We start from the raw sequence: 57,671 nt of genomic DNA, 5'->3' as shown, positions 1-57,671 counted from the left end.
CTGAAGGTCAGCTCATACTGGCCGTCGCGCTTCGACAGGTCGTATTCCGGCAGCCTGAAATTCTCCAGCCAGGCGAGGAATTCCGGCTCGAAGATCTGCTTGCGGCCGTAGAAATTGTTACCGCCGAGCCAGATCATCTCTTTCTTGCTGAAGCGCAAGGTGCGGGCATGGTCCAGCTGTTCGCGCAGTTCGCCCTCGTCGATCTCGTCGGCCAGCCGCACCGAGGTGGTGCGGTTGATCAGCGAGAAAGTCGTGTCGACCTTGGGGTACATGCCCCAGATCATCTGCAGCATCAGAAGCTTGTAAAAGTCCGTATCGAGCAGGCTGCGCACGATCGGGTCGAGCTTCCAGGTGTGGTTGTAGACACGCCGCGCAATATCGGTCTTAGCCATGTTTCAACACCGCCTTCGCTGCCTGCTACTCACAACCGCGACAGGCCTCATAGCATCGAATTGGTCAAAACGCTGCCCGGTTTCAGGCTGGCCCGACAAAAAGAAAACGCTGCATGCGGCCGAACACGATCGGCCGTCGCAGCCAAATGACAAGCCGGCGTCAGCTTCCGGCTCTGCCGCCCATGACCCTGAGCGCCGGACGCTTGCGGCGGGTGACGACGCGCCCCGCCACCGGCGCATCGGCGCGGCCGTCATCCTGCGCCTTCTCGGCAAACAGCCAGTCGATGAACAGCTGCACGATCGGCGTCGACTTCATCTCGTTGCGGCAGACGACATAGAAATCGTCGACCGCCGGCACCGACAGGCTGAACGGCGCCACAAGCATGCCCCTGGCCAGCAGCGAGCTCGCCGTCACCGAATCGCCCAGCGCGACGCCGTGGCCGTGGACCGCGGCTTCAACTGACATGCGTGCGTCGCCGAGATGATGACGGCGGCCGCGCTCCAGATCCAGCGCATCGGCGGCCGCCAGCCAGGTGTGCCATTCGCGGCCGTCGTCGCCATGCAGGAAGACATGGTCGGCGAGGTCCCTGACGCTGCGGATCGGACGGTTGTTGATCAATGTCGGGCTGACGACGGGAAACAGTTCGAGCCCCGACCATTTGCGCATCCAGCAATCGGTCCAGCTGCCGTCGCCGTAATGCACGCAGACGTCGATCTGCGGCGCGCGGATATCCTTGGCATCGTTGGAAGGGATCAGCGTCAGCCTGATGTCAGGATATTGCGCCATGAAACTGCCGAGCCGCGGTGTCATCCACAGCAACAGCAATGCCGGCACGCAGGAGACAGAGAGTGTGCCGCTGCTCGCTGGCCTTGTCATGCGTTGCGTGGCGGCGGCGATGCCGTCGAAGGCGCTCGATACCGCCGGCAGCAGTTCGGCACCATGCGGCGTCAGTTTCACCCGCTGGCCGGCGCGCTCGAAAAGCTTGACGCCGAGCGACTGCTCGAGCGCCTTGATCTGGTGGCTGATGGCGCCATGCGTGACATTCAGCTCACTCGCCGCCTTGGTCAGGGAGCCATGGCGGGCCGTTGCCTCGAAGGCGCGCAGCGGATTCAGCGGTGGCAGGCGCTTGGCCATGAGCATCCATTGAAGCACGATTCCGGAAAGTGGAGGCCGGTTTTCGGATGAGATCGTGCTCAGAGTTGATTGTGAGGTTTTCTCACAGCAAACACCCTAACAATATCAATTGATTTTTCAATGCGGCTGCCAGACACTTTGGCCGGAACAGCATCAAGACGTGAAATCTGCAGGCAGCCAGCGGGACAGCGACCCGGCCGGATGAAGGCCGGTTCGCCTGAGGTCACCGACGGCCGCACTGCATCAGCCCGGCAGGAGGAACGGACATGGGTTACGATCGCGGCAAGCTCGACGCGTTGCGTCGCAAGTATGGCGAGAGCCATGGCGGCGAGATGTTCGACCCGAAATTCCGGCGCGTCGCCGACAAGATCTTTTCCAAGACCGGCACGCGCCTGGCGCCCTATTCCGGCATCCCGACCTTCCTTGCCGCGCCCTACCGCGAAATATCAGCTGACAATCCGGATTTCGGCGACCTGCAGGTGGCGATCATCGGCGTGCCGATGGACCTTGGCGTCACCAACCGGCCGGGCTCGCGCTTCGGGCCAAGGGCGCTGCGTGCCATCGAGCGCATCGGTCCCTACAATCACGTGCTGGAATGCGCCCCGACGCACGAACTTCGCGTCGCCGACATCGGCGACACGCCGTTCCGCAGCCGCTACCGGCTCGAGATCAGCCATGAGGATATCGAGCGCCGCACCAACCAGATTGTCGATGCCGGCGTCATCCCGCTTTCGGTCGGTGGCGACCATTCGATCAGCCACCCGATCCTGAAGGCCGTCGGCAAGAAAGCCCCGGTCGGCCTGATCCACATCGACGCCCACTGCGACACCAGTGGCCTGTTCGACATGACCAAGTTCCACCACGGCGGACCGTTACGCAACGCGGTGCTCGACGGCGTGCTCGACCCGACGCGCACCATCCAGATCGGCATTCGCGGCTCGGCCGAATATCTGTGGGAGTTCACCTACGAGTCCGGCATGACCGTCGTTCATGCCGAAGAGGTGACCGGTCTCGGCATTCCCGCCATCATCGAGAAGGCGCGCAAGATCGTCGGCGACGGCCCGACCTATGTCTCCTTCGACATCGACAGCGTCGATCCGGCCTTCGCGCCCGGCACCGGCACGCCTGAGGTTGGCGGGCTCACCACGCGCGAAGTGCTCGAACTGCTGCGCGGCCTGAAGGGCCTCAACATCGTCGGCGGCGACGTCGTCGAAGTGGCGCCGCAATACGACGCGACCACCAACACCGCCCATGCCGCTGCCCAGGTGCTGTTCGAGATCCTGAGCCTGATGGTGTTCAGCCCGGCGATCACCGGCAAGGGGGCCTGACGTCTAAAAAAGCAAGGGCGGCCGCCGCGCTGGAGCCGGCGGCCGACCCAAACAAACAAAGCTTCCAGAAGGGGAATACCAATGACAATCCGAAAGACACTTGCATCCATCGCCGCCATGCTGGTGCTTGGCACCGCCGGTCTCGGCTTCGCCACACAGGCTGCCAACGCCGACGCGCTGGCAGACATCACCAAGGCCGGCACCATCAATGTCGGCGTCTTCGCCGATTTTCCGCCTTTCTCCTCTGCCAGCGCCGACATGAGCCTCAAGGGCTATGACATGGATGTCGCGCAATACATTGCCGACACGCTCAAGGTGAAGCTCAATCCCGTCGCCGTCACCGGCCAGAACCGCATCCCGTATCTTAACGACCATCGCGTCGACCTCTTGATGAGCGTCGGCTATTCGAAGGAACGCGAGCAGGTGATCGACTTCGCCGCTGCCTACGCGCCCTACTACATCGCCGTGATCGGTCCGGCGGCGCTGACGGTCAAGGGCAAGGAAGATCTTGCCGACAAGTCGATCGCCGTCAACCGCGGCACGCTCGAAGACACTTCGCTGACCGAAGCAGCACCCGCATCGGCCGACATCAAGCGCTTCGACAACTACAATTCGGTGATTCAGGCCTTCATCTCCGGCCAGACGCAGTTGATGGTCGTTGGCAACGATGTCGGAGCACAGGTGCTGGCCAAGCAGGACGCGCTGAAGCCGGAACAGAAGTTCCAGCTTTTGACCTCGCCCTCGCATATCGGCCTCAACAAGAATGAAGACACCCTGAAGAAGGCGGTGAACGACGCCATTGCCAAGATGCTGGCCGACGGCAAGCTGGACGCAAGCTCACAGGCCTGGCTGAAGACGCCGCTCAATCCCGACAACCTCAAGGATTGAGTTTCCGTGGCCTTTGCCTGGCTTCCAGGTGCTGCGAGCGACATAGCGCGCGGAGCGGTCACGACGATCCTGTTGATCGCCGTGACCACACTCGCCGGAACGTTCCTCAGCATCCTCGGCGCGGCAGGACGGCGCAACGGCCCCGTGCTGCTCAAGCGGGCCATCGCCATCTATGTCGAGGTGATCCGCAACACGCCGTTCCTGGTGCAGTTGTTCTTCATCTTCTTCGGGCTGCCCAGTCTCGGCATCAGGCTCGATCCGGTGCTGGCCGCCATCCTGGCGATGACGCTCAACATGGCGGCCTATACGATCGAGATCGTCGGCGCCGGGCTTGACGCGGTGCCGGGCGGACAGACGGAAGCAGCCCTGGCGCTGGGCTTGAGGCCACGCCAGGTTTTCATCAAGATCGTGCTGCCGCAGGCGCTCAAGGTGATCTTTCCGGCGCTGACCAGCCAGATCGTCATCATGATGCTGGAGTCCGCCGTCGTATCGCAGATCGCGGTGCGCGAGCTTACCTACGAGGCCGACATGCTGCAGGCACGCACCTTCCGCTCGTTCGAGACCTATCTTGTCGTGACGATGGTCTATCTCGTCCTGTCGATGGCCTTGCGTAGGCTGCTGGTCACAGGCGGGCGCCGCGTCCTGGGGGCTGGCGTGTCATGATCGAATTCACCTTCTGGGACATCGTGCGCAACCTGCTGCTCGCCGCCCGCTGGACGGTGCTCCTGTCGCTGGCCGCCTTTGTCGGCGGCGGCGTGGTCGGCATGGTCGTGCTGTTCTTCAGGATCGCCAAGAATAAATGGAGCCGGCGTTTTGCCTCCGGCTATATCGCGCTGTTCCAGGGGACGCCGCTGCTGATGCAGCTGTTCCTGATGTTCTTTGGCCTGCCGATGCTCGGTCTGCGCATCGAGCCGTGGACGGCGGCGGTGCTCGGCCTCACCTTCTTCGCCAGTGCCTATCTCGCCGAGATCTGGCGCAGCGGCGTCGACGCGCTGCCGCGTGGCCAGTGGGATGCCGGCGCCAGCCTCGGCCTGCACTATCTGCAGGAGTTGAGGCTGATCATCCTGCCGCAGGCGTTTTCGATCACCCGCGCGCCGACCGTCGGCTTCCTGGTGCAGCTCATCAAGTCGACTGCGCTCACCTCGATCATCGGCTTCGAGGAGCTGGTGCGAACCTCCAACGCCATCAACAATGCCACCTTCGAGCCCTTCAAGGTCTACGGGCTGGTGGCACTGATCTTTTTCGTCATGTGTTTTCCGCTGACGCAATACGCGCGCACGCTCGAACGACGCGCGGCCGCTCACTGAGCCGAGAGCATGTTTGTGTTGATCAACATCGACTGCGACTGCTGAGCATGTCGAAGTCATAGTCCGCATCGAAGTTGACGCCTGCTGACTGGCTTGATCCTCGAGAAGCGCGCAGCAATCGAGGCGCCACCACCGAGCTGCCCTGATCGCCGGGTCGGCCGCGCCACCGACCGCACTGTAGCTTCTTTAGACCTCGGATAGGTTTTGCCGGTATTTATCGGAAAAAAGGAGCCGAAGTCATGACCGAGATCTGGCACTCACTCCTCGCCAACCTTGCCCTGGTCTCCATCCTCGTGGTCGCCTGGGACCTTGTGGCGGATTTCACCGGACGTCTCTCGCGGCGGATGCAGTCGTTGCTTCTCGGCGTGGTCATGTGCGTGGGCGCGATCATTTCCATGGCGACGGCCCTGTCCGTCTCCGGCTTCGTCGTAGATCTGCGCGCCGCCTTTATTGCTGCGGCCGCGTTCTTCGGCGGATGGCCGGCAATGCTCATCGCCACCGTCGGCTCGATTGCCTATCGCATCCATCTCGGTGGGCAGGGCGCGAGCGTCGGGGTCATGGGTATCCTCATCACCGCAGTCGTCGGCATTGCGTGGCACCACATCGTCGCGGTCCGATCGCGCACCATGTACGATATATTCGGTCTCGGCGTGTCGGTCGCTCTCGCCGGGCTGATCACGCTCCTGGTCATTCCCGCGCAAGTCGTCACCGGCCTTGTGCAGCAGAGCACGTTCCCGTCCCTCGTGTTCCGCTTTCTCAGCACAATCATCATCGGCGTACTGCTCGACCGGCAGCAGCGCCGGCGGGATCTCTTGATGTCCAACATGACCTACCGGGCCATGGTTCGCGAACTGCCGGATTGCCTGAACATAAAGGATGTCGACGGCCGCTTCATCGCCGCCAACCCCGCCACCGCCGAAATGGTTCGCGCCGCTTCGGTGGAGGAGCTCATCGGCAAGACTGATTTCGATTTCTATCCGAAGGAGGTGGCAGAGCGATTCCGGCAGGATGAGATGGGCGCGCTGGAGACCGGGCAGACACTGCGGATCGATCAGCCGGCGCTTTTGCCGGATGGCAGACAAGGCTGGCTCTACACGCTCAAGGCCCCGTTCCGCGACGAGTCCGGCAAGATCGTTGGCGTCATCACCTACAATCGCGACATCACCGAGCAGAAGCGCACCGCCCAGCTCAAGAACGATTTCATTTCCACGGTCAGCCACGAATTGCGCACCCCGTTGACCTCCATCCGCGGCTCGCTTGGCCTGATCGCGGCCGGCGTGGCCGGCGAACTGCCGCCCAAGGCCGCCAATCTCGTCAACATCGCCCACACCAATAGCGAAAGGCTGGTTCTTCTCATCAACGACATCCTGGATATGGAGAAGATCGAATCAGGCGTGATCACCTTCAAGATCAAGCAGATGCCTGTCCGTCAGGTCCTGGAGCAGGCCATTGCCGCCAGTTCCAACTACATGGCCGAGAGGCGGATAAGGATCGTTCTGGTCGACGATGCACCGCGCGCCGAGGCCAACATTGATCCGGATCGCCTGCATCAGGTGATGGCGAACCTCCTGTCGAACGCGATCAAGTTCTCGCACACCGATGGTACCGTCACTGTGAAATTCCAGCGTCGTGACCGCGAGATGCTGCGCATTTCCGTGATGGACCAGGGCGCCGGCATCCCCGAGACGTTCCGCAACCGTATATTCGGGAAGTTCGAGCAGGCTGACGCCTCCAGCACCCGCAAGATAGGCGGCACCGGCCTGGGCTTGAGCATCGTCAAAGCCATCGCCGAAAAGCTGGGTGGTGCCGTTTCCTTCGAAACCGAGGAAGGCAAGGGAACCACGTTTCACGTCGACCTTCCTGAAGCGCATAGGCAGGCCGAGAAGCCGGTTTTGGTCGAGCGCCGGGCGCGCAAGCGCGATGGTCGCCTGCGTGTCCTCATCTGCGAGGACGAGCCCGACGTCGCAGCTGTGATCGCAGCACTTCTCGATGCGGAAGGCTTTTCCAGCGACGTCGCGCCCGATATCGAGACGGCCAAGGCGCTCCTGAGCTCCCGCGACTACGTGGCGCTGACGCTCGACATCAAGCTGGCGGGGGAATCCGGCATCAAGCTCTTCCACGACATAAGGGCATCACCGGTGAATTCCGACATTGCGGTCATCGTCATCTCTGCCGTCGCCGACGAGGCCAGGCGCTCGCTGAACGGCAGCGCCGTCGGCATCGTCGACTGGCTGGAGAAGCCGGTGGATTCAAAACGGCTTCACGCGGCTCTCGCCAAGATCGTCGGCCGCAGGGTCGAGCCGAGGCCACAGATTCTGCATGTCGAAGACGATGAGGGCGTGCTTGCGGTGATGTCGGAGGGGCTGGGTTCCGGCGTCTCGATCACATCCGCAAAGACGCTGCAGGAAGCCCGGGAGGCGGTCGCGAAGCATCGCTTCGATCTGATCATCCTGGACATTGCACTTCCCGACGGATCTGGCCTGGACCTCCTCGTCGATCTGCCGCTGGAGACCGGGGTCATCGTGTTTTCGGCGGCGGAGCTCGACCAGAAACTCGGCGATCGCGTGCAGGCGATCATGACCAAGACCAGGGCGTCGGAGATCGATGTGGCAAAGCTGGTCAGGAGCATGCTGGCTTCGTCCCGCACTTGGCCTGCCGCGCCCGCCAAGGAGTCACGCTGATGCCCGCAAGGATCCTCTATGTGGATGACGAGGACGATATCCGCGAAATCGCCCAGATGTCGCTGGAACTCGAGCCGGAATTCGAGGTGCGATCCTGCTCTTCCGGCATGCAGGCGCTGGCCGATGCCGCCGAATGGCGACCCGACCTCATTCTGCTCGACGTGATGATGCCAGACATGGACGGACCGGAGACGCTGAGGCGCCTGGCCGAGTCTCGGCCGACGGCTTCGATACCCGTGGTGTTCATCACCGCGCGCACCCAGACGCATGAGGTCGAACGCTATCTGGCGATGGGGGCGGTAGGGGTGATCGCCAAGCCGTTCGACCCGCTTGCGCTTGCCGGTGACGTCAAAAGATTGCTTGTGCCACGCGCCTGAAACGACGGTTGGCTTAGGCACAGAGCGCAGTCTGGCTGCAGCCTGTGCGATGCCGTTCACGGCTCCTATACCATGTCGCCTTATTCATCTACTGATTGTGCTGAGGTCCAGGCGTCTCGAATCAGGTTGTCTATAATCGCGCGGCATCGGCGGACGTCGGCGAGAGATTTGAGAAGAATGTGCCTGTCTGCATGAACCGCGTTGGCGGATGTCGGTTCATGGATCAATCACTCCGGGGGGCTAGCGGCAAACGAGGCGCGAACCGGAGCAAGGCTGGTGAACGGAGCGAAGACAAGAGTCCTGATTTGCGATGACGATCCCTTGTTGATCGAACTGATGGAATTCAGGCTCAGGGCGAAGGGATACGATGTCATCAAGGCGGTAGACGGGGCGGAAGCGCTCTCGAAGGCGCAGCATGAGGCGCCGGACATCATCGTGCTCGACGCGATGATGCCCAAGGCCGACGGCCTGGAGGTTCTTGCCCGCATCAAGAGCGATCCGGCTTTGTCCGAAACCCCGGTTGTCATGCTGACCGCCCGCAAGGGCGAAAGGGACATCGTCTCGGCCCTTGAGAAGGGGGCCGACGACTACCTTGTGAAACCCTTCATTCCCGAGGAGCTCCTGGCCCGGCTTGCGCGTCTACTGGCGCGGAAGAGCGGGAAACGCTGATGCGGCGCGGCCGGCGCGCCATCACTGCCGCATGCGTTTTCCTGGCGGTTGCAGCGGCGCCTGCCGCCGCGCTTGCCCAGACGGTCGACGAACTGTACGCCTCCGGCGTCAAGGCTAGGCAAGCCCAGCATTTCGACGAGGCGGCGGAGCTGCTTCGGCGTGCGCTGGCGCTCAAGCCCGACAATGCCGACGCCCTTGTGCAACTTGGCTTCGCCGAGCTTGGCCGCAACAATCTGCCGGCGGCGCGCGAAGCCTTTTCCAGGGTGCTTTCGCTTGCGCCGGCCTATCTGGATGCCAGCTTCGGCATGGCTCAGGTCGAGTTCCGGTCCGGCAATCTGGACGCCGCCCTGCCGCTCGCCGAACAGGTGTCGCGTGCCGAGCCCGGCAATGCCGATGCGAGTAAGCTTGTCGCCAACATCCGCGAGGCCCAGCAGGCCGGCAGCAGCAAGGCGAAGCCTGCGACCGCGAGGAAGAAGCCGCGCCCGCCGCGGCCAGATCCCGTCGCCGGCCTTATGGAGGAGGGCCGGAGATTGCGGGCGGCGGGACAATTGTCCGAGGCGGAGAAGGCCTATCGTCGCGCCCTCCGGCTGGCGCCGAAAAACACCGACATCCTGGTCGCCATGGGTCTCGTGGCTGGCTCGCAGCAGAAATTCGACGAGGCCGGGCAGTTCTTCGACCAGGCGCTGGCCATTAGGCCCCGCCTTCTCGACGCCCGCCTCGGCAAGGTGCGCCTGGCGATCTGGCAGGGCGACGTGCCGCGCGCCCGCACCATGATCGATGATGTGCTTGGCACCGCGCCTGACAATGCCGAGGCGATCGCTCTCGGCGCGCGGATTTCCCTGATCGAGCAGGATTACACGCGGGCCGAGCAGTCGTTTCAGCGGGTGCTGGCGGTCGATCCGCACAATGCTGAGGCGCTGGTGGGGATCGGCGACCTACGCCGGGCGCGTGGCGACGACGACGCCGCGCGGGACGCCTACCGGCAGGCGCTTGCCCTCGAACCCGGCTCGCGCGATGTCGAGCAGAGGCTCGCCGCGCCGCCGCCACGCAAATGGCGGCTCGATCTGGGCAGCGAAGTGAGCGATGTCACCGACGGGCTTGCCGATTGGACCGACAGTTCGGCCGGCCTTGCCTACCGGCTCAGCCCGCAGACGACCATTTCGGGCCGTACCCGGGTGGCGACCCGCTTTGGTCGCACCGACGTTCAGATCGAGGGCCGCATTGATCAGGCTTTCTCGCCGACGGTCTCCGCCTATGCGCTGGCGGCGGCGACGCCGGATGCCGATTTCCTGGCGCGCTACTCGATTGGCGCCGGCGCTTCGTGGCAGGTCGTGTCGCCCGCGAAAGCGTTCGGCCCGTTCTCGCTCAACATCGATGCTCGTTATGACAATTTCGCCAACGCCGACATCACCACCATCTCGCCCTGGGTTCAGGCCTATGTCCTGGATGGCCGGCTCGGGCTTTCGGCCCGATGGGTGCACGCGGCCGACGATATCGGCACGCGCGCCGATGGCTATGTGCTGCGGGCCGATCTTGCGGTCGCGCAGGGCGTCAATATGTTCGGTGGTTACGCGGATGCCCCCGAGATCTCCGACGGCACGCTGGTGCCGACGCGCACCGTCTTTGGCGGCATCTCCTGGGATGTTACCGACCCGCTGACACTGCGCGCCAGCCTCGCCCATGAGCAACGCCCGACATTCGACCGAACCATATTCGGGCTCGGCCTAACCACGCGGTTCTGATCATGTTGTACATCTGGTACCTGTCCATCCTGCTCAGTGTCCTTTCCCTGGCGATCATGCTTCTGCTGATCGTGCGCCGGATGCTGCACGAGCGCCGGGGGACGGCGGGCGCCGATCAGCGTCGCCTTCTTCTGACGGCGCTGATCGCCTTCACCGAAAACCGGGATCGCGAGGCATTGAAGGCGGCGCTGCTTGCGGTGCCGGCGAGGGTGGCGATCGATGCCGGCTTCGAGTTCATTTCGCTGTTGCGCGGCGAGGAGCACGACGAGCTCCTTTCAGCCTTCAACGAATGTGGCCTGCCGGCGCTTGTCGGCACCCAGCTGGAAAAAGGCAACGGCGCCGAACGCATCCACGCGGCCGAGATGCTGGCGGCGCTGCGTTCGGAAAACGCGGTGGCAAGCCTGCTTTCGGCACTCGACCGCGACCGGTCGCGCGAGGTCAGGATCGCCGTCGCCATCGCGCTCTGCGATGTCGGTGCCTTGCCGCCGCTCGTCATAACGCTGCGCAAGATCGGCGTGGCGGGGCAGCGCTCGCGGCGCCTGATCGAGCTTTTCAGGCGCTTTCCGCCAAGGCGGTTCGACGAGCTTGAGGATTACGCCAGGCGTCAGGACGCGGTGCCTTTCATAAGGGCGGCCGCGATCGACGCGCTTGCCCGCGGCGGCAATTTCCAGTTTGGTGAGTTCTTTGCCCGCGCGGCCGGCGATCCGTCGCCGGAGGTCGCCGCAGCCGCATTGCGGGCGCTCGGCCTGACCGGACATGCCAACGCGCCGGCCATCCTGGTCAAGGCGATGGAAAATGGCGGCTGGGACGTACGCGCCGACGCTGCCGATGCGGCGGGCCGGCTCGGCCTGTCTGAACTCGCCGCGCCGCTGGCGCAACTGATGGACGACGAGGCATGGACCGTGCGCTATGCTGCCGCCAACGCATTGCGCTCGTTCGGCGAGCAGGGCGAACAGGTGCTGCGCGAGATCGCCGCCAGCGAGGTCTCGCGCAGCCAGCGCACGGCCTCGCTGATCCTTGCCGAGGGGCCGGCCGCCTGATGTTCGACTGGAGCCAAGAGATCGTTCTGGGTGCCTCCGTCCTGTCCTGGTTCATCATCGGGGCCGGGCTGGCGCAGACGGTGGTCTACCTGCTGCAGCTCATCATCGCCGCCTACGCGCTGTCCAAGCGCCCGCCGGTCGCGCGTTCGGCACTGCTGTGGCACCGTTATGGCGACGTCGCGCCGCCGATCGCGCTGCTGGTGCCCGCCTACAATGAGGAAGTGAACGTAGTCGAGAGCGTGCACTCGATGCTGGCGCTCGAATATCCGAATTTCGAGGTCATCGTCATCAACGACGGCTCGAAGGATCAGACTCTGCAGCGCCTTATCGAAGGCTTCAAGCTGGTGAAATTCCACCGGCCCTATGAGGAGGCGCTGACGCACAAGCCGATCCGCGGCCTCTATTCCTCGCCGATGACCGAACGGCTGTTCGTGGTCGACAAGGAAAATGGCGGCAAGGCCGATGCCCAGAATGCCGGCGTCAATGTCTGCCGCGCGCCGCTGTTTTGCGTGATCGACGGCGATTCCATCCTCGAACCCGATGCGCTCATGCGCGCCGCGCAGCCCTTCATCGACGATCCAGAGCGCACCATCGCCGTGGGCGGCACGATCCGGATCGCCAACGGCTCTAGGATCGAAGGCGGCAGGGTGCGCGAGGTCCGGCTGCCGCACCGGCTGCTGCCGCTGCTGCAGGTGGTCGAATATCTGCGCGCCTTTCTCATGGCGCGGCTTGCCTGGAGCCGCATCAACACGCTGATGCTGGTGTCCGGAGCCTTCGGTCTGTTCCGCCGCACGGAAGTTGTGGCGGTTGGTGGCTTCACCAGTGGGTCGATGGGTGAGGATATGGACCTCGTGATCAAGCTGCATCGCCACATGATGGACACCAAACGCAGATACAGCATCCAGTTCATTCCGGAGCCGGTGTGCTGGACCGAAGCGCCGGAGTCACTGCGCGTTCTGGCAAGGCAGCGCACGCGCTGGCAGCGCGGTGCGCTCGAATGCTTCTTCCGCTACCGCTCCATGCTGTTCAACCCCCGCTATGGGCGTGTCGGCTTCCTCGGCTTTGGCCACATATTGGTTGTCGATGTGCTTGGGCCGATATCGGAGGTGCTGGGCTATGTTCTGATCCCGGCCTTCTGGCTGCTCGGCATCCTTTCGACCGAATATCTCTTGGCGTTCACGTCGCTGGTTTTCACCTATGGAGTTTGCGTGAGCGTGTGTTCGCTGGTCCTCGAAGAGGCCGAGCTTCAGCGCTTTCCGCGCGCGCGGGACCTCGCCGTGCTCACGGCCGTGGCTGTGATCGAGAATTTCGGCTACCGCCAACTCAACAATTTCTGGCGCGTGAAGGGCTGGTGGCAGTATCTGCGCGCCGACCAGAGCTGGGGCGAGATGACCAGGACCGGGCTGACTGGCCCGAAGAAGTGAGCCCAGTCGGTTGGGTCACTTCAGCGTCCGCTCGATCTCCGTGATAAGTGCATCGAGTGCGGTGTGCGCGGCCCCGTCATCCGCCTAACATATGAAGCGCCACACGATTTCGTCCTTCCGATTTGGCACGAAACAGTGCCAAATCGGCGGCATTGACGAAATCGTTTGGCGTCTCGTTCTCGTTGGGCACCGTTGTTGCGACGCCAACGCTGATGGTCACGCGATCCGGGCCGTGGGGTATGTTCAACTCCCGCACGCTCTGGACGAGCCGCTCTGCGATCGCACTGGATTGTTCCAGTAAAGTGTCGACCAGCACGATGACGAACTCTTCGCCTCCGTACCGCGCAGCGAGGTCGGTGGAGCGGCCGGAACCGCTCTGGATTACGCGGGCGATTTGTTTGAGCACCTCGTCGCCGGCCATATGGCCATAGGTATCGTTGTATCGTTTGAAGTTGTCGGCATCGATCATCAACAGCGACAATGGGGACTGTGCGCGAAAAGCGCGTTTCCATTCAGCCGCCAGATATTCGTCAAAATAGCGCCTGTTGCCGAGACCCGTCAGGCCATCGATCCGGGTCAGACGTTCAAGCTCGAGATTTGCACTGATCAGCTGTCGCTGGCTTTCCCTTAGCGCTCGGTATGCCGCGTCTCGCTGGACGTGATCCAGATAGGCCCGCGTGTGATATCGGATACGTGCGATCAGCTCGATACGATCCGGCAGTTTGACGAGATAGTCGTTCGCTCCCGCACCGAAGGCTTCGCCCTTGGTGGCGGGATCTTCCTTGCTCGACAGCACAATGACTGGGACCGCGCGTGTCGACGCATGCTTCCTGTATTCTCGCACCAGATGCAGCCCATCGACCCCGGGCATGACGAGATCCTGCAGGATAACAGTTGGCTTTACCTCATCCGCGACCGTCATCGCTCTCAACGGGTCGGTGCAGAAGTGTAAGGAAATATCGGGCTCGTTGGCTAGAGCGCGCCTGACCGCCTCGCAAACCATGATCTGATCATCGATGAGCAGAACCATGGATGAATAGTTATCTGCGAGTGGCGGGACCAGCTCTGGTTCTTGCGTCATCGGACGTGCCCTTTCACGTGGAGCGCTCGCAGGCTTCGATTATACGTGAGCCGATCGCACTCAAAGGAAGAATATCAACAGCCGCGCCGATGTCGGCGGCGGCCTTCGGCATGCCATAGACGGCACTGGTTGCTCTATCCTGCGCGATTGTGAGATGCCCCTTGTCGCGGAGCTGTCTCAGCCCGCGCGCACCATCCCTGCCCATGCCTGTGAGCAGAATACCAATCACCGAGCCAGGCCACCATTGCGCCGCACTTTCGAAGAACACATCTACGGACGGCCGATAAACATTGTCCTTGGGGCTGGGCGTATAGCCAAGTTGGTGAGCTGACTTGAAAACCAGATGATCCGCAGAACTGGCAACGAGAACGGTGCCCGCTTGAGGACTATCCCTTTCCCGCGCCGGACGGATCGGGAGAGGCGTATGCTGCCCCAGCCAATCAACAAGGCCTGGAACGAACTGAGCATCGAGATGCTGGACGAGCACGATCGCGCCGCCAAAATCAACGGGAAACGCGCTCAGGACTGCGGCAACGGCAGCCGGCCCGCCCGCGGAGGCACCGATTGCAATCAGGCGTCGAGGTGTCGGCTCAGCCGCACGTGACATCCGCCTTTTTGCCTTGGTCGGCGCATCACCGATCAGCTTGCCGATCGTTGCTATCTTGTTCGTCAAAAGCCGAGCGGATTGCGAGGACGCGTTACCTTCGATGCCCACTGACGGAATATCGACTGCGTCAAGCGCGCCATGACCCATTGCTTCGTAGACGCCGGCGAGGTTGGCTTCGATACTGGCGGTCACCAGCAAGATTGAGCACGGGGTTTCCGCCATGATTCTGCGGGTCGCTTCCACGCCGTCCATTTCTGGCATTGCTAGATCCATGAGTATCAGATCCGGCAGATCACGTCTGCAGACCTCGACCGCCTCACGCCCATTGGTCGCGATCCATGCGACCTCATGTTCGCCGGTCGACAGGACCAGTCGACGCAGAAGTTCAACCGCCATCGGCATGTCGTTGACTACGCCGATTCTCATTCGTTGGCTTCCGATTTCGATCTCATTCAGCCGCCTCGCCGATCATGTCCACGACGGCATGGATCAGGGCCTCGTCCTGAAAGCTACTCTTGGTCAGATAATAGTCCGCACCTGCGTCGAGCCCGCGCGCGCGATCTTCTTCCCGATCCTTGTATGAAACGATCATGATGGGTGTGTTCTTGAGATGAGCGTCCTTTCTGATCAAACTCACCAGCTCGATGCCATCCATGCGAGGCATGTCGATGTCGGTGACGACGAGATCGAAAGGACCAGACCGGACGGCATTCCACCCGTCCATACCGTCGACCGCCACTTCGACCTCATAACCGTAATTGCCCAGCATCTTGCGCTGGAGTTCGCGAACCGTCAGTGAATCGTCAATCACGAGCACGCGCTTGCGCCTGCTCGCTTCGGGACCGCCCGCGGCGCGCCGAAGAGCTCGAAATCCGCTGGACGACGCAAGCTTTTCCACCGATCGGATCAGATCGTCGACGTCGAAGATCAGAACAGGCGAACCGTCTTCCATCAGGGCTGCTGCGCTGATGTCCTTGATCTTGGCAAACCGTGGATCGAGAGGTCTGATCACTAACTCGCGTTCCCCGAGAAAACGGTCAACGATCAGGCCGTACGCATCGCCCCGACCCGCATCCACGACGACGACCGAGAGTTCGTTCGGTTCCGATCCGGGCTCACCTCGATCCAGCACCTCGCGCGCGGTGACCAGCCCGATCTGTCGATCGTTCAATCGAAAATGCGGCCGGCCCTGCAGGAGATCGATCTGCGTCCGCTGCAGTTTCAAAGTCTTGGAAATGGCAGCGAGTGGAAAAGCATAGGGCTCTCCATCGACATCGACGAGCAGCGTGCGCAGGACCGACAACGTCAGCGGCAATTGCAGTTGAAATCGGGTTCCGTGCCCAAATTCTGAGGACACGCTTGCGACACCCCGGACTTCCTTCGTCATGGCTTGCACTGCATCGAGCCCCACACCGCGACCGGAGATGTCGGTAAGGCCCGATTTCATCGAAAAGCCTGGCAGAAACAGGAATGCGAGCAATTCGGTTTCGCTGAGTGTGTCAGCACTTTCCCTGGTTGCAAGCTGCCGGGCGACGACAGTCTCGCGCAGCTTCGGGAGCTCGATCCCCCTGCCGTCGTCCACCACGGCTATCTGCAGCAGCCCGGCATTATGCCTCGCTTCGAGCCTGATGAGCCCCTCTTCGGGTTTCCCCATCGCGAGGCGCTCCTCAGGCGGTTCAAGCCCATGGTCTACAGCGTTGCGAAGAAGATGCCCCAAAGGGGCATCGAGCTGCTCGAGGATATCGCGGTCGATGCCGGTCGAGCCGCCTACGATCTCCAGTCGCACCCGCTTGCCAAGGGTACGACCGAGGTCGCGGATCGTTCTCGCATAGTGTCGCACGCCGTCCTCAAAAGGCCGCATCCGGCTCGCCAACGTTTCGTCGTACAATCTGTTGGCAAGATCGGTCGCTTTCCGATCCACTGAATCCAATTCATCGAGACGCTCCGCCAGGAACGCTTGGCTCAACCGAAGCTTTCGCTGCGCTTCAGCCAGCGCCTCCACCACCGCCACATCGTTTGAAACCGGCGGCAGCACTGCATGAAGATTGTCGAACGCACTTGCGAGGTCCGATTGAAGTCGCTTCAGCCGTAGCAGCCCGTCAGCGAATGGCCTGAGCCGCCGAGCTTCCATCAGCGACTCGCCAGCCAACCCGAGCAATCGGTTCAGGCTGTCTGCCGTCACCCGAACCATTCTATCAGAGCCGATGCTGCCGTGGGCTTGCGGTACCGCCCCAACGAGGAGGTTCGCTGAAGAGGTCGTCGCCAGTTGCTCCTGGGCATGATCTGGAGTTGCGAAATCAGCTGCAGAATCTTGGGGCCCGGGCTTTGCCTCGGGGAGGGACAATTCCTCGAACTTCGCGAGAAAGGTTTCGACTTCTGAGTTGGCGCTCTCGCTCGATGATCCCGATGCGATCAATTTCAAAAGGTCAGAGCCTTGCAGAAGCGCATCTATATGCTCCCGTCGCACCCTCAGATGCCCACGTTGCGCGGCGACCAGGCAGTCTTCCATCGCATTTGCAACTTTGACCGCGGGCATCAGGTCGATGATGCGGGCAGCTCCTTTCAGGGAATGCGCGGCACGCATGCATGCTTCCAGGGCATCGGCGGCGATAGGATCGCGTTCGAGTGCCAAAAGCCCAGAGGTTAGAGCCTGTGACTGCGTCTCCAGTTCGGCCTGGAAGAGGCTGAGCATCGAAACCTGGCTGAAGTCTTCATCTGTCATGCGATGCTCCGATCCAGCATCGTGAGCAGTTGTCGTGGATCGAGACAGCCAACGGCTCGTCCCTGCCACGGCAGCACGGCAACCGTAACGGCCGACAGTGCCTTGCCAATCATGGCCGGAACAGCGAGAGTGTCGCGTTCCTGGTACCGATGTAAGCCGTGGATCTCATCAACCGTAAAAGCAACCCGCTTGTCGCGCTCGCCTACCACGACTAGGCGGCGAAATACCTTGGTTCGTGTGCCTTGTTCCCCCTCTTTGCGCTCGTCTATCCCGAGCAATTCGGCCAGGGACAGGCAAATGAGCAATTCACCACGGACATTCGCAATACCGAGCAGTGCACTGTTCCTACGATGTGGAACTGAATGAACGCGACGAGATTCAGCCACTTCATGAAAAATACCGACCGGAAGTGCCAGCCATTCCTCCCCCAAACGGAAGAGAACGGCCGTCTGCAGCGCGTCGCTGTCTGCCGACTCGATCCCTGCACGACCAGCGTTATCAGGCCATTCGTCGCGATATGCCGAGGGCACTGCACGGTCAAGGAGGCGTCGTGCAATCTTCTTGTAGGTCGGGCAATTCCGGCAGTGGAGATGCTGCTCCAGTAGCGGACATGACTTGTCACCCTGTACGCCTATTTGCCGCCAGCAGTCGTCGATTTCAATCTCCTCCACCGGCTGAGCGACCCTTGTCGAAGCCGCCATCAGCTGCCGCTCCTTTTCTGGACCCGACCCAGCCGGCCGGCCAGCGCCTCGGCGCCGTTATGGTCGCCTTGCTTGCTAAGCAGCAAGGCCAGATGGACAAGAGCTTCTCGATGATTTGGCGCGAGATAGAGCGCCTTGCGATAGCTTTGCGCGGCTTCGGGTGCAGAACCATCCGCATCCTGGACGAGGCCCAGCAGGTAGAAGATTTCCGCGGAAGGACCGAACTCCTTGAGATGCGCCAGGGCGACCTCCTGTGCCTCCTTTACCCGCCCTGCATTGGCGATCCGTTCAACCGCGATGAGGCTTTCCGAGGCCTGTGCAAGCGGCTTGGCCGGAGGCTGCCCACGGCCTTCATTGCCAATTGTCGGTCGGAACGGAAGAAGAGGCTCGCTCTTGTTGACCTTCGGGGTTGGCGTCCGCACCGGGACGGCGGCCGAAACTTTCGGCGCCGTGGTCTTGACGGGCTCCGATTTCAGAAAGGCAAAGGCCAATGGCCATTCAGCGGAAATAAAGCCATGCAACCTTGGAAGAGCTGCTTCCGCCGGACCGACCAGAAGAAGTCCGTCTTTGGCCAGCAGGTCCTTCGTGCAGATCAATGCGCGATCCTGCAGCTCTCGATTGAAATAGATCAGCAAATTGCGGCAAAGCAGGATGTCATAGACCTCTTGCCCGAAAGACGCGCGAGAACCGAACAGGTTTCCTACCCTGAACCGAACCTGTTTCAGCACCCCAGCAATAGGCCGCAACCCGCCCTCGGCCGCTTCGAAATAGCGATCCTTGAATTCGAGATGGCTGCCGCGAAACGAATTGCGCCCATAGATGGCGCGTTCAGCCGTCGCGATATTGCGGCTGCTAACGTCCACGCCATCGATCTTGAACTCGTGCGCCTCAAAGCCGGCATCGAACATGGCCATGGCGACCGAATAGGCCTCTTCGCCGGTTGAACATGGCAGGCTCAGGACTCTTATCGGCTGAGCAGGCTTGTGCACGCGCGCATGCCGCGCCAGCATCGTGAACGCTTCTCGGTCGCGAAAGAACCAGGTCTCTGGGATCACCACCGCATTGATCAGCTCCTGCAGCTCCTGCGAGGAACCGGTCAAGTGTTCCCTATAGGCCTGAGGGTTGGTTATCCGGCATGCTGCCATCCGGTCTCTGACCGCCTGACGAACCACTGTCGGACCAACGCTGGCACTGTCCAGTCCAATGGTTTCCGTCAGGAGCTTTTCTATTGCGCCGGTCATTGATCACCTACTGCGGCCTGGCGGAGCAAAGCGGTACGAATCTCTTCCGAAAGCAGCGCTTCCACTTTGACCCACTGAATGATCTCCGAACCATTGGAAGCCACCGGCCCAAGATAGGGCGGGGTTCCTGGTTCAAGTCCGAACGGCGCGAAATCGGCAGGGTCTCGCTCGAGCGTATCCGTCACCCGTTCCGCGATCAGCCCCAGCAGGCGTTGCTCGCCATCATGCGCCGGATAGCGCGTCACAACGATCCGGGTGCTCAATAGGCGCTCCGATGGTCGGCCAAGCGCAAGAAGAGTAACATCGATCAGGGGGATGGGTATTCCGTTATAGCTGACCAAACCCACCACACCAGTTGGCGCACCCGGAAGAACTTTCACATCGATATAGGGCAGAACCTCTTCAATTTGGTGGACATCGATCAAGTAGCGATCCGGACCCATGCTGAAGGCGAGGAATAGCATTGTCACCTCCTACTGCCGGCTCGCTATGCTCGCAGCTTGAACCTCGAAATGCTACTTCGCATGCCGCCTGAGACTTGATTGAGCTCATCGATCGCGAGCGTCGATTGCTGAAGGGATTCGACTGTTTGCTGAGCTGCCTCGCTTAGCTGGGTTAGCGTGTCGCTGATCTGCCCCGCGCCGGTCGCCTGTGCTTGCATGCCTTCATTGGCGACTTCGAAACGTGGCACCAGCCCCTGAACCTGCTGAATGATCTCGAAGAGTTGCCCGCCGACCTGCTGGATTTCCTGCATACCCCGGCGGACCTGCTCGGAAAACTTGTCCATGCCCATCACCCCGGCCGCGACTGCCGACTGGATGTCCTTGACCATCTGCTCGATATCGTAGGTGGAGACAGCCGTCTGGTCCGCGAGCCTTCGGATTTCCGTCGCCACCACTGCAAAACCCCGGCCATATTGGCCTGCCTTCTCCGCCTCAATGGAAGCGTTGAGCGACAACAGATTCGTCTGATCGGCGACTTTGGTTATGGTCGTCACCACCTGATTGATGCTGCCGGCTTTCTCACTCAAGATCGCGAGTTTGGAATTGATCGCGCCGGCCGCTTCCATGACCTGCTGCATGGTTTCTTCCATACGGGTCAGCCCCGCTTGCCCTCCGCCGGCGACGGCAGCCGTTTGTTCGGCAACTGTGGAGACCTCGTTCATCGTGCGGACCAGCTCGTTTGATGTGGCGGAGATTTCCTTGGCTGTCGCGCGGATTTCTGTTGTGGTCGCTGCGATTTCAGTCGCAGTTGCCTGCTGTTGCTTGGATGTGGCGGCGATCTCAGTTATCGACGTGCCGACCTGTATGCTGGACCTTTGAACCTGACCAATGAGGGTTGTGAGATCGTCCGCCATTGCGTTGAAGCCGTCGGCAAGCACGCTGAATTCGTCTCGGCGCCTAAGATCGAGGCGTTCGCTGAAGTCGCCTTGCCGCATCAATTGAACCGCGTCGACCAAACGGGTGAGCGGACCTGTAATGGCGCGAAACAGCTGGTAACCCAAAAGAAGGGCTAGCCCGAGGGCTATCAACAAGCCAACGCTCAAACCGACTTCGGCCGCTCTAACGATCGAGCTGATCCGCTGCGTCGCGCTGTTTGCCTCGCCTCTGTGATCCTCAACCATGGCCTGCAGAGCGGACTGCAATTTTACAAAGATCGGCTCTACGGTGTTCTTGATGGCCGGGCTTTCATTGGGAGTTTCACCTTTCGACAAGGCAGCCCGGCTTGTGTCCAGCACAGCAGTTTCAGCCAGACGAAATTGGTTGGCGAGTTCTTTGACGACTGCATAATTCTGCTTGTCGATGTCGGAGACGATTGTTGCTTCATAGTCGTCCATCGACCGCTGCACTTGGTCGCGATTGGTCGTGATCGCGCTTTCAAGCGTGCTTCTATCCGACGGGTTGTCCTGAAGGGCATATTCCTGAAGCAGACTATGCGCCGTCATCTGGCCCATCATGATCTCGGTGCTGGAATAGAGGTCTGGAAGGATGCCCTTCTCGACCTCAGTCGCCTCCTGCCCCGCCTGAAGAAACCAGGCGTACGCGATGACGGCGATCACGGACATGACCACCAGAACGGCCGCGAAACTGACGAGGATGCGGTGGCGTATTGTCAGACTCTTCATGGAACCGGTTCACCAATTGGGGGCATCGTGAGCTGCGCGACAAGCGCTCGTTCCGACGTATTCGAAAAAGGTGCGTCGAAAAGCGGTAGTCTGATGCTGAATGGTTTCTTTTCCGTTCCATCGCTAAATGATGGCGAGGCGGCTCGCCAATCGGCGCCGCCAGAAGCGGTGGTCAAAGGATGACTGCCGCCCACGCACATCAGCCCGACATCGGCTGGGGTGGCACGCCGCGTCAAGAGGAGCGTGGATGAGCTTCTTGAGGCCACGAGTTGAATGACGGCTTAGGCCAGCTCGATGCCCGAAAGCCGACCTCCCGCTTGCGGCCCAAACCGGCCATTCAAAACCCGGTCCTAGACAGGCTGTCTCCCCTGGTGGATCATAGGTGGCTAGGCAAGCCAGGGGCGCCGCCATGGACGTCGGAGGTTGGCTGCGGAGGCTTGGCCTCGAACAGTATGAGGCCTCCTTCCGCGAGAACAAAATCGACGACACGGTCCTGCCGAGGTTGACGGCTGAGGACTTGAAGGATCTTGGTGTCGGATTTGTCGGACATCGTCGCAAGCTGCTCGACGCCATCGCAGCCTTGCGTGCTCAAGCAAGCGTACCAACGCCGCTGTTATCCGGTGCGCCTCTGGCAATCGACAACGCCGCGAAGGACACCGCGGAGCGTCGCCAGGTTACCGTGATGTTCTCGGACCTTGTCGGCTCGACAGCACTTTCCGCGCGAATGGACCCTGAGGATTTGCGTGAGGTGATTGCGGCCTATCAGAAGTGCGTTGCCGAGGGCGTGCGTCAGTTTGGCGGGTTTGTGGCCAAATACATGGGCGACGGCGTGCTGGTGTATTTTGGCTATCCAAAGGCGCATGAGGACGACGCAGAGCGAGCCGTGCGCGCGGGACTGGCGGTCATTGATTCGATCGCAAGGCTCGCGACCCCGGCACAAGGGCCCCTTGCGGTACGTGTCGGCATCGCAACGGGCCTGGTGGTGGTGGGCGATCTCATCGGCGAAGGAGCGGCGCAGGAGGAAGCGGTGGTCGGCGAGTCGCCGAACCTAGCGGCGCGGCTGCAGGCATTGGCGGCGCCTGGCGAGATCGTGATCCCGCTCGCGACGCGCCAACTGCTCGGCGGGCTGTTCGAACTCGTAGACCTGGGTCTGCACGACCTGAAAGGGTTCGACGCCCCAATCCGCGCGTGGCGCGTGCTTCGCGAGAGTGCCGCCGAGACCCGCTTCGAAGCGCGCGCGACGAGCGGCTTCGCCCCCACGATTGGGCGCGAGCACGAATTTGCTCTGCTCGCGCAGCTCTGGAGCAAGGCCGCGTCCGGCGAGGGGCAGGTGGTCCTGCTCTCCGGCGAGCCCGGCATCGGTAAGTCGCACCTGATTCAGGCGCTTCGCGAGCGCTTGCGGGACCGACCGCATGTCCGCATCCGCTGCCAGTGCTCGCCGTTCCACGCAAATAGCGCCCTTCGCCCGTCGATTGTCCAACTCACCCGCGCGGCCGGCTTCCAGCCAGACGATTCGCCGAGCGTAAAACTCGACAAGCTGGAGCGCCTCTTGGCGCGGTCCACAGACAAGCTCCGCGACGTCGCCCCTTTGTTGTCGGCGTTTCTTTCGCTCCCGGTAGGCAGCCGCTACGCACCCCTGAACCTCAGCCCTCAGCGCCAGAAGGAGCTGACCCTCGAGGCTCTGGTCCGGCAGCTTATTGGCTTGGCGGCCCGCCAGCCCGTGTTGATCGTTTTTGAGGATATCCACTGGATTGATCCAACTTCGCTGGAGCTTCTCGACCGAATGGTCCAGCAGATCCCCCGCCTTGCAGTATTGGCGATCTTCAGTTTCCGCCCTGAGTTCGAGCCGCGGTGGATCGGCCACCCGCGGGTCACCTCGCTCACGCTGAACCGCTTAAGTCGCCGGCAGGGCGCGACCCTGGTGGAGCGGTTGACCGGGGGCAAGGCGCTGCCGGGCGGGTTGCTCGAGCAGATGGTGGCCAAGACAGACGGCGTGCCCCTGTTCCTCGAGGAGGTGACCAAGGCCGTAATGGAATCCGACGTGCTGACCGATGAAGGCGACCGCTACGCACTCTCCGGTCCGCTGCCACCCCTGGCGATTCCTGCAACCCTGCAGGATTCTCTGCTGGCGCGGCTCGATCGGTTAACGACGCCAGCGCGGGAGGTCGCGCAGATTGGCGCCGCCATCGGCCGCGAATTCTCTTATGAGCTGCTTGCGGCGGTGGCGCAGCGCGAGGAACGGGAACTGCAGGGCGCCATCGACCAACTAATCAGCGCCGAACTCGTGATCGCGCGCGGTCGGCCGCCGCACGCGACGTGCATTTTCAAGCACGCACTGGTGGGGGATGCCGCTTATGCCACCTTGCTGCGCAGTCGCCGCCAGCAGTTGCACACCCGGATCGCCCACGCGCTCGAGCAGCATTTCGGCGAGGTCGTCGAACACGAGCCCGAGATCGTGGCTCAGCACTATACGGCTGCCGGCCTCTTTCTTCAGGCCATCAGCTATTGGCAGCGCGCGGGAGAGAGCGCCAACGACCGTTCGGCCAACGATGAGGCCCAGAGCCATCTGCAGAAAGCGCTGAACTTGATCGAAACGCTCCCTGCTGGCCCGGAGCGCCAGCGGCGCGAGCTCGCAGCGCTAACGGTGCTGGGCCGCGTGCTCACCGCCAAGAATGGCTACGCAAATGCCGAGGTCGAGCGGGTATATTCTCGCGCACGCCGCCTTTGCGAGGTGATGCCAGAAGATGCGGATGTCTTCCCGGTTCTGCTCGGCCTGGCCATCTACTCGGCCACGCGCGCCGAACTCACGTCCGCGCACGAGCTGAGCGGACGGCTTCTCGACCTTGCCCTGCACAGTAACGATCCCGTGTGGGTGGTCGAAGCCCACTATGCTCGGGGAATCAGCTTTTCTTGGCGCGGCGACTTCGGGGAGGCACGGAAACATTTAGAGCTGGCCTCCGAAGCGTATCGCCCACAGCAACATCGAGCTCATCTTGCGCTCTACGGCCAGGATCCCGGACCGATTTGCCTATGTCGCGGGTCAGCGGTGCTTTGGCACCTCGGCTACCCCGACCAGGCGCTGTCCCGGATGGAAGACGCTCTTGTCTTGGCCGAGCGATTGGCGCACCCCTTCAGCCGCGCTTACGTGCTGATATGGGCAGCCTGGTTACGACTATTCCGACGCGAGGTGGCCGAAGCCGAGGACCGGATCGACCGTGCGCTCACGTTCGCGACCGAGCAGGCGTATCCCTTCTGGGCTGCCATGGCCGCCCAGCAGAAGGGATGGCTCTCGGCGAAGCAGGGCCAAAAGGAGCGAGCGATCGCCCAGATTGAGGATAGCCTGGGCCGGATGCAGGCCGTCGGAACGCAAGTGACGCAGGCGTACACGATGGGATTCCTTGGGGAGGTGCTCGGGAGTGTCAATCGCGCGTCGGACGGCGTGCGCCTGATCGATCGGGCTCTCGACCAGGTGAATCGGACCGGCGAGTTGTGGTGCGATGCCGAATTGCTGCGGCTCCGAGGTGCCATATACGCTGCTGCGGAACCAAGCGATTGGCACGAGGCTGAAATCTCGTTCCGCCAGGCGATCGAACGGTCTCGCGAGCAAGGTGCCAAATCCTGGGAGCTTCGCGCCGCCACTTCGCTTGCGCGCCTTTTGGCCGAACAGGGCAAGCGCGCGGAGGCGCATGACCTGCTCGCGCCGACCTACGGCTGGTTCACCGAGGGCTTCGACACGCTCGATTTGAAAGAGGCTAAGACCTTGCTCGACCAACTGGGGGCATGATGACGCACATGCCAGCAATGCAATGTCCGGGCCTGGCGCAAAACAGCCGCCAATGAGCTGGGCGCGAAGGTCGGCTTTTGAATTCAATCATCCCAAAAGCGGATGTTCCGCTTCCAGCCGATATGGGACGTTCAAGGCCAAGCGTCCGCTCATGAACCTGATGAGGCTGGCTTGCGCCAGATTTACTGTCGGTCGTTATTGAGCGCCTACCGGGCCTTGAGTCCTAAGGTCGACAGCGCTTGTCGCAGTTCCTATTAGGCATGAAGATTATTCTTGAAATATAGAGCAAGGGGGCCTTGGATACTACCGCAGCCAAAGCTAATTGTATCCTTCCAGTCTGCACTTTGAAATTCGATCCCATACAGCGGTGGATAAACGAGATGACGCAGCCAGCAACGATCTACGGCACCGATTGGGATGACCACAACCTGGTCGCGCACGACGGAGACACAGTGTTCGGTCTGGGCGGTAACGATGATATGGAAGGAGGCGGTAGCTATCTATATGGCGGTGACGGGGACGATTATATCAGAGACGTATCGAAAGGCCCCACGGCAATATTTGGTGGCTCCGGCAATGACACCATCACCGATGATATGGGCAGCGACACGATCGATGCCGGATCGGGCGACGACACCTTCGGTTTCAGCACGGCGTTTGGTGGAGGAGAGATTGTAGACGTCGACGTGGTCGACCTCGGGGAAGGTAACGATACTTGTGGTATCGCATTGCTGCCTCAGCTTCGTGCACACGGCTCAGTTACTGGCGGCGGAGGCGTTGATACGCTGCAGGTTGGAGCCACAGGTGATCCTGGGGACGTTTTCTCATATGATTTCAGGCTCGCGGCCGGTAGCGGAACTATGAATATCGGCATATTTTCAGTAACAAGTTTCGAGCAGGTCGTTTTTCTAGGTGCAGCTGCTAAATACAGTATACAGTTTGGAAATCTAAATGATGCTTATTACGCCGGCTATGCAGGCGGTGAGGCTTTTGGCAATGGCGGAGATGACATTCTTTCAAGTTACGGATCAGCTGGGAATAGACTCCATGGTGGGGATGGTAATGATATTATTATACCAGATGGAGGAAACGCAAAAGTAAATTCAGCTTTCGGCGATAATGGAAACGATCAGATATATTATAACTATGGTTACGCCGATTACAATTCTAATGCTCAGTTATCAGGTGGCGCAGGCGAAGACGGCTTCTTGAGCGTCGACGCCGTGGGTTCGACAGCCGAGCACGACACTATACTGGATTTTGAATTGGGAAACGACTGGCTTGGTTTTTCTTTCGGCGACGCCTCACAAGTGGACATAAATGTTACACAAAAAAAGGCGATGCAGAAATACAATATAATTGACAATAATGATGTACTTTCGTTCGACACACCATCTTCGCAATATGGCGAACCTATTTTAGTTCATATTTCTTACGACAGACATAGTGGTGAGCTTTTTGTTAACGCAGGCGAGCGAGGAGGCATGCAGCTTGTTATTAATGGGGCCCCCCATCTTACTGTCTCGGATTTCTTTTCCTTAACCATTCAGTACGGAGCTATTTTCAACGACCTTATTCAGGGGAATGAAGACAATAATTTTCTCACTGGAGACACGCAAATTTTCGGCCGAGCCGTCGGCGGCGATGACATCATGTACGGTTATGGTGGCCACGACACCATAATAGGCGATGCTGGCAACGATAACATCTATGGCGGCAACGGGAACGATAGTCTGCACGGTGAAATCGGAGCCGATCATCTCGACGGCGGTGGCGGTTCCGATACTGCTTTCTATGAGACGTCGGAATCGGCGGTCGCGGTCAGCTTAATGACGGGTAAAGGCACAGCTGGGGATGCTGCCGGAGACACATTAACGTCGATCGAGAATCTCGTCGGTTCCTGGTTTGCGGATACTATCGCCGGGAACAACCTGGATAACGTTTTGATAGGAGCACACACCAACGATCCCTGGTGGTTCCCCAAGCCTGTTCAGGGCGGAGATACGCTACTCGGCTTCGGTGGCAATGATATTCTCGACGGTGGCGGTGGTGCCGACACAATGGACGGTGGCGGTGGCGCCGACACCATGTATGGCGGGGCCGGCGACGACACCTACTTCGTCGACAATGCCAGCGATATCGTCAGTGAAAGCACCGCCGGCGCCGACGGCACCGATATCGTCAACAGCTATATCTCGATCAGCCTTAGCGATGGCAATCATTTCACCGGCAATATCGAGAACGTCGCACTGCGCAGTGCAGCCTCGATCAACGCCACCGGCAACAGCCTGGCCAACGCGATGAACGGCAATTCGGGTGTCAACACGCTCACCGGCCTGGGCGGCAACGACACGCTGGATGGCAAGGAAGGCGCGGACACCATGCAAGGCGGCATCGGCAACGACACCTACTATGTCGACAATTCCGGCGATCATGTCATCGAGGCCAATGGCGAGGGCACCGACAATGTGCAGAGCACCATCTCCTTCAACCTTTCCGGCCAGGAGCTGGAGAATCTGGCGCTGAGAAGCAACGGCAACATCGACGGCACCGGCAATTCGATTGCCAATGTCATGTCAGGCAATTCGGGCGTCAACATCCTGATCGGCCTTGGCGGCAACGATACGCTGGACGGCAAGGAGGGTGCCGACACCATGCAAGGCGGCATCGGCAACGACACCTACTATGTCGACAATGCCGGCGACCATGTCATCGAGACCATCGGCCAGGGCACCGACAATGTGCAGGCCTTCGTCTCCTTCAACCTTTCCGGCCAGGAGCTGGAGAACCTGGCGCTGAGAAGCAACGGCAACATCAACGGCACCGGCAATTCCATCGCCAATGTCATGTCAGGCAATTCGGGCGTCAACATCCTGATCGGCCTTGGCGGCAACGATACGCTGGACGGCAAGGAGGGTGCCGACACCATGCAAGGCGGCATCGGCGACGACACCTATTATGTCGACAATGCCGGCGACCATGTCATCGAGACCATCGGCCAGGGCACCGACAATGTGCAGGCCTTCGTCTCCTTCAACCTTTCCGGCCAGGAGCTGGAGAACCTGGCGCTGAGAAGCAACGGCAACATCAACGGCACCGGCAATTCCATCGCCAATGTCATGTCAGGCAATTCGGGCGTCAACATCCTGATCGGCCTTGGCGGCGACGATACGCTGGACGGCAAGGAGGGTGCCGACACCATGCAAGGCGGCATCGGCAACGACACCTACTATGTCGACAATGCCGGCGACCATGTGATTGAGACCATCGGCCAGGGCACCGACAATGTGCAGGCCTTCGTCTCCTTCAACCTTTCCGGCCAGGAGCTGGAGAACCTGGCGCTGAGAAGCAACGGCAACATCAACGGCACCGGCAATTCCATTGCCAATGTTATCGCCGGGAACAGTGGCGCCAACATCATCAATGGCCTGGGTGGCAACGACACGCTGTCAGGCGCGCAGGGCAACGACAGCTTCGTCTTCACCACGGCTCTCGATGCCTCGACCAATGTCGATACCATCACCGACTTCTCGGTGGTCGAAGACACCATCCAGGTCGACAATGCGATCTTTGCAGCGCTCGGCGGCAACGGTACGCTGACGGCGGAACAGTTTGTCGCCAACGCGTCGGGCACCGCTGACAATACCAGCCAGCACATCATCTATGAGACCGACACCGGCTGGCTCACTTATGACAGCAACGGCAGCACCGCTGGAGGCTCCACCCATTTCGCCACGCTGGCCGCCAACCTCGCGCTGACCAACGCCGATTTCGTCGTGGTGTGAGGGAACAGGCAAACGCTTGGTGGTAGGTTATAAACCGGGGAAAGACGAACCAGCGACGCTAGGGCTCAAAAGCCGGCAGATCGCTGGCGCATCCATGGGCAAGCTGTCACGGAACAGGCTCCGGCGTCAATCACGGCCTTCCCACCGGTTACCAAGCCGATAGTCCGTATGGGCATCCCGATTTGGGGCAAATGAAATGAAGTTGAGCAAACCAAGCAACCGTCTTTTCTCTCGATAGGAGAATTGAGGCTTCGTCTAGAGCACAACGCCGGGACATAGCGGCCGTCGGGCACCGGCGGCCGCATTACTTTCAATGCCCAAACACCAGCGGCGGCGTCAGGCGATCCCGGCGCAGCCAGCGCGCCAGCAGCAGCGCCGCCACCACGGCCAGTCCCGACGACAGCCCCATCCAGATGCCGACGCCATGGAAGCCGAAATGGAAGGCGAGCAGCACGCCGAGCGGCAGGCCGACGCCCCAATAGCCGATCGCGGCGTAGATCATCGGCACCTTGGTGTCGTGCAGGCCGCGCAGCATGCCGGCGGCAACCGCCTGCGCGCCGTCGAAGATCTGGAACAGGGCGGCAAAGACCAGGAACGACACGGCAAGCGCGATCACCCTGGCATTGGCCGGGTTGCTCAGATCGATGAAGGCGCTGATCAGCAGATGCGGCCACAGGATCATCACCAGGCCCATCAGGGCCATGAACGAGACGCCGATGACGAAGGCGGTCCAGCCGGCGCGGGAAACGCCCTCCGGATTGCCGGCGCCATGCGCCAGGCCGACGCGCACCGTCACCGCCTGGTTGAGGCCAAGCGGCACCATGAAGCTGATCGAGGCGATCTGGATGGCGATCGCATGCGCGGCCAGCGAATCCGCGTCGATCAGGCCCATCAGCAGCGCCGCCGCATTGAAGATCGTCACCTCGAAGGCGAGGAGGCCGGCAATCGGCAGGCCGAGCCGCAGCAGGCCCCCGAAGCGCGGCCAGTCGGCGCGCCAGAAGCGCCCGAACAGATGGTAGCGCCGGAACTTCTTCTCCAGCATCACCACGACAGCCATGCCGACGAACATCAGCGTGCTCGACAGCGAGGTGGCGAGACCGGAGCCGGCGATGCCCATCGAGTGGACGCCGAGATTGCCGAACATGAACACCCAGTTGAAGAAGACGTTGCAGGCGACAGCGACGAAGACGATGACCAGCGCCCAGCCCGGCCGCTCCAGCGCCGAGATGAACGAACGCAGCACGATATAGCCATAGAATGGCAGCACCGCCCATTCGAGCCAGCGCAGATAGATGCCGGCCTGATGTGCCAGCACGGGGTCCTGACCCATCGCCAGCAGAATGGCCTCGCCATGCCAAAGCACCAGCCAGATCGGGATAGAGATCAAGATCGCCAGCCACAGGCCCTGGCGCACGGTGCGGCGCAGGTCACGCACCGAATGGCGGCGGCGGCCAAGTTCGGTGGCGATCATCGGCGATGTCGCCAGCATCAGCCCGAGCCCGAAGATCAGCGGCATGAAATAGAGGTTGGCGCCAAGCGCGCCGCTGGCCAGCGTATCCGGTCCGAGTCGACCCATCATCATGACGTCGGTGGCCGTCATCGCGGTCTGGCCGAGATTGGTCAGCACCATCGGCCAGGCGAGCGCCAGCGTCGCCCTGATTTCCTGACGCCAAAGACTTTCCGGCGCGTGAGCGCCGGCTTCGATCGCAGACATTGTTCCGCTCTTTCCAGGTGCGGCACGTCGGGATCGAGCCGGAAGCCGCTTTTCAAACGGCAAAACCTTCGGTTTCGCGGCGTTTGCGCCAGCTTTTGTACGAAACGCAACATGAAGGCAAGAGACGAGGGGAGGGAACAGATTGAGCCAGCCGGATCGCCGGGACCAACCGGTGCCTGGCGTTGAAGTCCATTTCACATCAGGGCAGCGGGCTGCTACGGATTGTCCGGACGACAACGCGCATGACAGATCCCACGTTTTTCCAGGAGACAGGATGCAATTCAGGCGCAGAAAAAACACGGCTGCAATCCCGCGGACGGCGCCGTCCTTCGAACACATTGTCACCGAGGTGAGCGACAGTTTCCTGTGGCGGCTCGACGACTACCCGTGGGAGCGCAATGTCTGGAACTTCCATCCCGAGTACGAGATCCACCTGCTGCGAAAATCCTCCGGCGTGGCGCTGGTCGGCGATCACATCGGCGAATTCGCGCCGGGCTACCTCTCAATCGTCGGTGGTGGCCTGCCGCACGATTGGGTCACCGCGGTGCAGCCAGGCGAACTGATCGAAGGCCGCGACATTGTCCTGCAATTCGATGCGCAGAGGCTGCGCGGATCGGCGGGCCTGCTGCCGGAACTGCGCGAACTGGAACCCTTCCTGGAACGATCGCTGCGCGGAATGGTCTTTCATGGCCAGGCCGCACGCGATGGCGCCGAACTGATGGAGAGGATGGGTGAGGTTAGCGGGCTGAGCAGGTTCTGTCTGTTCCTGCACCTCGTCGATCTTCTCGCCAGGACCGACGAATACGAATTGCTGTCGTCGCCGGATTTTTCGCCGGTTCTCGACGCCGCCTCGCTGGACATCATCCAACGCACGCTGACCTACCTGTTCCAGCATTTCGCCGAAGACCTGAAGCTGCCGGAGGTGGCGGAACTCGCCGGAATGACGGAGAGCACATTCTCGCGTTTCTTCCAGAAGAACACCGGCAATAGCTTCAGCGATCACCTTGCCAAGCTCAGGCTCTGGCAGGCCTGCAAGTTGCTGGCGGACACCGACACTCCGATCACCGACATCTGTTTCCAGGTCGGCTACATGAACATCTCGAACTTCAACCGGGCCTTCATGCGCAAGCATCGGATGACGCCGTCGTCCTATCGCCGGCTGTCTCGGCAACGGCTGACATTGCGCGCATAGCGCACTACAGCTCGCCGCTTCAAACCCAATCGATACTCATGTGACAGGCTCCGCAAACGGATGCCGGTTTTTGCAACGCACAATGCATAAAAGTACAGGTCTGCTGCAACGGGGCTTCTAGCATGGCCCGCTGCAACTCCGCATTTTGGCGATGGGTGGCATGTCACTCGGGCGATGGTGAGGATCGCGCAACCCGAGGACTTAGGCTTCCCGCGAAGTGTCCCTGGAGGAGAAAAGATCATGAAACCAATCCGGCTTGCTGCCAGCCTTGGCGCAGCTTTTATGCTTTCCACTGCCGTTTCCACCATTGCTCTGGCGCAGGCGCCGGTCTGCTCGGCGCCGGTAAAGGTGCTGGCGCAGCCGCGCGACGGGCTGACGCTTCTGGAGGACTCCAAGGGCGAGTTCCAGAAGCTTGCCGGCGCCAGCTTCCAGATCGACTACCTGAACGAGAATGACCGCCGGGCAAAATCGCGCGCTGATGCGTCCACCGTCGGCAACTACAATGTCTACTATGTCGACGAGGCCAACGTCGCCCTGTTTGCGTCGTCGAAATGGATCGTACCGCTCACCGACTATTATCCGGCGGACTACGACTACGCCGATTTCGACCCGGGCCGGCAGAAGGTCGCGACCTATGACGGCAAGGTCTGGTTTGCGCCGCTGACTGGCGGCGGTGACCTGATGGTCTACCGCAAGGATGTCCTGGAGGCGGCCGGACTCCAGCCACCCAAGACGCTGGACGAGCTGATCGCCGACGTGCCGAAGCTGACCAATCCGGACAAGGGCATGTACGGCATTGCCTTGCGCGGCGCACGCGGTTCGGGCGCCAATGTCTGGCGTTGGATGCCCTTCTTCAAGGCCTATGGCGGCCAGTGGTTCGACGGCGACAAGCCGGCCTTCAATTCGGACGCCGCCGTCAAGGCGACCGAGACCTATCTGAAGCTGTTCAAGGATTCGGCACCCGGCACGCAGACCGGCAGCTGGGATGAATCGACCGGCGCCTTCCTGTCGGGCCAGGTCGCCATCCTCGTCGAATCGACGCCGCTATCGGGCATGGCGGTCGATCCCAAGACCTCGCAGGTGGTCGGCAAGATCGGCTTCCTGCCGCCGCCGGCGCCGCTCACGGGTGGTGGCTACGGCCACGGCCTTGCCATCGCCGCGAAGGCCAATGCCGACGACGCCTCGAAGAAATGCGCCGGCCTGTTCATCGCCTGGGCAACATCGAAGGAAAACGAGAAGCGCCGGCTCGATGCCCACCAGTTCGGTGAGTTGAACCGCACCAGCATCCTGTCCAGCAAGGAATTCGCCGATATCTACGGCGCCGATCTCGGCCAGGCACTGGCCGACACAGGCAAGGTCACGGCGGTCAACTTCTGGCAGGATCCGCGCTGGCCGGACCTCGGCGACCGCTGGGGCATCATCCTCGAGGAACTGGTCACCGGCACCCGCACCGACATCAAGGGTGGCCTCAATGAACTTGAAGCCTACGCCAACGAGTTGGTGAAGAAGTAGCAACCTCCCTCTTGCGGCGCACGGCCCGCGGCATTCGAGCGAATGCCGGGACCTGTGCGTCGCAGGAAGGCCTGCCGCCGCTTGAAGCATCTCCGTGCGGGAGTTCAGCCATGTCCAAACATTCGAGACGCAGCGAGGCCTGACCGATGGCGCGACGCTCATCCTTGCCGGTAACCTTCATCGTGCCGACGCTCGTCATTCTTTTGATCCTGTCGATGGTGCCGACGCTCTACGCGATCGTCATCGCCCTGCAGAACCGCGAGCTGAGTTCCACGACCTATTCCTATGTCTGGTTCTCGAATTTCTATGACCTGTTCTTCGACCGCCGCTTTCTCAATGCCGTCTGGGTGTCGGTGAAATGGGAGATCGTCACCGTCGTCGCGACCATGGCCGTGGCCATCGGGTTGGGTGTGCTGATGTTCGAGGTCGCGTCGCCGCGCCTGCGCAACATCTATTGCCTGCTGTTCATCATCCCGGTCCTGCTGCCGCGTGTCTCGGCGGCCTTCGTCTGGAAGTTCGCCTACCATCCGCTCTACGGCATCGCCACCTACCCCTATCGGCTGCTGACCGGCGGGCTGATCCTCGACCCGCTGTCCAAGCCGGCGACGGCGTTGTTTGCCGTCGCCTCGGTCGATGTCTGGCAGTGGGGCCTGTTCTTCGCCGTCATCGTGCTGAAGCTCCTGGAAACGCTGCCGCCACAGCCGATCGAGGCGGCGCGGCTCGACCATGCCAAGCGCTGGCAGATCCACGCCTATGTTACCTTGCCGATGCTGAAGGCGCCGCTGGTCAGCCTGATGTTCGTCAAGATGATCGAGTCGCTGCGCTCCTTCGACCTGATCTATGTGATGACCCGTGGCGGTCCGGGCGTGGCGACCGAAACGCTCGACATGTATGCGTTTTCACAAGGCTTCATCGAGTCCGGCAAGGTGTCCTATGCCTCGGCGATGGCCGTGTTGATGATGATCGCCACCGTCATCACCTTCACCATGCTGTGGAAGCGGGTGCAGGCATGAGACCCGGCCGCCTGATCGGCAAGGCCGTACTGGCATTTGCCGGCTTCATGGCGGTGTTTCCGCTGCTGTGGACGGCGCTCAATTCGCTGAAGAACAATGTCGACATCATCACCCGCGTTCCGCGTCTGGTGTTCACGCCGACACTTGCCAACATCAGCTACATCATCGGCCGCGACAGCGTCATGACCGGCCTCTACAACTCGGTCATCGCCTGTGGCGTCGCGGTGCTGATCGGCGTGGTGCTCGGCCTGCCTGCCGCCTATTCGGTCGCCCGCTATCCCAACCGCTGGGCAGGCGACATCCAGTTCTTCGTGCTGTCGCTGCGCTTCCTGCCGCCGGTGGCGGTGGCCATTCCGCTGATGGTGATCTGGCTGCAGCTCGGGCTCTACGATACGCTGGCGGCACTGATCGTCACCTATTCGCTGCTCACCATCTCGGTGATCATGTGGCTGGCCATCCCCGCTTTCCAGAGCGTGCCGAAGGAGGTCGAGGAAGCCGCCTTCGTCGACGGCTACGGCGCCTATTCGGTGTTCTGGCGGATCGCGCTGCCGGTCGCGGCCCGTTCGCTGATCGGGGCGGTCGCCTTCAGCTTCGTGCTGGTGTGGAACGAGTTCCTGATCGCGCTGATGCTGTCCAGCTCCAACGCCAAGACCTTGCCGATCGTCGCCTCGGAACTGTCCCAGCAAGGCATGAACGTGCCGTGGGGAATCCTGAACGCTTCGGTCGTGCTTTTGTCGCTGCCGCCATTGCTGTTCCTCGGCGTTCTCAGCGGCTTCCTGAATTCCGTTTTCCGGCAAAAAAAGACTTGAAGCGAGGACGACACGATGCGGGCACTGGTGCTTGAGAAAAAGGGCGAGCTGGCCCTGCGCGAGATTGCGCTGCCGCTCGATGTCGGGCCGGACGATGTCAGGATCGCCATTCACACGGTCGGCGTCTGCGGCAGCGACGTGCACTATTACACCCATGGCGCCATCGGCAGCTACGTCGTGCGCGCGCCGATGGTGCTTGGCCATGAAGCCTCGGGGACGATCGTCGAGGTCGGCGCCAATGTCAGGACACTGAAAATCGGCGACCGCGTCTGCATGGAGCCGGGCGTGCCGAACCTGTCGTCGCGGGCGACAAAGCTCGGCATCTACAATGTCGACCCGGACGTCACTTTCTGGGCGACACCGCCGGTGCATGGCATTCTGGCGCCTCAAGCCGTCCATCCGGCAGCGTTCACCTACAGGCTGCCGGACAATGTCTCCTTCGCCGAAGGGGCGATGGTCGAACCCTTTGCCATCGGCATGCAGGCCGCGGCCCGCGCCCGCATCGTTCCGGGCGACGTCGCGGTCGTCGTCGGCTGCGGCCCGATCGGCATCATGATCGCGCTGGCCGCCCTTGCCGGCGGTTGCTCGAAGGTGCTGATTTCCGACTTTTCCGCCCCCAAGCTGGAGATCGCAGCGCGCTATCCGGGCATCGTCCCGGTCAACATCGGCGAGCAGTCACTGGCCGATGCGGTTGCCGCAGCGACCGACAATTGGGGAGCCGACCTCGTCTTCGAGGCCAGCGGCAGCCCGAAGGCATTCGCCAACCTGTTCGATGTCGTGCGCCCCGGCGGTGCGGTCGTCCTTGTCGGGCTGCCGGTGGAGCCGGTGGCGCTCAACGTGCCGGCGGCCATCTCCAAGGAAGTGCGCATCGAGACGGTATTCCGCTACGCCAACATCTTCGACCGAGCCTTGCAAATGATCGCATCCGGCAAGGTGGACCTCAACCCGCTGATCACCGGCACATACCCCTTTAGCGACAGCATCGAGGCATTCGAGCGCGCGGCGTCGGCACACCCGGAAGACGTGAAGCTGCAGATCCTGATTTCCGACGAGAAGGGATGACCATGTCCGCGATCACCTGCTCCCATGTCGAGAAATCCTATGGCGCCACCACCGTCATTCGTGACCTCAACCTGAGCATCGAGGAACACGAGTTCGTCGTGTTCCTCGGCCCTTCCGGCTGCGGCAAGTCGACCTTGCTGCGCATGCTGGCTGGGCTTGAGGACATCAGCGGCGGTGAGGTCTCTATCGGCGGCAAGGTGGTCAACGACCTCGACCCGGGTGATCGCGGCATTGCCATGGTGTTCCAGAACTATGCGCTCTATCCGCACATGACGATCTTCGACAACATCGCCTTCGGCCTGAAGCGCCAGAAGGTGGCGAAGGCCGAGATACAACAGCGCGTCGAGGCGGTGTCGAAGACGCTGGGGCTCGATCCCTATCTCGGCCGCAAGCCGGCCGAACTGTCCGGCGGCCAGCAGCAGCGCGTGGCGATCGCCCGGGCCATGATCAAGACGCCGAAGGTCTTCCTGTTCGACGAGCCGCTGTCCAATCTCGATGCCAAGCTGCGCAACCATATGCGCGTCGAGATCGCCCGGCTGCATCAGTCGTTGAAGACGACCACCGTCTACGTCACCCACGACCAGTTGGAGGCGATGACGCTCGCCGACCGGATCGTGCTGCTGCGGGACGGCAAGATCGAGCAGATCGGCTCACCCGCGGAAATCTACGAGCGGCCAGGCAATCTTTTTGTCGCTGGATTCATTGGAACGCCGAACATGAACTTCCTCGACGTGGCCGTCGGGCGGACGGAAAACCGCTGGACGCTGACAAGTGCCGGAGCGGTCTTTTCCATCGAAGGGTCCCGCTTCGATCTGCGAGGCGTCGAGCGCGCGGTGCTGGGAATCCGTCCTCCCGATTTGAAGACCGCGGGTCCTGATGCCGGCCAGGGTCTGCTGGAGGGCAGAGCCGATCTGATCGAGTTTCATGGCAACGATGCGCTGGTGATCTTCGGTTCGGGCGGCAAGGAAATCAGCGCTCTGGTTCCGACTCGCGAATGTCCTGCCGTCAACAGCCATGTCCGCTACAGGGTCGACGAAACGAGCATTCATCTGTTCGATGCCAAATCCGGCGTGTCTCTGCTGAGACAATAGGCCTGCCCTACCGGATCGCGTCCAGCATTTGCCGCTGCCGGTGCATCTCGAGGAAAACCCGGTAATCGCGGTCGAAACGCCCCGCCGATTTCGGGTTCGACGCGCGCGTCCTGCCGCCTTGCTGCATGGCAAGACAGGCGGCGTTGAGATCGGGGAAAAGCCCGGCGGCGGTGGCTGCTACCATGCCGGTGCCGAGCAGTACCGCCTCGTCGGCCAGCGGCTCGATCACCGTGCAGCCGGTGGCGTCGGCATAGAGATCCATCAACAGCGGGTTCTTGGTGTGGCCACCGGTGACATGCAGCGTGTCGATGAGATAGCCATTCTCGTTCAGCGCCTCCAGCACATGGCGTACGCCGAGCGCGATGCCGACGGCGGTGCGCCAGTAGAGCTTGCACAGGCTGTCGAAGGAGGAGTCCAGCGTCAGCCCGCTGACCACGCCGACGGCATGTGGATCGGCAAGCGGCGAACGGTTGCCATGGAAGTCAGGCAGCACATGCAGCCTTGCCGCGAGCGCCTCACCTTCTGCGGTGCGCAGCTCGGCGACACGCCTGGCGATCTTCGCATGCATGGCGGCATCCGGCTCGCCGCCGGCGCCGTGCCAGCGGATGATATGGTCGAGCAGCGCGCCGGTGGCGGATTGACCACCTTCCGATAGCCACAGCTTCGGCAGGGCGGCGCCGTAATACGGACCCCAGACGCCGGCGAAGGGCTGTGGATCCGGCGACATCGCCATGACGCAGCTCGACGTGCCGGCGATCAGCGCCAGGTGCCGGCCGATGTCCTGTTCGTTGCCTGCAAAACCGCCGAGCACGCCAAGCGCGCCGGCATAGGCATCGATGACGCCGGCGCCGACCCGGCATTTCTCGCTCAGGCCAAGCTCTGCCGCCGCTTGCGCCGTCAGCGGGCCAATATCGGTGCCGACCGGGCTGGCCCTCTCCGGCAGGTTTCCATGCTCGAAAAGATCGTCGAGGCCGACGAGCTCGAAGAAGTCGCGCCGCCAACCAGTCTCCTCATGCGCCAGATAGGTCCATTTGGCGGTCAGCGTGCATTGCGAACGGGCCAGCGAACCTGTCGCCTGCCAGGCCAGGAAGTCAGTCAGGTCGAATAGATAGCCGGCTTCATTCCAGCTTTTGGGCAGGTTCCGCTTCAGCCACATCAGCTTCGGCGTCTCCATTTCCGGTGACATGACGCCGCCGACATAGTCGAGCACGGCGTGGCCGCTTGCCGTGCATTCGTCGGCCTCGGCGATGGCGCGGTGGTCGAGCCAGACAATGGTGTCCCAGCGCCTGTCGCCTGACGCCGAGACGCTGAGCTGGCCGCCTTGCCGGTCGCGCACGACCAGCGAACAGGTGGCGTCGAAGGAGATGCCGACGACATCCTCGGCGGCGACGCCGGCTTTCTCCCGCGCGGCCCGCACGGCGGTGCAGACAGCCGACCAGATATCGCGCGAATCATGCTCGGCGTGATCGGGCTTCGGCTGGTTCATGGCGATCGGCCGCTCGGCGCGGCCAAGCAAGCTGCCCCTGGTGTCGAGAATGCCCGCACGAGCGCTCCCGGTGCCGACATCGACCGCGCAAACGAACTGTTTCGTCAAGATGCTCTTACTCTCGCTCCCAGGCCTGCAATCAGATCGGGCAATTGCAGCATGTCAGCGAATATAAAGTCCGGTTCACTCGACGCAAGCCGCGCTTTCAAGGTCGGGTTGCCGGCATGCGAGCCGCCGGTGAAGGCAAGGACACGCATACCCGCCGCCCGCGCAGCCGAGATGCCGGCCGGGCTGTCCTCGACGACGAGGCATTTGCGCGGATGGGCCCGCATGCTGGCGGCGGCATGGAGGAACAGGTCCGGCGCGGGCTTTCCCTTTTTCACCATGGCGGCGCTGAACAGATGCGGCTCCATCAGCCCAAGCAATCCGGTGACGTCGAGGGCGTAGCGGATGCGGTCGAGCGTGCCCGAGGACGCGACACAGAACGGCAGTCCGAGCCTCGGCAGCATCTCCTTGACACCGGGAATCGGCTTCAACTCCTCGCGGAATTTGCGCATCAGCTCGACGCGCATGTCGGTCAGCTGGCTGTCGGTGATATCAAGCGCGAAGTCGCGGGTGAGGATCTCGCGCACGCTTTTCATGCTCTTGCCGAGGAAATGCTCGTAGGCGACGTCCTCGGCGATGCTGCCACCGGCAAGCCTGATCATGGCAAGCAGTGCCGATACGGAAAGCGCTTCACTGTCGACCAGTACGCCGTCGCAGTCGAAGATGACCAGTTCCGGCGTCATCGCGTCGAATGGGTCAGAGCTTGCCGGCGAGATAGCGCGTCAGCGTGGCGCGCGTGCCGTTCGCCCACAGCACGTTGAGCGCATGGGCAAAGGCCTCGACAAACGCCGTGGCGCGGCCGACATCGCCGTAGATGTCCTCCATGGCAAGCCACGCGGCGGGCGCATCCTTTGCCGCTTTTGCCGTCGCCTGCAGCCGATCCCAGCTCGGGTCGTTGGGTTCGATGACGGCGCCGCTGTCGGTCGTGCCGAAGCAGTAGCGGCACCAAAGGGCCGATTCCAGCGCCAGGCCGGCGACGCCCTTTCCGGCCTTCAGCCGGTCGGCGATGGTCGGTATGATGAATTTCGGCTGGCGGTTGGAGCCGTCGAGGCAGAGCCGTCGCACCGTGTCGCCGATCTTGGGATTGGAGAAGCGGCTCTCGATGAGCTGGTAGTATTCCTCCAGATCCGTGTCCGGCACCGGCGGCACGGTCGGAATGATCTCGTCATGCTCGAGTTTCGCCAGAAAGCCGGCGACCAGGGGTTCCTGCATCGCCTCATGCACGAAATGGATGTCCATGAGACCGGCCGGATAGGCGATCGTGGCATGGCCGCCATTGAGGATGCGGATCTTCATCAATTCATAAGGGGCAACGTCTTTGACGAACTGCACGCCGACCTTTTCCAGCGGCGGACGGCCGTCCGTGAAATGGTCTTCCAGCACCCATTGCCGGAACGGTTCGCAAAACACCGGCCAGTTGTCCTCCAGCCCGAAATCGCTGGCCAGAATGCCGCGCTCGCGGTCCGTGGTCGCCGGCGTGATGCGATCGACCATGCCGTTTGGAAAAGCGACATGCTCACTCACCCAGTTTGCCAGATCCTCGTCGATCAGCCGGGCAAGGCCGATGACGCCGTCTGAGGTCACATGGCCATTGTGAGGAATGTTGTCGCACGACATGACGGTGAACGGCACGGTGCCCTCGTCACGGCGGCGGACCAACCCGGCGAGAATGATGCCGAACACCGTTTTTGGCGTCGCGCCTGCTTGTGCGTCAGCGACGATGTCGGGATGGGTCGGATTGAAGACGCCGGAGGCCGGGTCGATGAAGTAGCCACCTTCGGTGATGGTCAGCGAAACGATCTTGATGGCCGGGTCGGCAAGCCGTTCGATGATGCCTGTCGCATCGCCCGGCATCAGGAAGTCGATCATCGCGCCGGTGACGCGGGCGCTCATATGGCCGCTGTCCTGCTCGACGACCGTGGTCAGCCAGTCTTGCTCTTCCAGCTTGCCGCGGCCGATCTTCTCGCCTTCGAACACGCCGGCGCCGACCAGCGCCCAGTCATGGCCGATGCCCGAATTGAACAGGTCGTCGAGATAGACGGCCTGGTGCGAGCGGTGGAAATTGCCGACGCCGAAATGCACGATGCCGGGTTTGAGTGCCGCGCGGTCATATTTCGGACCGGCGACCTTGGCGGGTAGACTGGAGAGGTTTGAAGACGAGAGTTTCACGGTCATCTGTTTTACCCTTTGGCCGGGCTTCGGCCTTCGTTACTTCCCCTCTCCCCGTAACGGGGAGGGCAAGGGGCGGCACATCTTCCGAGGTCGATGCGGCCTCTGATGTCGGCCTCTTCTCCCCGCGGAGGGACGAGGAGAAGAGGCCGTTCCCCGCCTCAACTCATCCACTGGCCGCCATCGACGTTGTAGGTCTGGGCGATGATGTAGTCCGCGTCGCTGCTGGCGAGAAAGACCGCCATGCCCGTAAGATCCTGCGCCGTTCCCATGCGGCCATACGGCACCGCCTCGCCAACCAATTTCTTCTTCTCGCCCTTCGGCCGGTTTTCGTATTTGGCGAACAGCGAATCGACGTGATCCCAGTGCTCGCCGTCGACGACACCAGGGGCAATCGCGTTGACGTTGATGCCGTGCTTGATCAGATCGAGGCCCGCCGACTGGGTCAACGAGATGACGGCGGCCTTGGTGGCGCAATAGACGCCGACGAGCGCCTCGCCGCGCCGTCCGGCCTGGCTCGCCATGTTGATGATCCTGCCGCCCTTGCCCCGCGCGATCATCGAGCGGGCGGCGGCCTGCAGCATGAACAGTGTGCCGGCGACATTGACCGAAAACAGTTTGTCGTAGCTTGCCTTGGTGATCTCGACGATCGGTGCCAGATCGAACAGAGCGGCGTTGTTGATCAGGATATCGAGGCCACCGGTCTTCGTCTCGACGGCTTTCACCGCCGCCTCGATGGAGGCGAGGTCGGTGACGTCGAGCTTGACCGCATAGGCCTTCCCGCCGATCTCGGCGGCTGTCTTCTGCGCGGCCTCGAGATTGATATCGGCAATGGCAACGGTGGCGCCTTCGCTTGCATAGGCTTCGGCGAAGGCTCTGCCGATACCACGGGCCGAACCCGTGATCAGCGCGGATTTGCCGGTCAAGCGCATGCTCACATTGCCTTCCCGTCGGCGCCGAAGCGATGCAGCTTGGTCTTGTCGGGCGTCAGGTAGATGGTATCGCCGTGGCGGACGGCGAGTTCGCCGTCGGCGCGCACGGTCAGCGGACCGACGCCATCGGCCTGGACATGCAGGAACGTGTCGGAGCCGAGATGTTCGGCAACGCCGACGGTGGCTTTCCATTCACCGGCCGTGGTCGAGATCTCCATATGCTCGGGGCGGATGCCGATGGTCTTGGCGCTGTGTTTGGCAGCGGGTGCGCCTTCGATCAGGTTCATCTTCGGCGAGCCGATGAAGCCGGCGACAAACAGGTTCTTCGGCGTCTTGTAGAGTTCCATCGGCGAGCCGACCTGCTCGATGTTGCCGGCGTTCAATACGACGATCTTGTCGGCCATGGTCATGGCTTCGACCTGGTCGTGGGTGACGTAGATCATCGTCGTCTTGAGCTGATGATGCAGCTCGCTGATCTCCAGTCGCATGGTGCCGCGCAACGCGGCATCGAGGTTGGACAGCGGTTCGTCGAAGAGGAAGGCCGAGGGCTGGCGCACGATGGCGCGGCCGATGGCGACACGCTGGCGCTGGCCGCCGGAGAGCTGGCCGGGCCGGCGTTCGAGATAGTTGGTCAGGTTCAGGACGCGCGCGGCATCCTTCACCTTCCTGTCGATGGTAGCCTGATCCTCGCCCGCCATCTTCAGCGGGAAGGCGATGTTCTTGGCCACCGTCATATGCGGGTAGAGCGCGTAGGACTGGAACACCATGGCCAGCTTGCGTTTGGCCGGCGCTTCACCGGTGACATCACGGCCATCGATGTTGATGGTGCCGCCGCTGGTGTCCTCCAGTCCGGCGATCAGCCGCAGCAGCGTTGACTTGCCGCAACCGGACGGGCCGACGAAGACGACGAACTCGCCATTTTCGATCACCAGGTCGAGGCCGGGGATGATGGACGTCGATCCAAAGGATTTGGAGACGTTCTTGAGCGTGATGTTTCCCATGGTTTCCTCCCCGAGGGGTTATGTCTGCCGATTGTTTCAGGCAATTTCCGTTACTTGACCGCACCAAATGTCAGGCCGCGCACCAGCTGCTTCTGGCTGAACCAGCCCATGATCAGGATCGGCGCGATGGCCAGTGTCGAGGCAGCCGAAAGCTTGGCCCAGAACAGGCCTTGCGGGCTGGAGAAGGAACTGATGAAGGCGGTGAGCGGTGCTGCCTCGGTGGTGGTCAGCCGGATCGTCCAGAACGCTTCGTTCCAGGCCAGGATGATGTTCAAGAGCATGGTCGAGGCGATGCCCGGCACCGCCATCGGCGTCAGCACATAAACGATCTCGTTCCACAGCGATGCGCCGTCCATGCGTGCTGCTTCCAGGATCTCGCCCGGGATTTCGCGGAAATAAGTGTAGAGCATCCACACCACGATCGGCAGGTTGATCAGCATCAGCATGACCATCAGACCGATGCGGCTGTCGAGCAGCCCGAGGTTGCGGAAGATCAGGTAGATCGGGAACAGCACGGCGACCGCCGGCATCATCTTGGTGGAGAGCATCCACATCAGGATGTCCTTGGTCCGCTTGGTCGGCGAGAACGCCATCGACCATGCAGCCGGTATGGCAACCAGCAAGGCCAGGATCGTCGAACCGACCGAGAGCAGCACCGAATTCAGGAAGAACTTGAAGTAGCCGCTCTGCGCCTGAACCTCGGTGTAGCTCTCGAACGTCCCGGACGGGATCAGGTTGAAGCCCTGGATGGCTTCCTGCTCCGACTTGAACGAGGTGATGATCGTATAGAGGATCGGGAAGAAGATCAGCAGCGCGACGATCCAGGCGGCAACGGTCGCGATTGTCTTGTGCTGGGTGGTGACTGAGCGTGCCATCGTATCCTCCCTTACTTGTCCAGGTTCTTGCCGACGGCGCGCATGGCGAAGAAGGCAACGATGTTGGCGAGAATGACAGCGATGATGCCGCCGGCGGATGCCTGGCCGATTTTGAACTCCAGCAAGGCCTTCTGGTAGACGAGGAAGGGCAGGTTGGTGGAGGCGTATCCAGGGCCACCGTTGGTGGTGACGAGGATCTCGGCATAGACCGACAAAAGGAAGATCGTCTGGATCAGGATGACGACGGTGATGGCGCGCGACATGTGCGGCAGCGTCAGATAGATGAAGCGGCTGATGAAGCCGGCGCCGTCCATCTCGGCCGCCTCTTTCTGCTCACCATCGAGCGACTGCAGGGCCGTCAGCAGGATGAGCGTCGCGAAAGGCAGCCATTGCCAGGCGACGATGATGATGATCGCCAGCATCGGATGCTGCCCGAACCAGTCGATCGGCTGGGCGCCGAAGAAGCGCGCGATGTCGGCAAAGACCCCGTATTGCGGGTGCATGATCATGTTCTTCCAGACCAATGCTGCCACCGGCGGCATGACGAAGAACGGCGAGATGACGAGGATGCGGACGATGCCTTGTCCCCACATCGGCTGATCGATCAGCAGCGCCAGCAGGATGCCGCCGATCACCGTGATCAGAAGCACACTGACCACAAGGGTGAGGGTGTTGAGGATCGATTGCAGGAATGCCGGGTTGGAATAGAACAGCGCGTAGTTCGAGAAGCCGACGAACCCGTCGCGGATAGGATTGAGCGGGTTGTACTGCTGGAATGAGAACCACAGCGTGAGCGCCAGTGGAATAACCATCCAGACCAGCAGCAGGACGACAGATGGCGCCATCATGAAACGGGCAAGCGAACGGGTCTGCTGAGTAGCCATGACGGTCACCCTTCAATGGTCAGACTGAATTTTCAGAGGCGTTAAAGGCGGCCGCCCGAACTGGGACTCGGGCGGCCGTTGCCGGTCAGGAAGGCGACCGGCATTCGGCACCGGGAGGAGCCTTACTTGATATAACCACCTTCGGTCATCGTTGCGGTGGCGGCGTCCTGTGCCTGCTTCAAGGCGTCGTCGACGCTCGACTGGCCGGCAAGAGCCGCCGAGAAGAGCTGGCCCACAGTGGTGCCAAGCCCCTGGAACTCAGGGATGGCGACGAACTGGACACCGACATAGGGCACCGGCTTGACGGTCGGATGTGTCGGGTCGGCGGCGTTGATCGAGTCCAGCGTCATCTTGGCGAACGGAGCGGCCTTCTGGTACTCGGCATTGGCGTAGAGCGAGGAGCGCGTGCCCGGAGGAACGTTGGCCCAGCCTTCTTTCGAAGCGACCAGTTCAGCGTAGTGCTTGCTGGTTGCCCAGGACACGAACTTCTGTGCCGCGTCAGCCTTCTGCGTGCCGGCGGGAATGGCCAGCGACCACGCCCACAGCCAGTTGCCGCGCTTGCCCAGGCCATTGTCGGGAGCGAGAGCATAACCGACCTTGTCGGCGACGGTGGAGGCCTTCGGGTCAGAGACGAAGGAGGCGGCGACGGTGGCGTCGATCCACATGCCGCACTTGCCCTGCTGGAACAGCGCCAGGTTTTCGTTGAAGCCGTTGGACGATGCACCCTCGGGGCCGTCGGCCTTCATCAGGTCGACATAGAACTGCAGTGTGTTCTTCCATTCAGGCTGGTCGAACTGCGGCTTCCAGTTCTCGTCGAACCAGCGTGCGCCGAAGGAGTTCGACATGGCGGTCAGGAACGCCATGTTCTCGCCCCAGCCGGCCTTGCCGCGCAGGCAGACGCCGTTCACGCCATTGGCGCGGTCGGTCATCTTATCGGCGGCCTGCTTGATGAAGTCCCAGGTCGGCGCGTCGGGCATCTTCAGCCCGGCCTTTTCCATCAGGTCCTTGCGGTACATGACGAAGGAGCTTTCGCCGTAGAAGGGCGCGGCATAGAGCTTGCCGTCAACCGAAAGACCGCCGGCGATGGCCGGGATGATGTCCTTGGCGTCATAGTCGTCGCCGAGCTTGTCGAGCGGCAAAAGCCAGCTCTGCTTGGCCCAGATCGGAACTTCATAGGTGCCGATTGTCATCACGTCATACTGGCCGCCCTTGGTGGCGATGTCGGTGGTGACGCGCTCGCGCAGCACGTTCTCTTCGAGCGTGACCCAGTTGAGCTGGATGTCTGGGTTAGCCTTGGTGAAGTCTTCCGTCAGCTTTTGCATGCGGACCATATCGCCATTGTTGACGGTGGCGATGGTGATGGATTCGGCATGTGCGGCGAACGCAAGAGCGCTGGCCGACAACAAGCCCAGGGTGAGCGTGCGAAGTTTCATCAAATTCCTCCCATAAACCAAGATGAGCATTTGCCTTGGCTATGAGCAATTACTCACTTGGCGTTAATTATGTCAAGCCGGATTCGATGCTGCAGCGCAGCACATCGGTGATGGCGACGGACAATGGGTGCGTGGAAATTGCCAAGACAATCTCGCCGGCCGCCGGGTGTTCAGGCGGCAGGACAGAGGTCGGCAGGAATGGATTGCCGGAGGGGCTCGCCTGTCAGCAGGCGATCTCGGTCAGCAGCCAGTCGCGGAAGGCGCGGATCTTCGGCACGTTGCGGCGCGCTTCCGGATAGACCAGCCAATAGGCGTGGCCATCGTCACCGACCAGATCGAAAGGCTGGATCAGGCGCCCGTCGGCCAGTTCCGCCTTGAACAGCGCCCTGGTCAGGATCGCCACGCCATGACCGGCGATTGCCGCATTGGCCTCGTAGGCCTGCGCTCCCATGCTGCTGCCAGGCCGTTTGGCAAGGTCGTGCGAGTGCACGCCGGCGGCCGAAAACCACTCCGTCCACCAGATGTCGCCGGGATCGAGGATCGGCAGCCGCAAGAGGTCGGCCGGCTCTTTGACGCCGCCGATGCTCGCCGCGAGCTTCGGGCTCAGCATCGGCGTGAAATCGGCATCGAGCAGCTTGAAGGCTTCCAGACCCGGCCATTTGCCGCCGCCCGAGCGGATGGCAAGATCGACATCCTCGCGGGCGAAGTCGGTCAGCCGGCTCGACGTCTCCAGCCGCACGGCAAGGGAGGGATGAGCGATCTGGAACGAGCCCAGATGGTGCGCCAGCCAGTTCGAGGCAAAGGTCAGCACCGTGGTGACGCACAGCAACCCGTCGGCGCCGGCGCGCGCCGCGGCGTAGGCCTGGCCGAGAATGGCGAAGGCCTCGCCGACAGCCGGCGCGAGACGCTGTCCGGCCTCGGTCAGCACGATCTGTCGCGGCCGGCGCAGGAAAAGCGCGGCGCCGACGCGCTCTTCCAGCACCTTGATCTGATAGCTCACCGCTGCCTGTGTCATGGCCAGTTCCTCGGCGGCCTTGGTGAAGGAAAGATGCCGTGCCACCGCGTCGAACACCCTGATCGCTTGCAGCGGGGGGAGCTGGGAAACCTGTCGCGAGCTGAGGTCAGGCATAAGGCCTCCTTATGGGCCATGATCGATGTTCGATTGGCAAAGGCGGCCGGCAAGACCGACATTCAGTGTCAACCCGTCATTGGGGTTTCAGGATAGCGAAGGTTGACGATCATGACCATGGCGCAGCAAAAGTGCACTCCCGCTCCGGATCACCGCTGGATTTCGTGGCTGACGGATGGATTCGGCTGGTTCTCGATAAAAAAGAGGGCGCATCTCGACATCAGGGACCTGTCGCCGCATCTGCAGCGCGACCTCGGTTTTCTCGATGGCAACGACCCTTTCGGGCGGAGCAAATAGCCCGGCTGACTTTATCCCAAATCGGGTGTGGCGTCGGGGTTCGGCTTACAGGCTGGCCAGCAGGGCGGCCGCCGTCCGCTCATCGGTGATGAGGCCGTTGATCAGCCGCCGGTTGGCCGCCGCCAGGATGCCCGGCAGTTTTCGTTCACCCATCGCCAGTGCGATGACCAGCGACTTTTCGCGCGATGGCAGCGAAGCCGACGACACCCGATCATTGGTGATGCCTTCGATCATGCGGCCTTCGCGATCGAACACCCAGCCGACGATTTCGGCGATGCCGCCGGCCTTCTGCAGTGCCTTCAGCTCAATTTCCGAAATGAAGCCGTCCTCGTAGAGCGGCGCCTTGGGACCGAGATCGCCAATGCCGATGAAGGTGACGTCGGCCTCGGCGGCCAGCGCCAGCGTCGGCTGGATCATCGGCTGGTTGAGCAGCATCTCGCGCTCCTCCGGCGAAGAGGCAATGACCGGCAGCGGCATCGGGAAGGACCGCGCCTTGACCCTGTCGGCCATGGTGAAAATGACGTTGTAGAAGGCGGCCGAGCCGTCCGGCGAGATGTTTCCGGTCAAAGACACCACCTTGTGCTGCGGGCATTCCATCGGCGGCAGCTGTTCGATCGCCGCTTTCAGCGTGCGCCCGGTGCCGATCGCCATGACGATCGGCGTCGGTGAGCGCAGCCGCCGCTCGATCTCGGCGGCGGCCGCCTCGGCGATGCCGATGGTGGTGGAGGATGAATTGGGATCGCTCGGCACCACCTCGACCAGGTCGAGCGCGAAACGGGATTTCAGCCGCGCCGCCAGATCGAGGCAATTGGCGATCGGATGGTCGACACGGACCTTGATCAAGCCTTCCGACACCGCCAGCGACACCAGCCGCTGCGCCGTCTGCCGCGAAATGCCGAGCGTGGTTGCGATCTGGTCCTGCGTGTTGCCGGCAACATAATAAAGCCAGCCGGCGCGCGCCGCGTCGTCCAGCCTGTTGCTGCCGCCATCCTGCCGGGTATTCACGTCCTGCCTCCCGAAACCGCCGGTGATGAGAGCGGTCCGCTCCTACTCTTGCAGGGAACGGGCTGCTGCGCAATTGTCAATCTCCAGGGCAATTGCTTGCGCCCGTCGGCATATAGGCGGCTAGGGATTTTCTCCGTCCACGATATCTGCGTCGACAATGAAGCGCCGTTGCGGTTCCGAAAGGCGGCACGTTCTGCGGTCCCGAAGGTTTATCTCCCGGTGCAAACCCTTTAAGGGATCGCAAAAAGGAGTGCTGCATGACACCGAAAGCGGTTTTCTGGGATATGGACGGCACGCTGGTCGACAGCGAACCGCTGCACGAGGCCGCCTTGGTGTCGGCGATGCGCAATGCCGGCCTCGTGCCGCCGGCCGACCTGCATGAGCGGGTGCTCGGTGTCGCTGCCTGGCCGGTCTATGAGATGATGCGCAACGAGTTCGGCCTGGATCTGCCGTTCGACGACTGGATCATCCGCAAATACGAGCATTATCTGCCGCTGGTCGAGAGCTTGCAGCCGCGTCCCGGCGCGATCGAGATATTCAACGAGCTGCGGGCAAGGGGCGTGGCGCAAGCCGTGGTGTCGAATTCGGACCGGATGATCGTCGACGCCAACCTGCGCATGGTCGGCCTGACCTATCCCGGCATGAAGACGATCAGCCGCAATGACGTGCGCGAGGGCAAGCCGCACGCCGAACCGTTCCTGCGCGCCGCGTATCTCGCTGGCGTCGATCCTGCACAATCCGTGGCCATCGACGACAGCTGGCCGGGCGCCATGGCGGGACTGGCGGCGGGCATGAAGACGATCTTCTGGCCGGAAAAGCCGATGCAAGGACCGTCCGGTGCTATCGTCGTCAACAGCGCCGAGGAGTTGCGGGCCGAGCTGATTTAGCTCGCCCTGGCGGCCCACTCGATCTCACCGCGATGCTTTTCGAAATGGGCCCTTGCCGGCTGCAAGCGTGATATTCTAGTACTAGAATATGCTGACCAACGCCGAGTTTGCCCTCATATCCCTGCTCGCCGAAAGACCGCTGCACGGCTACGCCATAGAGCAGATGGTCGAACAGCGCGGGATGCGTCACTGGACGGAGATCGGCTTTTCATCGATCTATTTTCTGCTGAAGAAGCTTGAGGCGCGGGGCCTGGTCGAGACTTTGGAAGCCGCGCCATCCAGCCGCCGAACGCCAAGGACCTACCGGCCCACGGAAGAAGGCGAGCGGGCGCATCGCGAAGAAGCGCGCCGGGCCCTCGCCGAACCCGATCGGCCGTTCTCGGCGCTTCCCCTCGGACTTGCAAATTGGCCGGCGCTGCCGCCGGAGGAGGCCATTGCGGCCTTACACGCGCGGCGTGATGCCCTCGACATCCGGCTGAACGAGCTCAACGCCAGAAGGCAGGCGCAGGAGCCGCTGCCGACCTTCGTGCGCGCCATGTTCGACTACAGCACCACGATGATCGCGGCCGAGCGCAACTGGCTGGCTGAAACCATCCCCCTGCTCGCGGAGACATCCATGGAAAAGATCGATCTCAAGAAACGGTACAAAGTGCTCTACAGCGGCTCTGTCGGAGAGTTCACCGTCATCGACGTGCCCCCGCTCAACTATTTCATGATCGACGGCTTCGGCGATCCCAATGTGGAGCCGCAATACAAGGAGGCCGTCGAGGCGCTTTACGCGGCCTCCTATACACTCAAGTTCATGAGCAGGGATGCCCTGGGCAAGGACTATGTCGTGCCGCCATTGGAAGGATTGTGGTGGGCCGAAGACTACGGCCACTTCCTGTCAGGCCGGAAGGATCGGTGGTCGTGGACGATGATGATCATGGTGCCGGATTTCATTGAACAGGCTATGGCAGGGAAGGCCGTCATCCAGGCACGGGAAAAGAAAGGGCTGCCGGCATTGTCGAAACTGCGCTTCGCGCGGCTCGAGGAAGGAAGGGCCATACAGACCCTGCATATCGGTTCCTATGCCGACGAAGGGCCAATACTTCAAAGGCTGCACGAGGAGTTCATCCCGGCAAACGGCTTGGTCGAAGCCGGGCTTCACCACGAGATCTACCTAGGCGACCCGCGCAAGACACCGGCCGAGAAGCTCAAGACCCTGCTTCGTCAGCCTGTGCGGCCTGCCACCTGACAGAAAGTGAGAGGGTCTGCGAAGCAGACCGGCAAGGGCTGATGTGGCCGGTCGAATTCTCTACCGGAAAATCAGTTGCGGTAGACCGGCTCCTGCTCGTCGAGGATCGCCTTCAACTCGCTGAGATGACGTTCGGCCTGGCCGGGATAGTCGTCCATCTCGCTTGCCGCCTTCTCGGCGATCGCGTCGGACAGCGTGCGCAGCGGGCGGCCGGTCCACAGCGCCTTGATGTATGTCTCGGCGGCGCGCTCGAAATAGAACATGCGGTTGAAGGCGTCGGCGACGCTATCGCCGATGACCAGCACGCCGTGATTGCCCATCACCATCACCTTGACCTTGGGATCGACGAGAAGCTGCGAGCAGCGTTCGCCCTCTTCCTCGAAGGCCAGCCCGCCATAATGGGCGTCGACGACATGGCGGTTGAAGAACATCGCCGAATTCTGATCGATCGGTGGCAAGGTCGAGTCGGCCAGCGACGCCAGCACCGTGGCATGGACCGAATGGACATGCATGACGCAGCGCGCGTGGCGGACATTGCGATGGATGGCTCCGTGCAGCCCCCACGCCGTCGGATCGGGCGCGTCGGGGCCGGAAAGCGTGTCTGGATCGTTGGCGTCGATCAGCAGCAGGTCGCTCGCCTTGATGCGCGAGAAATGCACCTGGTTGGGGTTCATCAGGAACCGGGTGCCGTCGTCGTTGACCGCCAGCGAGAAATGATTGGCCACCGCCTCGTGCATGTTGAGCCGCGCCGTCCAGCGAAAGGCACAAGCGAGATCGACGCGCTCTTCATAGAAGGGCAGGTTGGTCAGCATTTCCTTTTGCAGGCGGGCGATGCTCATCGAGGACACTCCGTGAAAGAGTGGAGAATGCCGCGCCCGGCTTGGGCTCGCAACCGCTTTCGCTTGGTGCAGAGACCGACGCCGGACGCCGAGGTTCTTGCCTACGCCGCCGTGCTGGTAGCGGTGCCGGCCCGCAAGCCGCCATGCTCGACGATGAAATCGATCACCTCCTGCAGCCCCTTGCCGCGCGACAGGTCGGTGAAGCCGAACGGCCGCTTGCCGCGCATGCGGCCGGCGTCGCTCTCCATGACATCGAGATTGACGTTCACATAGGGTGCCAGATCGCTCTTGTTGATGACAAGGAAATCGGAGCGGGTGATCGCCGGCCCGCCCTTGCGCGGGATTTCCTCGCCCTGGCAGACCGAGATGACATAGAGCGTCAGGTCGGCCAGATCAGGCGAGAAGGTAGCGGCGAGGTTGTCGCCACCAGATTCGATGAAGACGATGTCGAGATCCGGGAACTTCTTGTTCATCTCGGCGATCGCCTGCAGGTTGATCGAGGCGTCCTCGCGGATGGCGGTGTGTGGGCAGCCGCCGGTCTCGACACCCATGATGCGATCCTCGGGCAGCGCCTGCAGCCTCGCCAGCATCATGGCGTCTTCCTTGGTGTAGATGTCGTTGGTCACCACGGCGATCGAGAACTCGTTGCGCAGCGCCTTGCACAGCTTTTCGGTCAGCGTCGTCTTGCCGGAACCGACCGGGCCGCCAATGCCGACGCGCAGCGGGCCATTTGTCTGTGTCATGCGGGAAACTCCGTGATGGCGAGGATGGCAAAGCCGAGCCCGATCAGCAGGCACAGCGGCGAGTAATAGCTGAGGTCGAGCCGCGCGAAAGGCTGTTCCGGCGCCAGCCGGCGCCACCATGGCGTGAAGCCGGCAATGCCGCGTCCCAGGAACACCAGCCCGATGAGCAGCGAGGTGGCGGCGAGGCCTTGCCTGGGAAAGGGCGAGGCAAAGACACCTTCCAACGCCAGCGGCCACAGCGTCGCCAGGCACAGGCACGCCGCAACCGCGAAACTGGCAAACGGCGCCGGCATTTCATCGACGCCGCGAAAGCCGACGACGGCGCGTGCACAGGAGGCCGCATCCCGACCCGGCCAGATGCCGCCAATACCCCAATAGACATGCAGCGCGGTGATCAGCAGCAGGACAAAGGATAGCGCAAAGGCGAGAAAAATCATGAACGGAACAATCGCGAATACTGGGTTTCGTGCTTCATCGCCATGACGTCGGAGACAAGGGCGCAGCCGCCGAGATCGTCCAATGTCGAGCGCGCGGCGCGGTCGGCGGTCGACAAGGCCAGCGGCTCGAAGCCGGCAAGCAGCGCGGTCGCTCCGCTCTGACCGACGACGCCGAGCCGGATCGCCGCCTGGACGAGGTTGGAGAAGAAGGCTTGCAGGAAGGCTGACTGCGCGTCCTGAAGCGCGATGCCGTTGCCGCCGGCAATGGTGCCGACGGTGACGCAATAGGCGCATTCGGCCGGCAAGCGCTCCAGCACAGGGTTGGGCCAGGCCGCTGCCGCCTTCAGGAAGGCCGCACCTTGCAGCATGGTTTCCGTATGCCGTTCGCGCGATCCGGCCAGAGCCTCGGCGAGCGCCGCAATCTCGTCGAGATCACCGTCGTTGCGCGCGCGGCGCCAGCTCTCGGCGAACAGCACGGCGTCGTTCCAGCCCGAGCCCATCTCGACCAGCGTTTCCAGCCAGCCGGCGAGGGTTTTCGCATCGGTAATCAGCCCGTCATGCACCGCGCGTTCGAGACCATGGCTGTAGGAAAAGCCGCCGACCGGAAAGGCCGGCGACAGCCACGCCATCAGCCGCAAGAGCGCGATGTTCGATGGCTGGTCAATCATGATCGTGGTGGTGGCCAGCGTGACTGTGCGAATGGGAATGCGACTCGCTATGGCTGTGCGCTTCGCCGTGGCTGTGTGCGTGCGCCTCCGCATGGGCGTGACCATGATCGTGGCCGTGCCCACCGCCATGGCCGGAGTAGGCGCCGCGTACCGGCCGGAACGGCTCCGAGACGTCAGTCACCGCAGCGCCGAGCCCTTCCAGCATCGCCTTGATGACATGGTCGCGCAGGATGAGGATGCGCCCGGCCTCGATGCTCGCGGCGAGATGACGGTTGCCGATGTGCCAGGCGAGCTCGGCCAGATGCACGCCATCGCGGGCGCGGATGTCGTAAACTTCTTCCGGTGCGGCGATGATCTCGATATGGCCGCCATCCTCCAGCACCAGGCGATCGCCATCGTTCAGCGAGACAGGCTCGGGCAGGTCGACCAGCACCTTGCTGCCGTCGGCAAGTTCGATGGCCCGGCGGCGCAGATGCCGCTCGTCATGGGCGAGAACGGCACGGCCGGGCGGCGCCGTGGCTCCGGCCTTGCCGGCGCTCAGCACCGAGACGGCGCGCGGGAATTTGGTGAAGTCGGTGTTGAGGTTGAGCTTCATTTCATGGAACCTCCGTTGGCTTGCGCCCTCGCGCGGGCGGGCCGCGCCAGCACGCGGTCGAAATAGGCGCTGACGCGCCCGGATTCGATCGGGAACCGCCCGGCGCGGGCCCAGCCGCCCATATCGCCGAGCAGCACGTCGACCGCCGAAAACCGGTCGCCCAGCGCAAACGGCCGGTCGCCAAGCCGCCGCTCGAGCGCCTTGAGCTCCGAGGCGAAGTCGTAAGCCGCGGCGGGGCCGACATCGACCCGCACCTCCTTCGGCAGCAGGAAGCGATGGCGCAGCTTGTTCCACAATGGCGCTTCGAATTCCGATTGGGCGAAATGCATCCAGGAATCCATCTCTGCACGCCCGGCGAGACCCGGATCGGCGCCCATGCCCTTGTCCGCATGCTTGTCGGCGAGATAGACGCAGATCGCCGCCGAATCCGTCACCGTGAGATCGCCATCGATCAGGATCGGCACCTTGCCCGAGGGGTTGAGCGCATAGGCTTCCGGCGAGCGCAGCTTGACCTCGACGAATTCATAGGGCTGCCCGAGTTCCTCGAGCATCCAGAGAACGCGACTGACCCGGGATCCACGCGATCCGACCGCCTTGTACATGCGCAAAACCTGCCTTTCCCCGGAAGCCTAGACCATCCTTCACATCATCCCAATGCCGCTCAGACGATCGTGTCGAAGAGCCGCAGGATGAACGATATCTGATAGACGAGCGCCGCCGCGACGAAAGCGATGTGGAAGCGGCGATCGCGCACCATGATCGCGGCTATGCAAAGCGCGACGAAGACCGGCGTGCGGAACAGGTACTCGTTGCCGAAGCGGGCGAAATGCTCCGGTCCCTTGAGCAGCGTGTCGACCACGTCGAGCAGATAGGTCGCCGCCAGCAGGCCGAAGAACCAGGCCCGGCGCGAATAGAAGAAATCCTCGTAGCTGGTGTAGTCCAGCATCGAATCCGGAAACAAAAGCGCCCAGAGCAGGAACAGCGTGATCGCGTAGAAGATGATGAAAAGGTACTTGCCGAAGGTCCACGACTCGATGGCGTAGAGGCCGAACTCCCACCACCAGAAATGCACCAACATCAGAAGCACCGAGCCGACCCAGGCCAGATGCACGGGATAGAGTTTGTACTGGCCGGGATGCTGAACGATGCGCGCCAGCCCCGACAACAGGCGGGTGACGCCAAGCCCGATCACCATGCCCATGACGATGCGGATATGCGGGAAGATGTCGTGCGCGGAGGCGATCTCGGTGGCCATGCTTGATCACAACGGAGCTGTTCGTCGGCCGCATATTGCTGCGTCCCACCGGGGGCCGCAACGGATATCGCGCCGGTCGGCCCGCTAGCCAATTTCGCATCAGAACAGAAAATACCTCTGCGCCATCGGCAGCACGGTTGCTGGCTCGCAGGTCAGCAGTTCGCCGTCGGCGCGGACCTCGTAGGTCTCGGGATCGATCTCGACATTGGGCATGGCGTCGTTGAGCACCATCGAATGCTTGCCGATGCCGCCGCGGGTGTTTTCGACCGCGACGAACTGCTTGTCGACGCCGAGCCTGCCATGCAGCCCCGACTCCAGTGCTGCCTTGGAGACGAAGGTCACCGACGAGTTGGTCCGGGCCTTGCCATAGGCACCGAACATCGGCCGGTAGTGCATCGGCTGCGGCGTCGGGATCGAGGCATTGGGATCGCCCATCGGTGCGGCGGCGATCATGCCGCCGATCAGCACCATGTCCGGCTTGACGCCGAAGAAGGCCGGGTTCCACAGCACCAGGTCGGCGCGTTTTCCCACCGCGATCGAGCCGATGTCCTTCGACAGCCCATGCGCGATGGCTGGATTGATGGTGTATTTGGCGATGTAGCGGCGGACGCGGAAATTGTCGTTGTTGCCGGTTTCCTGCGGCAGCGAGCCGCGCTGGCGCTTCATCTTGTCGGCGGTCTGCCAGGTCCGGATCGCCACCTCGCCGACGCGGCCCATGGCCTGAGAGTCCGACGAGATGATCGAGAAGGCGCCGATGTCGTGCAGGATGTCTTCCGCCGCGATGGTCTCCTTGCGGATGCGGCTTTCGGCAAAGGCGATGTCCTCGGGGATCGACGGCGACAGGTGGTGGCAGACCATCAGCATGTCGAGGTGCTCCGACAGCGTGTTGACCGTGTAGGGCCGTGTCGGATTGGTCGAGGACGGGATGACGTTGGGCAGGCCACAGACCTTGATGATGTCAGGCGCATGGCCGCCGCCGGCGCCCTCAGTGTGGAAGGCGTGAATGGTGCGGCCCTTGATCGCCGCAACCGTGTTTTCGACAAAGCCGGATTCGTTCAGCGTGTCGGTGTGGATCATCACCTGCACGTCGTAGTCGTCGGCGACCGACAGGCAGCAGTCGATGGCCGCCGGCGTGGTGCCCCAGTCCTCGTGCAGCTTCAGCGAACAGGCGCCGCCCAGCACCATTTCTTCCAGCGCGGCCGGCAGCGACGCGTTGCCCTTGCCCGACAGGCCGATGTTCATCGGGAAGGCATCGAAGGACTGGATCATGCGGGCCATGTGCCAAGGCCCCGGCGTGCAGGTCGTCGCCAGCGTGCCATGCGCCGGACCGGTACCGCCGCCGAGCATGGTGGTGATGCCGCTCATCAGCGCTTCCTCGATCTGCTGCGGGCAGATGAAGTGGATATGCGCGTCGAAGCCGCCGGCGGTCAGGATCTTGCCTTCGCCGGCGATGATCTCGGTGCCGGGGCCGATGATGATGGTGACGCCATCCTGCATGTCCGGATTGCCGGCCTTGCCGATCGCGGCGATGCGGCCGTCGCTCAGGCCGATATCGGCCTTGAAGATGCCGGCGCTGGCATCGACCACCAGCGCGTTGGTGATGACGGTATCGACCGCGCCTTGCGCGCGTGACACCTGACTCTGGCCCATTCCGTCACGGATAACCTTGCCACCGCCGAATTTCACCTCTTCGCCGTGAATGGTGAGATCCTTCTCGACCTCGATGAACAGTTCGGTGTCGGCAAGCCGCACCCTGTCGCCGACCGTCGGGCCATACATCTGCGCATAGGCGGCGCGGGTAATTCTGGCCATCAGCGATTGCTCCCGAAATGCGGCTTGCCAAAATGCGGTTTGCCAAAATGCCGTTGGATTGAAGCCCGGCTGCACATTGTCGCCATCCAATGGTCACGCAATGACCCGCTGGGCGACACCTTCTGATCCGATTTGGCGGTTGAGGTTAGGGGGTCACCCCAACACGACCGTTTGCCAAATCGATGGAAGGAAAATCCATGCGCAAAACAATATTGATGACCGCCGCCGCCACGCTGATGCTGGCGGGCGCCGCCAGTGCCCAGCAGCAGCCCGCTCCGGCCACGCCTGCTCCAGCCGCGCCCCAGGCTCAGCCGGCCGTGCCGACGATCCAGAGCGTTAAAATCGTCGACATCACCGAGCTGCCGAAGGACACCCAGACGCAGGTCAACCAGGTGATCGCTCAGCGCGGCGATGACGGCCTGCAGAAACTGCGCAACTCGATCGACGCCACGCCCAAGGT

At 62.1% G+C, this 57,671-nt stretch carries 50 protein-coding genes (2 of these 50 only partly in view); 22 read left to right on the top strand and 28 right to left on the bottom strand.

The window, feature by feature from the left end:
* Both pncB and gcvA (AC1RZR_RS04025) read right to left on the bottom strand, forming a co-directional pair.
* Nucleotides 1-392, bottom strand: the beginning of a protein-coding gene (pncB, locus tag AC1RZR_RS04030) for a nicotinate phosphoribosyltransferase (protein WP_481827708.1). Its footprint begins 913 nt before the window's first position; the window shows 392 of its 1,305 coding nt (coding positions 1-392); its start codon is at nt 390-392; its stop codon lies off the left edge, out of view.
* Nucleotides 393-552: 160 nt separating this feature from the next.
* On the bottom strand, nt 553-1,527 hold the full coding sequence (gcvA, locus tag AC1RZR_RS04025) for a transcriptional regulator GcvA (protein WP_481827707.1): 975 nt from the start codon (nt 1,525-1,527) through the stop codon (nt 553-555).
* Nucleotides 1,528-1,793: 266 nt separating this feature from the next.
* On the opposite strand from gcvA (AC1RZR_RS04025), the gene speB reads away from it, so the two are divergent.
* The 10 genes from speB (at nt 1,794) to AC1RZR_RS03975 (ending at nt 12,983) form a co-directional block, all read left to right on the top strand.
* Nucleotides 1,794-2,855 carry an agmatinase gene (gene speB, locus AC1RZR_RS04020; protein WP_481827706.1) on the top strand — a complete coding sequence of 354 codons (1,062 nt, stop codon included), beginning with the start codon at nt 1,794-1,796 and terminating at the stop codon, nt 2,853-2,855.
* Nucleotides 2,856-2,936: 81 nt separating this feature from the next.
* Nucleotides 2,937-3,743: a transporter substrate-binding domain-containing protein gene (locus AC1RZR_RS04015; protein ID WP_481827705.1), complete on the top strand. Its 807-nt coding sequence runs from the start codon at nt 2,937-2,939 to the stop codon at nt 3,741-3,743.
* Between the two features lie 6 nt (nt 3,744-3,749).
* Nucleotides 3,750-4,406 (top strand): amino acid ABC transporter permease, encoded by a 657-nt coding sequence (locus tag AC1RZR_RS04010; RefSeq protein WP_477268303.1) that lies wholly within the window; start codon nt 3,750-3,752, stop codon nt 4,404-4,406.
* A complete protein-coding gene (locus AC1RZR_RS04005; protein ID WP_481827704.1) occupies nt 4,403-5,050 on the top strand; it encodes an amino acid ABC transporter permease in 648 nt (215 codons plus the stop codon). Before AC1RZR_RS04010 ends, AC1RZR_RS04005 begins: the two co-directional genes overlap by 4 nt.
* A 239-nt stretch (nt 5,051-5,289) precedes the next feature.
* Complete coding sequence (locus tag AC1RZR_RS04000; RefSeq protein ID WP_481827703.1) at nt 5,290-7,731, top strand: hybrid sensor histidine kinase/response regulator; 2,442 nt, start codon at nt 5,290-5,292, stop codon at nt 7,729-7,731.
* Entirely contained in the window at nt 7,731-8,108 is a 378-nt protein-coding gene (locus AC1RZR_RS03995) for a response regulator (RefSeq protein ID WP_477268296.1), read from the top strand. The genes AC1RZR_RS04000 and AC1RZR_RS03995 overlap by 1 nt, the downstream gene beginning before the upstream one ends.
* A 276-nt stretch (nt 8,109-8,384) precedes the next feature.
* Nucleotides 8,385-8,777 (top strand): response regulator transcription factor, encoded by a 393-nt coding sequence (locus AC1RZR_RS03990; protein WP_481827702.1) that lies wholly within the window; start codon nt 8,385-8,387, stop codon nt 8,775-8,777.
* Nucleotides 8,777-10,519: a YaiO family outer membrane beta-barrel protein gene (locus tag AC1RZR_RS03985; RefSeq protein WP_481827701.1), complete on the top strand. Its 1,743-nt coding sequence runs from the start codon at nt 8,777-8,779 to the stop codon at nt 10,517-10,519. Before AC1RZR_RS03990 ends, AC1RZR_RS03985 begins: the two co-directional genes overlap by 1 nt.
* A 2-nt stretch (nt 10,520-10,521) precedes the next feature.
* Nucleotides 10,522-11,559: a HEAT repeat domain-containing protein gene (locus tag AC1RZR_RS03980; RefSeq protein WP_477268290.1), complete on the top strand. Its 1,038-nt coding sequence runs from the start codon at nt 10,522-10,524 to the stop codon at nt 11,557-11,559.
* The gene (locus tag AC1RZR_RS03975) at nt 11,559-12,983 is read left to right on the top strand and encodes a glycosyltransferase family 2 protein (RefSeq protein ID WP_481827700.1); all 1,425 of its coding nucleotides are present in this window, start codon (nt 11,559-11,561) and stop codon (nt 12,981-12,983) included. Before AC1RZR_RS03980 ends, AC1RZR_RS03975 begins: the two co-directional genes overlap by 1 nt.
* A 76-nt stretch (nt 12,984-13,059) precedes the next feature.
* Here the strand turns inward: AC1RZR_RS03975 and AC1RZR_RS03970 are convergent, their stop codons facing one another.
* The 7 genes from AC1RZR_RS03970 to AC1RZR_RS03940 all read right to left on the bottom strand — a co-directional run bounded on the left by AC1RZR_RS03970 (nt 13,060) and on the right by AC1RZR_RS03940 (nt 21,460).
* Entirely contained in the window at nt 13,060-14,013 is a 954-nt protein-coding gene (locus tag AC1RZR_RS03970; protein WP_481827699.1) for a diguanylate cyclase, read from the bottom strand.
* A gap of 64 nt (nt 14,014-14,077) precedes the next feature.
* On the bottom strand, nt 14,078-15,097 hold the full coding sequence (cheB, locus tag AC1RZR_RS03965) for a chemotaxis response regulator protein-glutamate methylesterase (protein ID WP_481827698.1): 1,020 nt from the start codon (nt 15,095-15,097) through the stop codon (nt 14,078-14,080).
* A 22-nt stretch (nt 15,098-15,119) separates the two neighbouring features.
* Nucleotides 15,120-17,393, bottom strand: a complete 2,274-nt coding sequence (locus AC1RZR_RS03960; protein WP_481827697.1) for a hybrid sensor histidine kinase/response regulator — start codon at nt 17,391-17,393, stop codon at nt 15,120-15,122.
* Nucleotides 17,390-18,094 carry a chemotaxis protein CheW gene (locus AC1RZR_RS03955; RefSeq protein ID WP_481827696.1) on the bottom strand — a complete coding sequence of 235 codons (705 nt, stop codon included), beginning with the start codon at nt 18,092-18,094 and terminating at the stop codon, nt 17,390-17,392. Before AC1RZR_RS03955 ends, AC1RZR_RS03960 begins: the two co-directional genes overlap by 4 nt.
* The gene (locus AC1RZR_RS03950; protein WP_481827695.1) at nt 18,094-19,335 is read right to left on the bottom strand and encodes a CheR family methyltransferase; all 1,242 of its coding nucleotides are present in this window, start codon (nt 19,333-19,335) and stop codon (nt 18,094-18,096) included. The genes AC1RZR_RS03955 and AC1RZR_RS03950 overlap by 1 nt, the downstream gene beginning before the upstream one ends.
* A complete protein-coding gene (locus AC1RZR_RS03945) occupies nt 19,332-19,799 on the bottom strand; it encodes a chemotaxis protein CheW (RefSeq protein ID WP_481827694.1) in 468 nt (155 codons plus the stop codon). The genes AC1RZR_RS03950 and AC1RZR_RS03945 overlap by 4 nt, the downstream gene beginning before the upstream one ends.
* A 23-nt stretch (nt 19,800-19,822) precedes the next feature.
* Complete coding sequence (locus AC1RZR_RS03940; protein WP_481827693.1) at nt 19,823-21,460, bottom strand: methyl-accepting chemotaxis protein; 1,638 nt, start codon at nt 21,458-21,460, stop codon at nt 19,823-19,825.
* Between the two features lie 409 nt (nt 21,461-21,869).
* Here AC1RZR_RS03940 and AC1RZR_RS03935 point away from each other — a divergent pair, with 409 nt between their 5' ends.
* Nucleotides 21,870-25,244, top strand: a complete 3,375-nt coding sequence (locus tag AC1RZR_RS03935) for an adenylate/guanylate cyclase domain-containing protein (RefSeq protein ID WP_481827692.1) — start codon at nt 21,870-21,872, stop codon at nt 25,242-25,244.
* Nucleotides 25,245-25,624: 380 nt separating this feature from the next.
* Nucleotides 25,625-29,029, top strand: a complete 3,405-nt coding sequence (locus AC1RZR_RS03930; RefSeq protein ID WP_481827691.1) for a hypothetical protein — start codon at nt 25,625-25,627, stop codon at nt 29,027-29,029.
* Nucleotides 29,030-29,339: 310 nt separating this feature from the next.
* Here AC1RZR_RS03930 and AC1RZR_RS03925 read toward each other — a convergent pair whose 3' ends face one another.
* Nucleotides 29,340-30,743: an MATE family efflux transporter gene (locus tag AC1RZR_RS03925; protein ID WP_481827690.1), complete on the bottom strand. Its 1,404-nt coding sequence runs from the start codon at nt 30,741-30,743 to the stop codon at nt 29,340-29,342.
* Nucleotides 30,744-31,017: 274 nt separating this feature from the next.
* On the opposite strand from AC1RZR_RS03925, the gene AC1RZR_RS03920 reads away from it, so the two are divergent.
* The 6 genes from AC1RZR_RS03920 (at nt 31,018) to AC1RZR_RS03895 (ending at nt 37,422) form a co-directional block, all read left to right on the top strand.
* The gene (locus tag AC1RZR_RS03920) at nt 31,018-31,935 is read left to right on the top strand and encodes an AraC family transcriptional regulator (RefSeq protein ID WP_481827689.1); all 918 of its coding nucleotides are present in this window, start codon (nt 31,018-31,020) and stop codon (nt 31,933-31,935) included.
* Nucleotides 31,936-32,175: 240 nt separating this feature from the next.
* Nucleotides 32,176-33,447, top strand: a complete 1,272-nt coding sequence (locus AC1RZR_RS03915; RefSeq protein ID WP_481827688.1) for an ABC transporter substrate-binding protein — start codon at nt 32,176-32,178, stop codon at nt 33,445-33,447.
* A 146-nt stretch (nt 33,448-33,593) separates the two neighbouring features.
* Entirely contained in the window at nt 33,594-34,460 is an 867-nt protein-coding gene (locus tag AC1RZR_RS03910) for a carbohydrate ABC transporter permease (RefSeq protein WP_477268260.1), read from the top strand.
* Nucleotides 34,457-35,269, top strand: coding sequence for a carbohydrate ABC transporter permease (locus AC1RZR_RS03905; RefSeq protein ID WP_477268258.1), 813 nt, complete (start codon nt 34,457-34,459; stop codon nt 35,267-35,269). Before AC1RZR_RS03910 ends, AC1RZR_RS03905 begins: the two co-directional genes overlap by 4 nt.
* 15 nt (nt 35,270-35,284) lie before the next feature.
* Entirely contained in the window at nt 35,285-36,331 is a 1,047-nt protein-coding gene (locus AC1RZR_RS03900) for an NAD(P)-dependent alcohol dehydrogenase (RefSeq protein ID WP_477268256.1), read from the top strand.
* Nucleotides 36,332-36,333: 2 nt separating this feature from the next.
* The gene (locus tag AC1RZR_RS03895; RefSeq protein ID WP_477268254.1) at nt 36,334-37,422 is read left to right on the top strand and encodes an ABC transporter ATP-binding protein; all 1,089 of its coding nucleotides are present in this window, start codon (nt 36,334-36,336) and stop codon (nt 37,420-37,422) included.
* A gap of 7 nt (nt 37,423-37,429) precedes the next feature.
* On the opposite strand, the gene AC1RZR_RS03890 is transcribed toward AC1RZR_RS03895, so the two are convergent.
* From AC1RZR_RS03890 to gcvA (AC1RZR_RS03850), 9 genes are all read right to left on the bottom strand, one after another.
* Nucleotides 37,430-39,016: an FGGY-family carbohydrate kinase gene (locus AC1RZR_RS03890; RefSeq protein ID WP_477268252.1), complete on the bottom strand. Its 1,587-nt coding sequence runs from the start codon at nt 39,014-39,016 to the stop codon at nt 37,430-37,432.
* Nucleotides 39,013-39,696, bottom strand: coding sequence for an HAD family hydrolase (locus AC1RZR_RS03885; RefSeq protein WP_477268250.1), 684 nt, complete (start codon nt 39,694-39,696; stop codon nt 39,013-39,015). Before AC1RZR_RS03885 ends, AC1RZR_RS03890 begins: the two co-directional genes overlap by 4 nt.
* 13 nt (nt 39,697-39,709) lie before the next feature.
* Entirely contained in the window at nt 39,710-41,188 is a 1,479-nt protein-coding gene (locus tag AC1RZR_RS03880; RefSeq protein WP_477268248.1) for a mannitol dehydrogenase family protein, read from the bottom strand.
* A gap of 155 nt (nt 41,189-41,343) precedes the next feature.
* Nucleotides 41,344-42,114, bottom strand: coding sequence for an L-iditol 2-dehydrogenase (locus AC1RZR_RS03875; RefSeq protein WP_477269788.1), 771 nt, complete (start codon nt 42,112-42,114; stop codon nt 41,344-41,346).
* Nucleotides 42,115-42,116: 2 nt separating this feature from the next.
* The gene (locus AC1RZR_RS03870) at nt 42,117-43,115 is read right to left on the bottom strand and encodes an ABC transporter ATP-binding protein (RefSeq protein ID WP_481827687.1); all 999 of its coding nucleotides are present in this window, start codon (nt 43,113-43,115) and stop codon (nt 42,117-42,119) included.
* A 50-nt stretch (nt 43,116-43,165) separates the two neighbouring features.
* Nucleotides 43,166-43,990, bottom strand: a complete 825-nt coding sequence (locus AC1RZR_RS03865) for a carbohydrate ABC transporter permease (protein WP_477268244.1) — start codon at nt 43,988-43,990, stop codon at nt 43,166-43,168.
* Between the two features lie 11 nt (nt 43,991-44,001).
* Entirely contained in the window at nt 44,002-44,874 is an 873-nt protein-coding gene (locus AC1RZR_RS03860; RefSeq protein WP_379104930.1) for a carbohydrate ABC transporter permease, read from the bottom strand.
* Nucleotides 44,875-44,996: 122 nt separating this feature from the next.
* Nucleotides 44,997-46,307 carry an ABC transporter substrate-binding protein gene (locus tag AC1RZR_RS03855; RefSeq protein ID WP_477268242.1) on the bottom strand — a complete coding sequence of 437 codons (1,311 nt, stop codon included), beginning with the start codon at nt 46,305-46,307 and terminating at the stop codon, nt 44,997-44,999.
* Nucleotides 46,308-46,530: 223 nt separating this feature from the next.
* Entirely contained in the window at nt 46,531-47,436 is a 906-nt protein-coding gene (gcvA, locus tag AC1RZR_RS03850; protein WP_477268240.1) for a transcriptional regulator GcvA, read from the bottom strand.
* Between the two features lie 111 nt (nt 47,437-47,547).
* Between gcvA (AC1RZR_RS03850) and AC1RZR_RS03845 the strand changes: the two genes are divergently transcribed.
* On the top strand, nt 47,548-47,733 hold the full coding sequence (locus tag AC1RZR_RS03845) for a hypothetical protein (protein WP_379105195.1): 186 nt from the start codon (nt 47,548-47,550) through the stop codon (nt 47,731-47,733).
* Nucleotides 47,734-47,778: 45 nt separating this feature from the next.
* On the opposite strand, the gene AC1RZR_RS03840 is transcribed toward AC1RZR_RS03845, so the two are convergent.
* Entirely contained in the window at nt 47,779-48,738 is a 960-nt protein-coding gene (locus tag AC1RZR_RS03840; protein ID WP_477268238.1) for a sugar-binding transcriptional regulator, read from the bottom strand.
* Nucleotides 48,739-48,995: 257 nt separating this feature from the next.
* Between AC1RZR_RS03840 and AC1RZR_RS03835 the strand changes: the two genes are divergently transcribed.
* Both AC1RZR_RS03835 and AC1RZR_RS03830 read left to right on the top strand, forming a co-directional pair.
* Nucleotides 48,996-49,625, top strand: a complete 630-nt coding sequence (locus AC1RZR_RS03835) for an HAD family hydrolase (RefSeq protein ID WP_477268236.1) — start codon at nt 48,996-48,998, stop codon at nt 49,623-49,625.
* 88 nt (nt 49,626-49,713) lie between these two features.
* Entirely contained in the window at nt 49,714-50,862 is a 1,149-nt protein-coding gene (locus tag AC1RZR_RS03830; protein ID WP_477268235.1) for a GyrI-like domain-containing protein, read from the top strand.
* Between the two features lie 71 nt (nt 50,863-50,933).
* On the opposite strand, the gene AC1RZR_RS03825 is transcribed toward AC1RZR_RS03830, so the two are convergent.
* From AC1RZR_RS03825 to ureC, 8 genes are all read right to left on the bottom strand, one after another.
* On the bottom strand, nt 50,934-51,701 hold the full coding sequence (locus AC1RZR_RS03825) for a class II aldolase and adducin N-terminal domain-containing protein (protein WP_477268233.1): 768 nt from the start codon (nt 51,699-51,701) through the stop codon (nt 50,934-50,936).
* Nucleotides 51,702-51,802: 101 nt separating this feature from the next.
* Complete coding sequence (ureG, locus tag AC1RZR_RS03820) at nt 51,803-52,444, bottom strand: urease accessory protein UreG (RefSeq protein WP_477268231.1); 642 nt, start codon at nt 52,442-52,444, stop codon at nt 51,803-51,805.
* Complete coding sequence (locus tag AC1RZR_RS03815) at nt 52,441-52,881, bottom strand: DUF3995 domain-containing protein (protein WP_477268229.1); 441 nt, start codon at nt 52,879-52,881, stop codon at nt 52,441-52,443. Before AC1RZR_RS03815 ends, ureG begins: the two co-directional genes overlap by 4 nt.
* Entirely contained in the window at nt 52,878-53,549 is a 672-nt protein-coding gene (locus AC1RZR_RS03810; protein ID WP_481827686.1) for an urease accessory protein UreF, read from the bottom strand. The genes AC1RZR_RS03815 and AC1RZR_RS03810 overlap by 4 nt, the downstream gene beginning before the upstream one ends.
* Nucleotides 53,542-54,144 (bottom strand): urease accessory protein UreE, encoded by a 603-nt coding sequence (gene ureE, locus AC1RZR_RS03805; RefSeq protein WP_481827685.1) that lies wholly within the window; start codon nt 54,142-54,144, stop codon nt 53,542-53,544. The genes AC1RZR_RS03810 and ureE overlap by 8 nt, the downstream gene beginning before the upstream one ends.
* Nucleotides 54,141-54,746 (bottom strand): glutathione S-transferase family protein, encoded by a 606-nt coding sequence (locus AC1RZR_RS03800; protein WP_481827684.1) that lies wholly within the window; start codon nt 54,744-54,746, stop codon nt 54,141-54,143. Before AC1RZR_RS03800 ends, ureE begins: the two co-directional genes overlap by 4 nt.
* A gap of 59 nt (nt 54,747-54,805) precedes the next feature.
* Complete coding sequence (locus tag AC1RZR_RS03795; RefSeq protein WP_481827683.1) at nt 54,806-55,399, bottom strand: hypothetical protein; 594 nt, start codon at nt 55,397-55,399, stop codon at nt 54,806-54,808.
* Nucleotides 55,400-55,498: 99 nt separating this feature from the next.
* Complete coding sequence (gene ureC, locus AC1RZR_RS03790) at nt 55,499-57,211, bottom strand: urease subunit alpha (RefSeq protein ID WP_481827682.1); 1,713 nt, start codon at nt 57,209-57,211, stop codon at nt 55,499-55,501.
* Between the two features lie 197 nt (nt 57,212-57,408).
* On the opposite strand from ureC, the gene AC1RZR_RS03785 reads away from it, so the two are divergent.
* Nucleotides 57,409-57,671 carry the 5' portion of a hypothetical protein gene (locus AC1RZR_RS03785; RefSeq protein ID WP_481827681.1) on the top strand. It continues 103 nt past the right edge of the window, so only the first 263 of its 366 coding nucleotides appear in the window; it begins with the start codon at nt 57,409-57,411; the stop codon falls past the right edge of the window.

Source organism: Mesorhizobium bavaricum (genome assembly GCF_056781655.1).
Note: the sequence above shows the minus strand (reverse complement) of the source record. Positions and strands in the feature narration are given on the sequence as shown.

What these genes read in the sequence shown, in the direction of transcription:
- gcvA (WP_481827707.1), bottom strand. Translation starts at nt 1,527, where the DNA reads ATGGCCAAGCGCCTGCCACCGCTGAATCCGCTGCGCGCCTTCGAGGCA.
- speB (WP_481827706.1), top strand. Translation starts at nt 1,794, where the DNA reads ATGGGTTACGATCGCGGCAAGCTCGACGCGTTGCGTCGCAAGTATGGC.
- AC1RZR_RS04015 (WP_481827705.1), top strand. Translation starts at nt 2,937, where the DNA reads ATGACAATCCGAAAGACACTTGCATCCATCGCCGCCATGCTGGTGCTT.
- AC1RZR_RS04005 (WP_481827704.1), top strand. Translation starts at nt 4,403, where the DNA reads ATGATCGAATTCACCTTCTGGGACATCGTGCGCAACCTGCTGCTCGCC.
- AC1RZR_RS04000 (WP_481827703.1), top strand. Translation starts at nt 5,290, where the DNA reads ATGACCGAGATCTGGCACTCACTCCTCGCCAACCTTGCCCTGGTCTCC.
- AC1RZR_RS03995 (WP_477268296.1), top strand. Translation starts at nt 7,731, where the DNA reads ATGCCCGCAAGGATCCTCTATGTGGATGACGAGGACGATATCCGCGAA.
- AC1RZR_RS03985 (WP_481827701.1), top strand. Translation starts at nt 8,777, where the DNA reads ATGCGGCGCGGCCGGCGCGCCATCACTGCCGCATGCGTTTTCCTGGCG.
- AC1RZR_RS03980 (WP_477268290.1), top strand. Translation starts at nt 10,522, where the DNA reads ATGTTGTACATCTGGTACCTGTCCATCCTGCTCAGTGTCCTTTCCCTG.
- AC1RZR_RS03975 (WP_481827700.1), top strand. Translation starts at nt 11,559, where the DNA reads ATGTTCGACTGGAGCCAAGAGATCGTTCTGGGTGCCTCCGTCCTGTCC.
- AC1RZR_RS03970 (WP_481827699.1), bottom strand. Translation starts at nt 14,013, where the DNA reads ATGGTTCTGCTCATCGATGATCAGATCATGGTTTGCGAGGCGGTCAGG.
- cheB (WP_481827698.1), bottom strand. Translation starts at nt 15,097, where the DNA reads ATGAGAATCGGCGTAGTCAACGACATGCCGATGGCGGTTGAACTTCTG.
- AC1RZR_RS03960 (WP_481827697.1), bottom strand. Translation starts at nt 17,393, where the DNA reads ATGACAGATGAAGACTTCAGCCAGGTTTCGATGCTCAGCCTCTTCCAG.
- AC1RZR_RS03955 (WP_481827696.1), bottom strand. Translation starts at nt 18,094, where the DNA reads ATGGCGGCTTCGACAAGGGTCGCTCAGCCGGTGGAGGAGATTGAAATC.
- AC1RZR_RS03950 (WP_481827695.1), bottom strand. Translation starts at nt 19,335, where the DNA reads ATGACCGGCGCAATAGAAAAGCTCCTGACGGAAACCATTGGACTGGAC.
- AC1RZR_RS03945 (WP_481827694.1), bottom strand. Translation starts at nt 19,799, where the DNA reads ATGCTATTCCTCGCCTTCAGCATGGGTCCGGATCGCTACTTGATCGAT.
- AC1RZR_RS03940 (WP_481827693.1), bottom strand. Translation starts at nt 21,460, where the DNA reads ATGAAGAGTCTGACAATACGCCACCGCATCCTCGTCAGTTTCGCGGCC.
- AC1RZR_RS03935 (WP_481827692.1), top strand. Translation starts at nt 21,870, where the DNA reads ATGGACGTCGGAGGTTGGCTGCGGAGGCTTGGCCTCGAACAGTATGAG.
- AC1RZR_RS03930 (WP_481827691.1), top strand. Translation starts at nt 25,625, where the DNA reads ATGACGCAGCCAGCAACGATCTACGGCACCGATTGGGATGACCACAAC.
- AC1RZR_RS03925 (WP_481827690.1), bottom strand. Translation starts at nt 30,743, where the DNA reads ATGTCTGCGATCGAAGCCGGCGCTCACGCGCCGGAAAGTCTTTGGCGT.
- AC1RZR_RS03920 (WP_481827689.1), top strand. Translation starts at nt 31,018, where the DNA reads ATGCAATTCAGGCGCAGAAAAAACACGGCTGCAATCCCGCGGACGGCG.
- AC1RZR_RS03915 (WP_481827688.1), top strand. Translation starts at nt 32,176, where the DNA reads ATGAAACCAATCCGGCTTGCTGCCAGCCTTGGCGCAGCTTTTATGCTT.
- AC1RZR_RS03910 (WP_477268260.1), top strand. Translation starts at nt 33,594, where the DNA reads ATGGCGCGACGCTCATCCTTGCCGGTAACCTTCATCGTGCCGACGCTC.
- AC1RZR_RS03905 (WP_477268258.1), top strand. Translation starts at nt 34,457, where the DNA reads ATGAGACCCGGCCGCCTGATCGGCAAGGCCGTACTGGCATTTGCCGGC.
- AC1RZR_RS03900 (WP_477268256.1), top strand. Translation starts at nt 35,285, where the DNA reads ATGCGGGCACTGGTGCTTGAGAAAAAGGGCGAGCTGGCCCTGCGCGAG.
- AC1RZR_RS03895 (WP_477268254.1), top strand. Translation starts at nt 36,334, where the DNA reads ATGTCCGCGATCACCTGCTCCCATGTCGAGAAATCCTATGGCGCCACC.
- AC1RZR_RS03885 (WP_477268250.1), bottom strand. Translation starts at nt 39,696, where the DNA reads ATGACGCCGGAACTGGTCATCTTCGACTGCGACGGCGTACTGGTCGAC.
- AC1RZR_RS03880 (WP_477268248.1), bottom strand. Translation starts at nt 41,188, where the DNA reads ATGACCGTGAAACTCTCGTCTTCAAACCTCTCCAGTCTACCCGCCAAG.
- AC1RZR_RS03875 (WP_477269788.1), bottom strand. Translation starts at nt 42,114, where the DNA reads ATGCGCTTGACCGGCAAATCCGCGCTGATCACGGGTTCGGCCCGTGGT.
- AC1RZR_RS03870 (WP_481827687.1), bottom strand. Translation starts at nt 43,115, where the DNA reads ATGGGAAACATCACGCTCAAGAACGTCTCCAAATCCTTTGGATCGACG.
- AC1RZR_RS03865 (WP_477268244.1), bottom strand. Translation starts at nt 43,990, where the DNA reads ATGGCACGCTCAGTCACCACCCAGCACAAGACAATCGCGACCGTTGCC.
- AC1RZR_RS03860 (WP_379104930.1), bottom strand. Translation starts at nt 44,874, where the DNA reads ATGGCTACTCAGCAGACCCGTTCGCTTGCCCGTTTCATGATGGCGCCA.
- AC1RZR_RS03855 (WP_477268242.1), bottom strand. Translation starts at nt 46,307, where the DNA reads ATGAAACTTCGCACGCTCACCCTGGGCTTGTTGTCGGCCAGCGCTCTT.
- gcvA (WP_477268240.1), bottom strand. Translation starts at nt 47,436, where the DNA reads ATGCCTGACCTCAGCTCGCGACAGGTTTCCCAGCTCCCCCCGCTGCAA.
- AC1RZR_RS03845 (WP_379105195.1), top strand. Translation starts at nt 47,548, where the DNA reads ATGACCATGGCGCAGCAAAAGTGCACTCCCGCTCCGGATCACCGCTGG.
- AC1RZR_RS03835 (WP_477268236.1), top strand. Translation starts at nt 48,996, where the DNA reads ATGACACCGAAAGCGGTTTTCTGGGATATGGACGGCACGCTGGTCGAC.
- AC1RZR_RS03830 (WP_477268235.1), top strand. Translation starts at nt 49,714, where the DNA reads ATGCTGACCAACGCCGAGTTTGCCCTCATATCCCTGCTCGCCGAAAGA.
- AC1RZR_RS03825 (WP_477268233.1), bottom strand. Translation starts at nt 51,701, where the DNA reads ATGAGCATCGCCCGCCTGCAAAAGGAAATGCTGACCAACCTGCCCTTC.
- ureG (WP_477268231.1), bottom strand. Translation starts at nt 52,444, where the DNA reads ATGACACAGACAAATGGCCCGCTGCGCGTCGGCATTGGCGGCCCGGTC.
- AC1RZR_RS03815 (WP_477268229.1), bottom strand. Translation starts at nt 52,881, where the DNA reads ATGATTTTTCTCGCCTTTGCGCTATCCTTTGTCCTGCTGCTGATCACC.
- AC1RZR_RS03810 (WP_481827686.1), bottom strand. Translation starts at nt 53,549, where the DNA reads ATGATTGACCAGCCATCGAACATCGCGCTCTTGCGGCTGATGGCGTGG.
- ureE (WP_481827685.1), bottom strand. Translation starts at nt 54,144, where the DNA reads ATGAAGCTCAACCTCAACACCGACTTCACCAAATTCCCGCGCGCCGTC.
- AC1RZR_RS03800 (WP_481827684.1), bottom strand. Translation starts at nt 54,746, where the DNA reads ATGTACAAGGCGGTCGGATCGCGTGGATCCCGGGTCAGTCGCGTTCTC.
- AC1RZR_RS03795 (WP_481827683.1), bottom strand. Translation starts at nt 55,399, where the DNA reads ATGGCCACCGAGATCGCCTCCGCGCACGACATCTTCCCGCATATCCGC.
- ureC (WP_481827682.1), bottom strand. Translation starts at nt 57,211, where the DNA reads ATGGCCAGAATTACCCGCGCCGCCTATGCGCAGATGTATGGCCCGACG.